Raw genomic sequence first — 57,449 nt, 5'->3', positions numbered from 1 at the left:
TGGCAGACCGGCACAGCGGATGCCACGCCGGACAGCTTACTACTCGAACGGAAAGGATGCGCGCAGGCGGGCAGCGCCGCAAGGCAGAAACGGACGTCAGGCAAGACAGGCGGCGTGGTTGAAGAAAGCCGCCGCATCATGCTCAGCGATTGAGATTGGTGGTGATGCAGTCGGACAGCATCGGCGGTGCATTTTCGCCGGCTGTCGCGTCGTACAGGTCGGCGCGCGGCCCCTTGGTCCACCAGGTGTAGCTGCCGGCCTGATACTTCGCGCCGGAGGCCGAGATGGTGTTGACGAACAGCAGTTGCTGCCCCTTGACGGGCACGAGCGCGAAGCTTTGACCGTTTGCCGTGTTCCAGTAGGTCACTTGCAGAATCTTGCCGGTCGCGCAGGTGTACTTGTGCGTCTGGCGACTTTTGGCCTGAATCTCGGAGAGATGCAATGGCGCGGCCCATGCATTCCCGCACAACACCGCAAGACCCGCTGCCGCGGCGACTGCAACAAGCCATTTCTTCATGAGATGCCTCGATCGTTGTTGCACATCAAGCGCGAGCGGCGCGCCCTGGTTTGCGCCGGCTGTTGTTGCCGGGCTGCGCCACCGGATAATGGCTCGTGGAGCAATCGTGAATCCGTGGTGAACCGCTTATGGATCGATCACGTTGGCGCAGGCGTCGGTCGGCGCGGCGGCGACGTGTCCGACCAGCGGCACAATCTTCAGACCGGCCGACGCCACCCGGCACGGCGCGGCGGCAAGGCCGCACCCCGCCATCCCGGCACAGAGCGCAAGCATCACACCCAGCGCGCCGAGACGGCCGAACCTTCCAGACCGCGTGCTCTTGCGGGACTCCAGGGCCATACGTACCTCTACTTCAGCGAACTTCAATGAATCGGGTTGCGCGCGCGGCAAGTTTCGCCCGGCGCGCGCAGTACTTCACTGCATTTCAATACGTTGCAACACCACCGTGCAGCGCGCTTCGACGCGCGTTACTTCGTGGAAACCGGCCGCACCGCCGCCGCGGCCTGCTTCGCGCGCGAGCGGGCTTCGCCGATCGTCTCGCCGGTGGCCAGCGCCACGCCCATGCGGCGCTTCACAAAGCTCTCCGGCTTGCCGAACAGACGCAGATCCGCATTCGGCACGGCCAGCGCCGCGGCGACGCCTTCGAAAGCGATAGCCGTCTCGTCCAGACCGCCATAAATCACCGCCGACGCGCCCGGTGCCCGCAGCGACGTGTCCACCGGCAAGCCGAGGATCGCGCGCGCATGCAGTTCAAACTCCGAGAAGCGTTGCGAGCACAGCGTGACGAGACCCGTATCGTGCGGACGCGGGCTGACTTCCGAAAACCATACGTCATCCCCACGCACGAAAAGTTCCACACCGAACAGGCCCCTGCCGCCCAATGCCGCAGTCACTTTGTGCGCCACTTCGCGCGAACGTTCCAGCGCGAGCGGGCTCATCGGCTGCGGCTGCCACGATTCGACGTAGTCGCCTGCCACCTGCACGTGGCCGATCGGGTCGCAGAAATACGTGCTGACCGCGCCGCTTGCCGGATCGATCGCGCGCACGGTCAGTTGGGTGATTTCGTATTCGAAGTCGATAAAGCCTTCGACAATCACCCGGCCGTGATTCACGCGGCCGCCCGCCATGGCGTATTGCCAGGCAGGTTCGACGTCCGCGTCGCTTTTCAGCACCGACTGCCCCTTGCCCGACGACGACATCACCGGCTTCACCACGCACGGATAGCCGACCTTGGCGATGCCCGCGCGCAGTTCCTCGAGCGAATCGGCGAACGCGTACGGCGAAGTCGGCAGGCCGAGCTCCTCAGCGGCGAGGCGGCGGATGCCTTCGCGATTCATGGTGAGCTGCGTGGCGCGCGCGGTCGGGATCACTTCGGCGAGGCCGTCGGTTTCGATTGCCGCGAGCGCGTCGGTGGCGATCGCCTCGATCTCGGGGACGATCAGGTGCGGGCGTTCCTGCTCGACCAGCGCGCGCAAGGCGGCGCGATCGGTCATGTCGATCACGTGCGAGCGATGCGCGACCTGATGGCCCGGCGCATTCGGATAACGGTCGACGGCGATCACTTCGACGCCCAGCCGTTGCAGCGCGATGATCACTTCCTTGCCGAGCTCGCCCGCACCGAGCAGCATGACGCGCGTGGCGGATTCAGAAAGGGGCGTGCCGATCCGTTGGCCGATCTGCATGAGGTCTCCAGATAAAAGTCGGATGAGGGTGGGATTGGGTAGAACACGATGTTAACATGCGCACCCCGATGCACACCCCGACGCGCACCCCGCTCCGCGCCTTGCTCGCCGGGTCTGCATTGCTATTTGTGCGTAAGGCGCGCAGAAGGCGCCACAGCGCTCACTGCGACGCACGTGCTTAGGTCCGCTCACGCCGTTGCACTCGCGTGCGGCGCGCTTAGTGCGTTACCCTTACGCCTTCGCCAGTTTGAAGAGGAACGACGCCATGCTCCAAAGCGCCTCCCCGCGACGTGTTGCGCGCTTCATCCCGTACGCGCGCACGGCTCTCGTCGCGTTGAGCGTCGCCGCGCTATGCAGCGCGTGCGCCATCCCGAAGCATCCCGACTCGGAAGCGGCACCGCCCGATCCGTTCAATCCGGCCGCCACCCAGTTGCTCGACAACACGAGTTGGGTACTCACAGCCTGGAAACAGGCCGACGGCACGGCACGCGCGATTCCGTCCGCCGATCAGGGCGCGCCGATCACGCTCGTGCTTTCCACCGCCACGGGTCAGCGCCACGCCAGCGGCTTTTCCGGCTGCAACCGCTACATGGGTTCGTATGCGCTGAAAGACGGCAAGCTGAGCTTCGGCACCCTGGGCGGCACGCGCATGGCATGCGCCACGCCGGGCGGGCAAATCGAAGGCCCGTATCTCAACGCGCTGGAGCACATCGACCGCACGGGCGTACAGATGCGCGCGCCGCAGCAGATGCAGCTCATGCTCGATAACGGCGACACGCTCACCTTCGACAGCAACGCCAAATGACGGATGCGCGGGCCGATAAACGGCTGGTCCGGATGCGCTCCCGCAACCGATACTGTCCGCATGGCGCGCGCGGCCCCCGCTAGCGGCCGTTGTTTTTCACCGACGGCAGGCCGCGGGCAGGCCTGCCATCCCCTTCGACGCAAACATACTTGCGTTTGCCTTCGAAGCATCAAGCTTCGCCGGTTAAACTCGACGGATTGCGTTTTTGCGCGTCCGTCATTCGCTGATGTCTAGTATGCACACGGTAGTTTTCGGCTGGTTCGGCGGGTCAGCCGTCTGGCTCATTCCTCTTTTGTGGCGTCTCGTGAAGTCGGCGCTGCCAGGCGGCGCAGGCTTGCGCGGCCCCGGCACGATCCGCCTTTGGCTCGGCTTCGTCTGCGTGATGGTGGCGAGCTGCACGCTGGAGGCGTCATTGATCGACGCGGCCGGCGTAAATGGTTTCGGCCATGCGCTGGCGACGGGCTTCGGGCATCTGCTCGGGCATATCGGCACGCCGCTCGCGGCGCTTGCCCTGCTCGCAATCAGCCTGCCCTGGCTGATCGACTTCCGCTGGCGCGAGCTCGCCGTGTGGGCCGATGGCGCATTCGGCCTGGGACTGTCACGCGGCCTCGCGAGGCGCGACGAGGAAGCGCGCCGCCATCGCACCGTCGATGACGGTTTGCCGTCGCACGTGTCGCCGGCCACCAATACGATGGCGCCAAAAAACAAGGGCCGCTATGCACGCCCGACCGTCTGGCGGCCGCCCGCGAGCGGCCGCGGCGCGGCTGCGGCTGGCGGCGCGGCGGGTGCGGCGATGGCGAAGGAAACAACGGCGCGTGGCGCGGAGGGAAGCTGGCGTACCGGCGCGATAAAGACGCGCGGCCAGGCCGCGCCGGCAGAACCGGTGCTGCGGACCTCTGCCGGGGTGCCACCGCGTCAGGCGTCGCGGCCCGTGCCGATGCAAGCGCAGACGCCGGCGCCGGCGCATCCGCTGAAAACGGACAGGGCTGCATGGGCGCCAGCCGAACCGGTTGCGCCGGCTGGGTGGTTGCGTGAGCCGGCAACGGCGCCGCGCGCGCCCGTTGCGGCTTCGGCGGCTTCGGCGGCTTCGGCGGCTCAATCATTGCATACCGCGACAGTTGCACGGCTGGTGGCAGGTTCGCCAGCCGGGCCGGCGCCCGGCCCGGCACCGAGCGCTTCGACTGGCGCCGGCCGGTCGTCGACGGGTCAAAGCAGACCGACTGGAATACCTCAAGGAAATCGCTCCACCGCGGCCCAGCCGCCGCTCTCGACCGCGCCGCGCACGAACGCCAACAGCGCGTCGGCGCAACCCGCGCGGCGTCCGGCTTCGTTCGATTCGCCAGCGCCCAGCTATACCCGGCCGATGCCCGCAGCGCAGAAAGTCACGCCGCCCGCCAGCGTCCAGGAAACGCTTCGCAGCATCGCGGAAAACGCCGCACGCTGGACCGACATCGCCGGCGTCAGCCTCGCACGGAGCAGCGGCGCGGACAACGCGATGGTCACCGCGGATCCGCTGAGCGCCGAATCGTCGCTCAAAGCAACGCAATCGGGTGAGGCTTCGCCGCGTGCGAGCGAAGGTGGAATGGCCGCGGCACGGGGTGTAGACGCGTCGTTGCAGGATGTCGCCGAGGCCGCGCCGAACCCGATGCCGGTGCAGCCGCCGGCCGACACGACGCGCGTTGAAGCCGTGTCCACCGCGCCGCGCGCAGAAGACGCTGAGCCCGTCGTGCAATGGCCGATCGAGCCGCCGATCATTCAGGCGCCGTCGGCTGCGGCATCCGCACTGGCACTGGCGCCGACATTGGCCCAGGCGTCGGTACCGGCAGGCGCACCGACATCGGCACACGAACACACAGAAGCACTGGCGACAGTCGCACAACATGCCACGCCGGTGCAGGCATCGACACAAGCACAAAGAGAAGCACCGTCATCAGCGCAGGAATCGGCACACGCTCGAACAGAAGCATCGTCATCCGCCCAGACATCGGCGCACGCAGGAACAGAAGCATCTGCATCCGCGCAGACATCGGCACCAGCGCAGTCAGAATCACCAGCGGCAGTCGCGCAGCACGCTGGGCCGGCGGCCACCCCCACGCCGTTTCAAATCTTCGCGGCTCAATTGCATGCGAGCGAAGCACAAGCTGACGCGCCGCCGTTCGTCGAAGAAGAATCGACGCCAGCGCACACTGCGACGTCCGCGCCAATTGCCGAAGTCGTCGTCGATAAAACGCTGGCGCCGTGGGAAATCAGGAGCGATGCTGTCGCGTCGCCACGAATCGCGCCGGCAAACGCGCCGCATGGCGCCGACTCCGGCGCGCCGGGCGAAGCCGTGCCGCTGCATCACGCCACACCGCCATGGCACGTCGCGAGCGCGAGCGAAGCGCACGCGCCAGTAGAAGCAGAAACAACGGACGCCCCTACCCTATCGGATACCTCGAACCCATCCGACGACGTGTACTCGTCATCCGCATCGGATGCATCGGACACATCGACCGCCGCAGACTTCTCGAACACTGACGACGCCTCGACCGCCACCGCGACAATCCAGCCGCAAAGCGCTGCACCGCACGCGTCAAATGTGGTCCGCTTCCCCGGCGTCACTGCTCAGGCCACCCCGTTGACCTCGGCCACCATCGTCGCCTACGACGCCGACGCCGACGCTGCCAGCACCAACGCCATCGGGCAGTCTTACGCACAAAGCGCACCGAATACTCCAGCAACACCAGCAGCGCCGGCCTTCCCCACTATCCCAGCCGCACCGCCTGCAATCCACATCGCCGCCGAAGCCGCGACCGAGTCCAGCGAACCTACCGAATCCACCGAGCCCGCAGCCCAGCGCAGCACCCCGTTGCGCGGCCACGCCCCGGCCAACGGCTTCGAATTCCGCGCGCCGGCGGCATCGATGGTCGAGTTGCCGACGCTCGATCTGCTCGCGCGCGCCGACACCGACGTCGAACCGGTTTCGGAAGAGAAGCTCATCGAAACCGGCCTGCTGATCGAGCAGCGTCTGCAGGAGTTCAAGGTGCCGGTAACGGTGGTCGGCCACTCGGCCGGTCCCGTCATTACGCGCTTCGAGATCGAACCGGCGCTCGGCGTGCGCGGCAGTCAGATCGTCGGCCTGATGAAGGATTTGTCGCGCGGCCTCGGTCTCACCTCGATCCGCGTGGTCGAAACCATTCCCGGCAAGACCTGCATGGGTCTCGAGTTGCCGAACGCCAAGCGGCAAACGATCCGCCTGTCCGAAATCCTTGAAGCCAACGTCTACCAGCACTCGCATTCGCAGTTGACGCTGGCGATGGGCAAAGACATCACGGGCCATCCGGTGGTCGCCGATCTGGCGAAGGCACCGCACATGCTGGTTGCCGGCACGACAGGCTCGGGCAAGTCCGTGGCGATCAACGCCATGATCTGCTCGCTGCTTTACAAGGCGACGCCGGAAGAAGTGCGGCTCATCATGATCGACCCGAAAATGCTGGAACTGTCGGTCTACGAAGGCATTCCGCATCTGCTCGCGCCGGTCGTCACCGATATGAAGCTGGCGGCCAATGCACTGAACTGGTGTGTCGGCGAAATGGAAAAGCGTTATCGACTCATGTCCGCGGTCGGCGTACGCAATCTGGCCGGGTTCAACCAGAAGATCCGCGATACGGAAGCCAAGGGCAAGAAGCTCGGTAACCCGTTCTCGCTGACGCCGGAAGCACCCGAGCCGCTCGCGCCGCTGCCGCTGATCGTCGTGGTGATCGACGAGCTGGCCGACCTGATGATGGTCGCGGGCAAGAAAATCGAAGAGCTGATCGCGCGTCTCGCGCAGAAGGCGCGCGCCGCCGGCATTCACCTGATTCTGGCGACGCAGCGTCCGTCGGTGGACGTGATCACCGGTCTCATCAAGGCGAACATTCCGACGCGCGTGGCATTCCAGGTGTCGTCGAAAATCGACTCGCGCACGATTCTCGATCAGATGGGCGCCGAATCGCTGCTCGGCCAGGGCGACATGCTGTTCCTGCCGCCAGGCTCGGGCTACCCGCAGCGCGTGCACGGCGCGTTCGTCGCCGACGAGGAAGTGCATCGGATCGTCGAGTATCTGAAGCAGTTCGGCGAACCGCAATACGAAGAAGGCATTCTCGACGGCCCCGCCACCGAAGGCGCGTCGCAGGATCTGTTCGGCGATACGCCGGACGCCGAAGCCGATCCGCTTTACGACGAAGCCGTCGCCTTCGTGGTGCGCACGCGGCGCGCGTCGATCTCGTCGGTGCAGCGGCAATTGCGCATCGGCTACAACCGCGCGGCACGCCTCGTCGAGCAGATGGAGACAGCGGGCCTGGTGTCCGCCATGGGCATTAACGGCAGCCGTGAAGTGCTCGCGCCGGGACCGGCGGAGTAACACGCCAGTACGCATGTAGAACCGGCAACCGCCAACCCAAACCGCCGAAAAAAACGGGCCGCTCAGTTCACCGAGCGGCCCGTTTTCTTACACGGCAGACATGTTCAGATCACACGGCAGCGCGAATGCTGACGGACATTCACGCCGCGCGCGTGCCCCGCACTCACGATGGCGACACCAGCTTGAAGTCGACCGGCGAACCCAGTTCGAACTGCTTCGGATTCGCTTCAAGCAAGCCGCTCTGCTGGTCGCGCCTGAACACCACCACCGTGTCGCTGTTCTGATTGCCGACGATCAGCCAATTGCCGGTCGGGTCGATCGCGAATTCGCGCGGCGACTTGCCGAGGCTCGACTGACGACCGATCTTCTTCAGATGACCGTTGGCCGGATCGACGGAGAAGATCACGATATCGTTCGCGTCGCCGCGATTGGTGGCATACAGGAAGCGCCCGTCAGGCGAGAGGTGAATGGCCGCCGCGCCGACCGCGCCCTTGAAGCCCGGCTCGGCCAGCGAGATCGTTTGAACCTGTGTGAGCCTGCCTTCGTTGTAGTTGAAGGTGCTGACCGTGCCGGCCAATTCACTCGTCAGATACGCATGCTTGCCGTCCGCGCCGAACACCAGGTGGCGCGGGCCCGTGCCGGCTTTTTCCTGGGTGTAACGCCAGTCGGTCGGCCCGAACAGGCCGCGGCTGCCGTCCGGCGTGTAGCGGTACGAATACAGCTTGTCGGCGCCCAGGTCCTGCGCGAACAGGTAGTGACCGTCAGGTGAAAACACCGTGGAGTGAACGTGCGAGTTGTCCTGACGCCCCTTCACCGGACCACCGCCTTCATGGTGCACCGTCAGCACCGACGCGCCCACCTGGCCGTCGGCCTGCAACGGAAACACCGCGAAGCTGCCGCCCGGATCGGCCGCCACCGAGTAGTTCGCGGTCAGCAGATATTTGCCGTCCGGCGACAGCTTCAGATAGCACGGGTCATTGCCGTCTGACGAGACCTTGTTGAGGAAGGTCAACTGGCCGCTCGCGGCGTCGAAGCGAAACGCGCTGATGCCGCCGCGTTGCGTAGCCGGACCGTTGTCGCCGGGTAATTCGTTGACCGCATAGACGAAGCGCCGGTCAGAACTCACCACCAGATACGACGGGTTGACCGTCTGCGCGACCGACACGCGAGTCGCTTCGCCCGTCTTCGTATCGAAGCGATAGACGTAAAGGCCCTCGCTCTTGCCGCCGGTGTAAGTACCGACCAGCATGTCATAGACGCCGTCGGCGGGGACCGGGCCGGAATCTTGCGCAAACGCATGCGAAGCAACAATCGAGACCATGAGCACGAAACCTTTTATTATCGAGCGGGCGGAGCGCAATGGAACTGGCCGGGCGCCGCGCCATGAGGTGGATTGAGCAGAAGGCAAAGAAGAGCTTGAAACGGCGCGCACTGCGGCCCGCTGACGACGAAGCATAGGACCTCCTGGACATCGGTTATCGGGTGGATTCGGTTGTAACGGTGTCTCTGGTCTGCCGCGCAATCGGTCGAATTGTTTTATCGAGGCAAGTATAAAAGCGTTGTGTCGGATCATGCAGTGAATCTCACCCCCATCACACTACGGAGCTTTCATGAACGTCACACTTAGCCTGGGCCCGCTGGTTTCGTTGATCGCCGGCATTCTGATCCTCGTCATGCCGCGCCTGTTGAACTTCATCGTCGCGCTCTATCTGATCATCATCGGCATCATTGGGATTTTCGGCGTGGGGGCGTCGCACTTCTAGACGAGTGCAGCCGGCCAGATGGTCAGCAAGCTGAGCGGAAAGGGACACACGACCGGGCGCAGTGCCGGCCCGGCCACGTCTCGTACTCACCGGGTGCCGGGATGCGCAATGGCATGCATGGCACGTGCATTGCCGGCTGCGGCAGCGCAACAATTGGCACAGCGAATCGGTGCGTACTTTGCGGATTCACGCGAGGCGCGGCATGGCAAAGCGGCGTGCCAGATGCAAGGCAACCTCGCGGCGCAAGCCCGTGCTGCGTGCAATCAGTCGAATCAGCCGTATCAGCCGTTCGAAAGCTGGTCGAGCCGCAAACGCCCCTGCAACGACAATCCACCGACGGCATAATGTCCGTCACCTTCCTGATGACGCCGGAAGCAGGCCCGTTCGACCAGAAAAGCCGCCGCGGCCAGCATTCCGTTGCGGCTCAGACCCAGTCGGCCATGTTCGAGCGGCAGCAGCGAATCGCCGGCCAGTTGGCTGGCGGCGGAGAGAATCGTGATGCAATCGGCTTTCGACGGGTTCAGCATCGCTCGGGTCCTCAAAGACGGTATCGGCATACGTCGTGGACAGGGCCGATACATGATCCGGAGAGCTCCGCGCATCGGCATGAAAAATGATTGTAGGCAGTGATTTGACAATTACCAACTCGCATTTAGCCGCATTGCGCGCTGAACCAAAATGCATCGCGCGAGTCCGGTAAAAACAACGACACTAACCCGACCCCAAGCGCGGCGGCCCCTGCCTCGCGTATAACTGACACGTTGCCCCATGCCCGCACTCATCGAAGACTACGCGCTCATCGGCGACGGCCACACGGCCGCGCTCGTCTCCCGGGAAGGATCCGTCGACTGGCTGTGCTGGCCGCGCTTCGACTCCGGCGCCTGCTTCGCCGCCCTGCTCGGCACGCCCGACAACGGCCGCTGGCTGATTGCGCCGGTCTCGGATACGCCGCCCACGATTACGCGCCGTTATCGCGGCGAGACGCTCATCCTCGAAACCGATTTCGAAACGCCTGAAGGCGCGGTCACGCTGATCGATTTCATGCCGCCAGGCAACGGCTGGTCGGAGATGGTGCGGATCGTGGTCGGCAAACGCGGCACCGTGCGCATGCAGATGGAACTGGTGCTGCGCTTCGACTACGGCTTTTCGATTCCGTGGGTCGATCGGCTGAAGCACGACAGCGGCATCAAGGCGATTGTCGGCCCCGATACCGCGGTGCTGCGCACGCCGGTCGAGCTGCGCGGCGAGAACATGAAGACCGTCGCGGAATTCAGCGTGAGCGAAGGTGAACGCGTGCCGTTTTCGCTGGCCTATGCGGCCTCGCATCTGCGCATTCCGCCGAGCCGCGATCCGCACACGTCGCTTGCGCGCACTGAGAACCACTGGCTCGAATGGTCGGCGCGCAGCACCGTGGAAGGCAAATGGGCCGCGCCAATCCGCCGCTCGCTGATTACGCTAAAGGCGCTCGCCTATGAGCCGACCGGCGGCATCGTCGCCGCGCCCACCACGTCGCTTCCGGAACAGTTGGGCGGCACGCGCAACTGGGACTACCGCTACTGCTGGCTGCGCGACGCCACCATCACGCTGCTCGCGATGATGCGCGGCGGCTACTACGACGAAGCCCGCGCGTGGCGCAGCTGGCTCGGCCGCGTGATGGCCGGCGCGCCCGATCAGTTGCAGATCATGTACGGGATCGCCGGTGAGCGCCGCCTGCCCGAGTTCGAGATCGACTGGTTGCCGGGCTATCAGGATGCCAAACCCGTGCGGATCGGCAACAACGCGGTCGGACAGCGCCAGCTCGACGTTTACGGCGAAGTCATGAACGCGCTGCATCTCGCGCGCGTCGGCGGCCTGCAGGCGGACGACACCGCCTGGAACGTGCAGCGCGCGCTGCTCGGCCACCTCGACACGATCTGGCAGGAGCCGGACGAAGGCATCTGGGAAACGCGCGGCGGGCGCCAGCACTTCACGTTCTCGAAGGTGATGGCGTGGGTCGCCTACGACCGCGCCATCCGCTCAGCCGACATGTTCAAGCTGGAAGGCCCGCTCGACGCATGGCGGGCAACCCGCGCGGCCATCCACGCGGAAGTCTGCGCAAAGGCATGGAATCCGGCGCTCAACGCGTTCTCCCAGTCCTACGGCAGCGACCAGCTCGACGCGAGCGTGCTGCTGATGCCGCTGGTCGGCTTCCTGCCGCCACAGGATCCGCGCATCAAAGGCACGGTGGCCGCGATCGAAAAAGATCTGATGCACGACGGCTTCGTCATGCGCTACCGCACCACCGAATACGACGACGGCCTGCCACCCGGCGAAGGCACTTTCCTCGCGTGCTCGTTCTGGATGGTGGACAACCTGGCCTTGCAAGGCCGCATCGAGGAAGCCGTTGCGATGTACGAGCGGCTGCTCGATCTCTGCAATGACGTCGGTCTGCTCGCCGAAGAATACGATCCGGCCGCGAAGCGCCTGGTCGGCAACTTCCCCCAGGCGTTTTCGCACGTGGCGCTGGTGCATACCGGCCTGAACCTGATGAAGCACGAGCAGGCAATGGCGCAGGCCACCGGGCAGCCACCGCATAACGGCAGCGCGGCACAGGAACTTGAGGCTGCGGCAACCCCCGATAGCGGCGCGGCAGCATCGCCAGTACCATGATTCAATGACAGTTTGTACGCAACCCGCGCGCAAATTGCTGCATTGCACAAGTACGCTTTGTTCAGTATGATCGAGCAGACTGTTGGCCGAAAATCAATGTGCCCACAACCAATACGGCCTGCCGCAACGCCACATGCGTGTTTGCCAAGCCCCATGCGAACCGCTTAAACGGAGCACCCATGCTCTACCAATTGCACGAATTCCAGCGGGCGATGTTGAGCCCCCTCACCGCCTGGGCCCAGGCCGCGTCGAAATCGTTCGCGAATCCCGCCAGTCCATTGGCCTATGTGCCCGGTGCCACACGCCTCTCCGCCGGATACGAACTGCTTTACCGGCTTGGTAAAGATTACGAAAAGCCTGAGTTCAACCTTCATCAGATTGTCAAAGACGGTCACAACATTCCGATCATCGAACAAACGATCATCGAGAAACCGTTTTGCCGCCTGATGCGCTTCAAGCGTTTCGCGGACGACAGCGACGCTGTCACCCAATTGAAAGATGAGCCGACCGTGCTGGTGTGTGCACCGTTGTCAGGGCACCACGCCACGCTCCTGCGCGATACCGTGCGCACGTTGCTGCAAGACCACAAGGTCTATCTGACCGACTGGATCGACGCACGCATGGTGCCGCTCGAAGAAGGCGAGTTTCATCTCGACGATTACGTCGCCTACATTCAGGAATTCATCCGCCACATCGGCGCGAAGAATCTGCACGTGATCTCGGTATGCCAACCCACCGTGCCGGTACTCGCCGCCATTTCGCTGATGGCGAGCCGCGGCGAAGACACGCCGCGCACCATGACGATGATGGGTGGCCCGATCGACGCACGCAAGAGCCCGACCTCGGTCAACTCGCTTGCCACGCAGCACTCGCATGGCTGGTTCGAAAACAACGTGATCTTCACGGTGCCGCCGAACTATCCGGGCGTGGGCCGTAAGGTTTACCCGGGCTTCCTGCAACACACCGGCTTCGTCGCGATGAACCCGGAACGGCACGCGGCTTCGCACTGGGACTTCTACCAGAGCCTCCTGCGTGGCGACGAAGACGATGCGGAAGCACATCGCCGCTTCTACGACGAGTACAACGCCGTGCTCGACATGGACGCGGACTACTACCTCGACACGATCCGCGTGGTGTTCCAGGAATTCAGTCTCGCCGAAGGCACGTGGGACGTCGCGGGCGTTCGAGTACGTCCGCAGGACATCAAGACGACCGCGCTCTTCACGATCGAAGGCGAGCTGGACGATATCTCTGGCGACGGTCAGACGTTCGCGGCACACGATCTGTGCACCGGCATTCCGGAGAAAGACAAGCGCCACTTCACCGCGGAAAAATGCGGCCACTATGGCATTTTCTCGGGTCGCCGCTGGCGCACCATCATCTATCCGCAACTGCGCGACTTCATCCTCGAGCACAACAAAGCGCCCAAGGTAACGAAGGAAAAAGTCGAAGCCTGAACACCGCGCGCAGCGATAAACAACGGCCTCTTATTCAGAGGCCGTTGTCGTTTCTGGCACTTCCCGGAGCACGCCTCAGGGCACGTCTGATGACGCGCCTTATGCCGTTCAGGCGCAAGCGCGCGGCCACTTACTTGCGCAACAGATACGCCAGCAGCAACTCCGTGTTCATCTGAATCACTTCGCTGCGTTCGCTCGCACTACTGAAATCACGACCCAGTGTTGCTTCGAGCGTGAAGCGATTCGACACGATGTAGTAGCCCATGCCGGACAGCGTCACGTAAAAGCGCAACGGATCGACGTTCGTGCGAAACAGCCCGGCGCGTTGACCCCGCTCGAGAATGCTGCCGAGCGTGGCGACGATCGGTGAAATCATTTCACGGATGCGTGTCGACTTCTGCATGTAGCGTGCCTCATGCAGATTCTCGTTGTTGACGAGACGCAGCAGCTCGGGATGATCGCGGTAGTAATCCCAAACAAAATGCGCGAGACGTGTCACCGCCTCGACCGGCGCGATACCGTTCAGTTCGAGTGTTCGTTCTGCTTCATTGAGCGCGCTGAATGCATGCTCGAGTACTGCGGTGAAAAGCTGCTCCTTGCTACCGAAGTAGTAATAAAGCATGCGTTCATTCGTCTCCGCGCGGCGGGCGATCTGATCGACTCGCGCGCCGAACAACCCTCCATTTGCAAACTCTTCGGCCGCCGCAAGCAGAATGCGGCGCCGCGTGCCTTCAGGATCTCTTTTGATTTTCGGCTGATTCATGGTGGCATCGTCTTCGTGAGCCGCGTTATCCGGATCGCGCCGCCGGCCTCTCCTCGGGCCTTGCACCGACAGCACTGAACGGGCTGGTTGGGGGAACACCCTTATGCGGTCTTTCGAAAAAGCGCTTCGATTATGGCACATGGATTGCGGATGGCAATTGGGGAAATCGGCGATAATGTGCTATTTAGTTCAAGCACCGCGGCCGCAAGGCAAGCCCCCACGTTGTGACCGTGATCGACTCCAAAACACTCGCAGACCGCATCGAGGATCTGCTCCCCCAAACGCAATGCACCAAGTGCGGCTATCCGGCATGCCGTCCGTATGCCGAGGCCGTCGCCAATGGCGAAGCCAACTACAATCAGTGCCCGCCGGGTGGCGCCGAGGGCGTCGCACGCCTCGCCGCACTGCTCGGCAAACCGGTGATTCAGCTCAATTCCGCCAACGGCGTCGAACGGCCACGCCCGTTGGCGGTTATCGACGAACAGGTTTGCATCGGCTGCACGCTGTGCATGCAGGCTTGTCCGGTCGATGCAATAGTTGGCGCACCGAAACAGATGCATACGGTGATCGCCGCGCTCTGTACCGGTTGCGACCTGTGCGTACCGCCCTGCCCGGTCGATTGCATCGCAATGCCGCCGGTCACCGGTGAGGCAACCGGCTGGGACGCATGGAGCGAGGCGCAGGCCAACGCCGCGCGCGCACGCCACAACCAGCGCGAAGCCCGTCTCACACGCGAACGCGAAGCGGCCGAAGCGCGTGCTGCAGCGCGGCGAGCCGTCAGCAGCGTCCCCGCTCAACCCCTGGAGACAGGCGCGAGCGCAACACCCGCCGCACCGGCAACCGGTGACGCCGAAGCGAAAAAACGCGCGATCATCCAGGCCGCGCTCGAGCGCGCGCGGCAGAAAAAAGAAGAGTTGGCCGCCAAGGGCCAAGGTCCACAAAACACAGAGCGCGTCAGCGCCGACGTGCAAGCGCAGATCGACGCCGCTGAAGCACGCCGCCGCCGTCTCGGACTCGCTGCGGGCAACACCGCGGGTAACACCGATATTCCGCCCACCAAGCGCTAACCTTTCGCCAACCCTTACCTTTAACCTTTAGACCGCGCATGAACGCGAACAAACGCCGCGCCATCTACGAAACGCTGCAGAGTCTCAATCCGCATCCCACGACCGAGCTCGAATACACCACACCGTTCGAACTGCTGATTGCCGTACTGCTGTCGGCACAGGCTACCGACGTCTCGGTGAACAAGGCGATGCGCAAGATGTTCCCGGTCGCGAACACGCCGCAGAAGGTGTTCGATCTCGGTGAAGAAGGGGTTGCCGGCTACATCAGGACGATTGGCCTGTATCGGACCAAGGCGAAGAATGTGATCGCGACCTGCCGCATTCTGCTCGATCAATACGGCGGCGAAGTGCCGGAAGATCGTGAGGCGCTCGAAAGCTTGCCCGGGGTCGGCCGAAAGACAGCGAACGTAATCCTGAACACGGCGTTCGGTCATCCCACCATTGCCGTCGACACGCACATTTTTCGGGTTGCGAATCGAACCGGGCTCGCGCCCGGCAAAGACGTGCGCACGGTCGAAGCAGCGCTGGAAAAATTCACCCCTGCCGAGTTCAAGCAGGACGCCCACCATTGGCTGATTCTGCACGGCCGCTATGTATGCAAAGCGCGCCGGCCGGAATGCTGGCATTGCGTGATCGAGCCGTTGTGCGAATTCCGGCCCAAGACGCCGCCGCCGGATCTTTGAAGGCGCAGCACCGCCAGCAAGCTGCGTGGCCCCGGCGTAAAATGGCGGCCTGCTAGCACGTTGCAAGCGTGCCCACGTCAAGCCCCACACTAACCGCACCGCTCCCACGATGTTCAATCCCAGCCGCGACGAAGTCCGCCAATTTTTTACCGACACCTGGCGCAAACAGCGTCAAGGCGAAATTCTGACGCCGCTCGAAGCAATCGCTGCCGACTGGATCGTCGAGCATCCGGAATTTCACGCCGACCTCACCCACACAGAAGCCGCCCAGGCGCAGGACTACTCGCCTGAGCGTGGCCAGACCAACCCGTTCCTGCATCTGTCGATGCATCTGGCGATCAGCGAACAGTTGTCGATCGACCAGCCGCCGGGCATCCGCGCAGCGCACGAACGGCTCGCCGCCCGTCTCGGCTCGACCCACGAGGCGCAGCACGCAATCATGGACTGCCTCGGCGAAACCATCTGGGAAGCACAGCGCACCGGCACCCCGCCGGACACCGACGCCTACCTGCAGCGCATCGAGCGGCGCGCCACACGGGATTGAAGGGTCGCTGAAACCGGACCTCAAAAGCACAACACCCCGCCGAAGCGGGGTGTCGTTCAATCTGCAAGAGATACAAAAACAGCGCAGTAACAGCGCAACCCTGTTACTTCTTCTGCACCAGATCGCCGTTCAGCGATTCGACGTAGGCAGCGATGTCTTTCATGTCGCTTTGCGACAGGCTTTGCACTTGCGCCTGCATGATCGGATTGTTGCGACCGAGGTGCGGATTGCCGTTGCCCATCTGATACTGGCGCAGCGCCCAGTAGACGTAATCGGAGTGCTGACCGGCGAGCTTCGGATATTCCGGGCTCACCGGCTTGTTCAGGTTGACGCCGTGGCAGGCCGCGCAGTTGTGGCTGTCCGCCAGCACCTTGCCGTTGCCGGCGTCAGCGGCGTGCGCGACGTTCGCTGCAACCAGACCGATAACTGCCGCCGACGCGCATGCAGCCTTGAACACCGTGTGGAGTGCCTGTTGGGGCTTATTCATGAATTCTCCTATCCCGCGAATATAAATAGCCGAGTGACCAGATGGATGAGCGCAGCCGATCACTTGTCGGGATTGTTTTTCGAAGACGCATTTTGCGCTGCGTAGTAGGCAGCGATGTCGGCGATGTCCTGATCCGAAAGCGACGCGGTGATCGCGTGCATCGTTTCGAAGTGGCGGTCGCCCTTCTTGTAGCCATGCATGGCGTTCTCGAGATACGCCTGATTCTGGCCGCCGAGCTTGGGCACGCGGTAGACCTCAGGGTAAGCCGTGCGGTACTCAGGAATGCCGTGGCAACCAATACACATCGCGACCTTGCCTTGGCCCGCCTTCGCGTTGCCGACGACATCCGCTGCCTGCGCACTGGCCGCATAGCCCGCGAGCACCGACAGCGCTGCGATCACGACGTGTTTGCCAACGAATTTATTCATAGCATGTAACCTGGCTTGAGGGGAAACGGGCGCCCGAAAAGGCAACGGCCCGCGCCGTTATTCTTATGGGTAGCCACGCAGGCCAAAAAAATCGGGCTAATTGTACCGCGACGTCGCGCCGAACGTCCACCGGGCAGGGCCAGCGGCGCATCCGGGCGCCGCAAAGCCGCGACTAGCGCCTTTTTTGCTCCGCCACGCCTCATCAGCATGGCCTGGCGCCAACCGCAGTGATCCGGCCGCTCCTGCCCAGCGCGCCCACGACGGCCCGCGCACGGCCACTGGGTACATTCGGGCACACCGGGTAAACGCGAGCCGCTCGCGAGCCCATCGGGGCGCTCGCTTTGGCGGCCGACACCGCGGGTGAAACCATACGCGAGCCCGTTTCAGCGCAACAGGCCTTCTGACTTATACTGGGTTTTTTCCCAAAAAAGAGCATCTCGCCATGCGTTTTGAAGGCTCATCGCAGTACGTCGCCACCGACGACCTCAAGCTCGCGGTCAACGCCGCGATGACGCTGAAGCGCCCCTTGCTGATCAAAGGCGAACCCGGCACCGGCAAAACCATGCTCGCCGAGGAAGTGGCCGCCGCGCTCGGCATGCCGCTCCTGCAATGGCATATCAAGTCCACCACCAAGGCCCAGCAAGGCCTGTACGAGTACGACGCGGTCTCGCGCCTGCGTGATTCGCAACTCGGCGACGAGCGCGTCAAGGATATCCGCAACTACATCGTCAAGGGCGTGCTGTGGCAGGCGTTCGAGTCGGACGAGCAAACGGTGCTCCTGATCGACGAGATCGACAAGGCCGACATCGAATTTCCGAACGACCTGCTGCGCGAACTGGACCGCATGGAGTTCTACGTGTACGAGACCCACGAGTTGATTCGCGCCAAAAAGCGCCCGCTCGTGATCATCACGTCGAACAACGAGAAAGAACTGCCCGACGCGTTCCTGCGCCGCTGCTTCTTTCACTACATCAAGTTCCCCGACCCCGTCACCATGCAGCAGATCGTCGAGGTGCACTACCCCGGCATCAAGAAGGAACTGCTCGCCGCGGCCATGCAGAGCTTCTTCGAGTTGCGCAACGTCGCCGGTCTGAAGAAGAAACCGTCCACCTCGGAACTGCTCGACTGGCTGAAGCTGCTGCTCGCCGAAGACATTCCGCCCGAAGCGCTGCGCTCGTCCGACCAGAAGCAGATCATTCCGCCGCTGCACGGCGCGCTTCTGAAGAACGAACAGGACGTGAGCCTGTTCGAGCGGCTGATTTTCATGAACCGCAATAACCGTTGATTGATCGCTGAATGAGCGCGAATACCCGTTGATGAAGGCGCCGCGCCGCACACCCGCCGCCGAGGACACAGCATGCTGATCGACTTCTTCTACTCGCTGCGCGCCGCCAAACTGCCGGTGTCGGTCAAGGAATACCTGACGCTGCTCGAAGCGCTGAAAGCCAATGTGATCGCGCCGTCGCTCGACGAGTTCTACTATCTCGCGCGCATCACGCTGGTCAAGGACGAGCAGTATTTCGACAAGTTCGACCAGGCGTTCGGCGCCTATTTCAACGGCGTCGCGAAGGCCTCGGAGCTCGCCTTCGACATCCCGCTCGACTGGCTCAAGAAGAAACTGCAGCGCGATCTGTCGCCCGAGGAAAAAGCGCAGATCGAGGCCATGGGCGGCCTCGACAAGCTGATGGAGCGCCTGAAGGAACTGTTCGACGAACAGAAGGAGCGCCACGAAGGCGGCAACAAGTGGATCGGCACGGGCGGCACTTCGCCGTTCGGCAACGGCGGCTATAACCCCGAGGGCGTGCGCATCGGCGGGGACGCGGCGGGTAATCGCACGGCGGTGAAGGTGTGGGAGGCACGCGCCTACCGCGACTATGACGACCAGGTCGAAATCGGCACGCGCAACATCAAGGTCGCGCTGCGCCGCCTGCGCCGTTTCGCCCGCGAAGGCGCCGCCGAAGAGCTCGATCTGCCCGATACGATCCGCAGCACCGCCGCGAATGCCGGCTGGCTCGACCTGAAGATGGTGCCGGAGCGGCACAACAAGGTGAAAGTGCTGATGCTGCTCGACGTGGGCGGCTCGATGGACGACCACATCAAGCGCACCGAAGAGCTCTTTTCCGCCGCCAAGGCCGAGTTCAAGCATCTCGAGTTCTATTACTTCCACAACTGCGTGTACGACTTCCTGTGGAAGAACAATCGCCGCCGCCATGCCGAACGCATGCCGACGTGGGATCTGCTGCACAAGTTCACGCCCGATTACAAGCTGATCTTCGTCGGCGACGCGACCATGAGCCCCTATGAAGTGCTGCAGCCGGGCGGCTCGGTCGAATACAACAACGCCGAAGCCGGCGCCGTGTGGCTGCGCCGCCTCGCCGATCATTTCCCGCACTACGCATGGCTCAATCCGGAGCCGGAAGGTTTGTGGGCATATCGCCAATCGGTCAGCGCGATCCGCGAGGTGCTCGGACACCGCATGTACCCGCTCACCCTCGCCGGACTCGAAACGGCGATGCGGATATTGAGCAAATAGTCAGATCGCGTTTTATCCCAACTATAAGAAAGCTTCAGCATGAATCCGTCTTCCTCGCCCGATTTATCCCCTGCCGACGCCCACGCCGGGCCGCTCAAGCCGTTTGCCGATACGTCGTTGTCCACCGTTGTCGCCGGTTTCGTCGCAATGATGACGGGCTACACCAGTTCGCTCGTGCTGATGTTCCAGGCGGGCCAGGCCGCGCATCTCACCGACGCCCAGATTTCCTCCTGGATCTGGGCGCTCTCGATCGGCATGGCCGTCTGCACGATCGGCCTCTCGCTGCGCTTTCGCGCGCCGATCGTCATTGCATGGTCGACGCCCGGCGCAGCACTGCTGGTGTCGTCGCTGCCGCATGTGGCCTATCCTGAGGCGATCGGCGCGTTCATCGTCTGCGCGGTGTTGCTGACGGCAGTCGGCCTGACCGGCTGGTTCGATACGCTGATGAAGAAAATCCCGGCCGGTATCGCCTCGGCTTTGCTGGCGGGCATTCTGTTCGAAATCGGCATCGAGATTTTCCGCGCGGCGCAGTTCCAGACCGCACTCGTGCTCACGATGTTCTTCACCTATCTGATCATCAAACGGCTCGCGCCGCGCTATGCGATTGTGACAACGCTGATCGCCGGCACGATCGCCGCCGGAGCGCTCGGGCTGCTCGACTTCAGCCGCTTTCACGTGGCGCTCGCCCACCCGGTGTTCACGATGCCGGCATTTTCGATCGCGGCGAGCATCAGCATCGGCATTCCGCTCTTCGTCGTCGCGATGGCCTCGCAGAATGTGCCCGGCATCGCCGTGCTGCGCGCCGACGGCTACACCACGCCCTCCGCCCCGCTGATTTCGACAACCGGCATCGCCTCGCTGCTGCTCGCGCCGTTCGGCTCGCACGGCATCAATCTTGCGGCGATTACGGCGGCGATCTGTACCGGCCCCGAAGCGCACGAAAACCGCGACAAGCGTTACACCGCGGCGGTCTGGGGTGGCATTTTCTATCTGATCGCCGGGATTTTCGGCGCGACCATCGCCGCGCTGTTCGCCGCGTTGCCCAAAGCGCTGGTGGTTTCCGTCGCGGCGCTGGCGCTTTTCGGCTCGATCATGAGCGGCCTTGCCAACGCGATGCAGGACACGAAACAGCGCGAGGCGGCGCTGGTAACGTTCATGGTGACGGCTTCGGGCCTCACGCTGCTGTCGATCGGCTCGGCGTTCTGGGGGCTGGTGGCGGGCGTGCTGACGCAACTGGTGCTGAACGCCCGGCGCACCTGAATCGTTGGCCAAGATCGCAGGCGAAAATTCGCCGCTGCAATCTGGTGCCAGGCCAGCAAAGGGCCCCGGAGGCCGGCGGCGCATACAAAGCCCAAGGTGGTGCCGGAAGCCGATCCAGGGCAAATTCGCCGCCCGCGAAATCCCTGTGAACGGATCGGCGCCGCCAAGTGTCAATACTGCATCAGACGATCCGCCATAGAATAGAAGTATCCGGCAGCGTTTTCCGGCAACATGACGGGCGAACGCTGCAGCGTGACCCGCGGCCGCCGGAACTGTCTGGTCTGTTCCGTCCGGTGGCGACCTCATTTCTCCTGAACCACGGCGCACGCGCGCCATGAAGGCTCGAACATGACAACCGCACTCGACCAACTCAAGCAATACACCACTGTCGTGGCCGATACCGGCGACTTCCAGCAGCTTGCGCAGTACAAGCCGCAGGACGCGACCACCAATCCGTCGCTGATTCTGAAAGCCGTCCAGAAAGACGACTACAAGCCGCTGCTCGAAAAGACCGTGAAAGCGCACGCGTCGAAACCGGTCGGCGCGATCATCGATCAACTGCTGATCGCGTTCGGCACCGAAATCCTCAAGATCATCCCGGGCCGGGTGTCGACCGAAGTGGATGCGCGCCTGTCGTTCGATACCGAAGCATCGATCGCCAAGGGCCGTGAGTTGATCGCCCTGTACAAAGACCACGGTATCGGCCGCGAACGCGTGCTGATCAAGCTGGCTTCCACGTGGGAAGGCGTCCGCGCGGCGGAAGTGCTGCAAAAGGAAGGCATCCACTGCAACATGACGCTGCTGTTCTCGCTCGCGCAGGCCGCCGCCTGTGCCGAAGCGGGCGCGCAGCTGATCTCGCCGTTCGTCGGCCGCATCTACGACTGGTACAAGAAGAACGCCGGCAGCGCGTGGGACGAAGCCAAAGACGGCGGCGCCAACGACCCGGGCGTCAAATCGGTGCGCCGTATTTACGCGTACTACAAGAAGTTCGGCTACAAGACCGAGGTGATGGGCGCAAGCTTCCGCACCACGGGCCAGATTCTGGAACTGGCCGGCTGCGATCTGCTGACCATCAGCCCGGACCTGCTGCAAAAGCTGCAGGACAGCACCGAAAAGGTCGAGCGCAAGCTGTCGCCTGAACTCGCCTCGGGTACGGAGATCGAGCGCGTGCCGGTCGACGAGTCGTCGTTCCGCTTCCTCGTCAACGACGAAGCCATGGCGACCGAAAAGCTCGCTGAAGGCATCCGCGCCTTCGCGGCAGACGCCGTCAAGCTGGAAAAGCTGATCGAAGCGCTGCGCTAAGCTTCGTCTTCGTCGGTTTCGTCGCCCAGGTACGCGGTCGCGCATGTGACCGCGTGTGAGGTCGAGTACACGGCCCTGCGCCTTGCGGTTCAGGGCCGTGCGCCGTTTACTGCGGCGCGGCGCGTGGCCAAAGCACGCCCCGCGCCACGGCCCGCCATGCGCGCCTTACGCTTTTCCCTTACGCAATAAAGTCACAATTGCTGCCCCAACGGACGACTACAATCGTCTGCACGCCCGCTCCGTCGCTGCCGTTTGCCGAAGGAATGCGGCGCCGCTGACCTCTATTCCGGGAGACGATCATGTACGTTCAGCCTTACGTATTTTTCAACGGCCGCTGTGAAGAAGCGCTGAAGTATTACACCGAGAAACTCGGCGCCGAAGTCACATTCCAGATGCGCTACAAGGACGCGCCGCCCGATTCGCAGGCGCAGATACGCCCCGGTATCGAGGACAAGATCATGCATGCGGCCGTCAAGCTCGGCTCGACGGTCTGGATGGCATCCGACGGCCACTGCGACCCCGCCGCGGGCGCGATGAACGGGTTCAGCCTGTCGCTGACGGCCGACGACGCCGCGTCGGCAGAAAAATACTTCAATGCGCTTGCCGACGGCGGACAGGTCAATCTGCCGTTTCAGGCCACCTTCTGGAGCAAAGGATTCGGGATGGTGGTAGACCGCTTCGGTCTCGGCTGGATGGTGACGGTGCCGGAAGAGTAAGAACCTGCGGTACGCGACCGGTCCGGCTGCCGCAACCGCGGCGGGCGGACGGTCGACCAGGGGCGCCCGTTAGCGTGAGCGTTCCGCCCTAGACCTTCAGCAAACTGCGCGAATGCCGTTCGATGTTCCAGTTCGGTTCGGTCTCCAGCAGCAAAGCGCGCAAGCGGTCCACCTGTTCGGCAAGCCGCTGTCCGAGCCAATACGGCCCCTGCAAGTCGGGCGGCAGGTCGAGCGCCACCCCGCTGCACGCCTCGGTGAGCGGTGACGCGGCGGGTATGCCGAAATGCGTCGCGCGGCCAAAGCGCAGGCCGCGCGACATCGCCAGCAGCATGCCACGCACGGCGTGCACCTCGACACCGCACTGCCGCGCATACGCGGCGCGCGCCACGGCATCCGCGCGCATCAGCGGGCCGGTCGCCAGCAATTCCAGCGAGCTGAGCACCGAGCGGTGCAGGCGCTGGATCTCCTCGAGCCTCGCCTGCGGCACGTCGATCTCTTTCGCCACCGAAGGCATCAGCGAGCGCAACTGAACCAGCCGCTTGTTGATCGCGAGGAAGCGTTTGACCTGTTCTTCCTCGCTGATCGTTTCGCCTTCCAGCAAACGGGTGTAGATCCGCGCACAGTCGCGCAGATTCGCCGCAATTCCATAGCGCCATGAATAAGTCGCGTGCAACGGCAACGCGAACGAAAACGCCAGCGCGATCACAATGCCGATCAGCACGTTCAGCGTGCGCCATAGGCCGACGTCGATCAGATTGTCGCCATGCCCCGCGACGATACACATCGTGATCGCCGTCAACAGGCCGATATATCCCGACGACCCGATTGCGAACCAGGCGCAGATCGCCGCGACGATCGACATCAGGACATAGGTGAGCGGCAGCGAGCCGGTCAGGTTCTGCAGCAGGATCAGCGCAAGCCCGATCACCGCGCCGAGCAAGGTCCCCGCCGCCCGGTCGGCGGCCTTCTTGCGGATATTGCCGTGATGCTGCAAGCCGCCGATGACCACCAGCAGGGTCACCGACGACCAGATACCGTGAGGAATGTCGATACCGGTGGTCGCGAGAATCGACACCAGCATGGCGACGCCGACGCGCAGGCTATGCAGCATCTTCGCGTGGCGATAGCGGTAGTACGGCGACGTGATCGCGCGCACCATGCGGCTAATGGCCGAGCGGCGGGCAATCACGCGGGGGGAATCGGCAGAAGCCATGGCTCGCGCGACGAACGCTTTGAAGGACGGTTCCGCTATCCTGCCCTGGAGTGCCCCGGAAACACAAACGCCCGCAAACTTTTGTCTGCGGGCGTTGCTTTTTCAGGCGGGTGGAACGGCCAGCTTAGCCTTCGACCGCGTCCAGATAGTCTTCCGGACGGGTACGGTCCTCGGCGCGCTGCATGCCGAACATCCGCACCAGCAGGCTCACCACCACCGACACCACCAGGTTGACGATCAGCGACCACACCGCCGCGTAGCCCGGAATCGCCATGCCGAACAGATGGATCGTGAAGATCGAGCCCGCCAGCTTCAGCGAAATCGCCATCCATGTGCCGGTGGCGATGCCGACCGCCCAGCCGATCAGGAGGCCGCGGTAGTCGAGCACGCGCGTGTAGAGACCCAGCACGATCGCCGGCAGCGTCTGGATGATCCAGATGCCGCCCAGCAGTTGCAGCTGGATCGCATACGTGAGCGGCAGGCCGAGAATGAACGCGACCGCACCGACCTTGACGATCAGCGACACCAGCTTCGCGACGTTGGTCTCCTGCTCATGCGACATGTTGCGGTTCACGAACTCCTTGTGGATGTTGCGCGTGTACAGGTTCGCGGCCGCAATCGACATGATCGCCGCCGGGACCAGCGCGCCGATGCCGATCGCCGCGAACGCCACGCCGACGAACCACGACGGGAAGAAATGCAGGAACAGCGCCGGCACCGCGAAGTTCGGGCCGAAGGCCTTGAAGTACGGCGCGAATTCCGGCATGTCCTTCACGCCCGAAGCCAGCGCCATGAAGCCCAGCAGCGCGAGCAGGCCGAGCACCAGCGAGTAAGCCGGCAGCATGGCCATGTTGCGGCGGATCGTGTTACCCGACTTCGACGACAGCACCGCGGTAATCGAGTGCGGATACAGGAACAGCGCGAGCGCCGAACCCACTGCCAGCGTCGCGTACGCGCTGTAGCCGTTCAGGCTCGACACGTCCGGCGCCTTCAGCAGCAGCTTGGCAGGCGGCACCACGCTGAAGATATGGCCGAAGCCGCCCAGCTGCGGCGGAATCACGATGATCGCGGCAAAGATCACGATATAGATCAGCACGTCCTTGACGACCGCGATCATGGCCGGCGCGCGCAGGCCCGAGGTGTACGTGTAAGCCGCGAGGATCGCGAAGGCGATGATCAGCGGCAGATCGCCGACGAAGCCCTTGGTGTCGAAACCCAGCGCGCCGATCACCACTTCGATACCGACCAGTTGCAGCGCGATGTACGGCATCGTCGCGACAATGCCGGTCACGGCGATCGCCAGCGCCAGCATACGGCTGCCATAGCGCGCCGAGACGAAGTCGGCCGAGGTCACATAGCCCTGACGCTTGGCGATGCTCCACAGTTTCGGGAACACGACAAACGCGAACGGATAGATCAGGATCGTGTACGGCAGCGCGAAGAAACCGGTTGCGCCCGCACCGAACACCAGCGCCGGCACGGCGATGAAGGTGTAGGCGGTGTACAGGTCGCCGCCCAGCAGGAACCACGTGACGATGGTGCCGAAGCGCCGGCCGCCGAGGCCCCACTCTTCCAGATGGGCCAGGTCGCCCTTGCGCCAGTGGGCCGCGATAAAACCGAGAATGGTGACGCCGATGAAAAACAGGACGAAGACGAAAGTTGCGGTGGCGTTCATTATTGTGCGCCCCCTTGCGAGCTGCCCGGGTTGCCGCCTGAGCGGGTCTTGGTCTTGAAGTACACGAGCGCCGTGATGATCGCGCTGATTAGCACCCAGAGGAGCTGATACCAGTAGAAGAACGGAAAATCGAACAGCTGAGGTTCGACCTTGTTGTATGACGGCACCCAGATCATCGCGATCCAGGGCAACAGCAGCAACCAGAGCCAGTGCTTGCTGGCCTTGTTCGCGTCGGCGTCGTGAGCCATGACGTCTCCTCTTCCCTATTATTGAAATGTTGGCCCGTGTGTGGACGGGTGGTGGATCCCCCGTCGCAGGTAGGCCACGGGTACCCCGAAAGCTTCGAAAGAGTATAGGAGGCGAGAACGTCCGGTCAAGCAGGGGCGACCCGAGGCGCGAATGTGCCGCTGCGGCGCGCGGGGCGGCGGTTTAGCAGAGGTGACGGGGCGAACCGGCCTCAACCGGCCCGCCCGACTCCCACGTCACTCCTGCGTCATTCCCACGTCAGATCGAGAACGCGCTGCCGTTCTGTCCGGTCGATTCCTGCAGACCCTTGATCCACTTGCGCGCCGGCAGGCCGAGTTCCGCTTCGATCAGCTTCGCGCGCGCCTGCAGCGCCGCAAACGGCACGTCGAGCGCCGGGCCCGAGAAGGCCAGCGCGATGCGGTTGCCGTCATGCACTTCCGGCAGCGCGACTACGCGGCCGTCGAACGCTTCGTTCAGACGCTTCATGTTGCGCACGAAGCTCGGATGATCGCCGAACAGGTTGACCGTCACCATGCCTGCTTCGGTCAGACACGCGCGCACCGCACGATAGAAGCCGACGCTGTCGAGCACCGGGCCACGCGCGGTCGCATCGTAGACGTCGATTTGCAGCGCGCCGATCGTGCCGTGGTTGGCGCGGTCGTTGACGAAGTCCCATGCGTCCATTTCATGCACGGTGAGACGTGCGTCGTCGTGCGGCAGCTCGAACATCGTGCGCGCGGCCACGACCACCGCCGGGTTCACCTCGACCGCTTCGACCTTCGCGCGTTTCAGGAAGCGATGTGCGAACTTGGTCAGCGCGGCGGCGCCAAGACCGAGCTGAACGATCCGCTTAGGTGTTTCGATGAACAGCAGCCAGGCCATCATCTGCTGCGCATATTCGAGTTCGATGTGATCCGGCTTGCGCAGACGCATTGCGCCTTGCACCCATTCCGTGCCGAAGTGCAGGAAGCGCACACCGCCCTCTTCCGAGAACGTGACCGGTGCGAAACGCGGCTTGCGCGGCGCTTCGATTTGCGGCGCGTCGTGCAGGTCGTCGTCGTGCAGCGCGCGCTTTTTACTGCGCACGGCTTTCTGTTTGTTCAGCGTATGGTCGCCGGCGTCAGCGTCTTTGTTGCGGAAAGCACGTGCTTCAGCCGAGGCGCGCTTGATCAATTTCGTCATGTAAGGATGTCGCGCCAGAGACGCAATTTTTGGTCGAAGGAAAGCATAGCATTCGCCGGACTCGACGAAGGCAATACGAGGGTGGCATAGCCGGCTTCGCCGATCACCGGTGCAAAGCGGCCCGCCGTCTTGCCGTTGAAGCAGACTTTGGCAAGCTTCGGCGCGTGGGCTCGCAGTGAAGCGAAATCGTTGGGGCTGGCATTGCGGATCGCCGCGTCGAGACTGCCTTCGCGCTCACATGCGGCGAGCACGTCCCACACGCCGATGCCGTGCGATAACAAACGCGGCAACCGCTCTTCATAGGCGAGCTCGGGAAGCGGTTCGTCGAGCAGCGTGCCGAGCAAACGCCAGAACTGATTGCGCGGATGCGCGTAATACTGCGTCGCCGCGAGCGACGCCTCACCGGGGAAGCTGCCGAGAATCAGCGTATGTGTGTCCGCTGCAACGACGGGAGGAAAGCCGCGCAGCATCAGCGGTTCACCTTATTGTCGAAAGCCGGCGCACGCCCGGATTCACCCGCGCTCCGTTCGGCAAGGTGTTCTTGCTCCGCGCGCGGCGCACCGTGGGCGCGCGACGCCGTATGTTCGAGCGAACGGCCATGTTCACGCACATGAGAACGCTGCGGCGCGTGCGCGGACAACGGGTGCGCCGCACTTACGAGATTCGCCAGATGCGCCCAGAGCGCGGGCAGCATGCATTCGGTCACCATCAGCGGCGCACCGTGACGCTCGAACACCGAGCGGCGCGCAACCAGCGCGTGCGGCGGTGTGTCGTCGATTTCGCGCGCGGCCAGCCGATACAGCGGATGGCGCGCAGTCAAGCTGCGGCTCACCAGCGACGAACGCGCGACACTGCTGTCGCTGTAGAGCAACTCGGCAAGCGGCCGGGTGCGCAGCCGGCGCGTGGCCTGCCATACGCCGACGCTCGCCGCGAGTGGCGCGACACTATGCGCCGCCACAAACGGCACGCCGTCCACCGACAAAACCACCTCGCGAACCCATACCGGCGCGCGTGGCGCAAGGCCAAGCGCGGCGTGTTCGTCGGCCCAGGGCAGCGCGACGGCTTCGCGTGTCACACGCACGGCAACGGCGCCGAGCGCGCGCAGATGCGCGGTCAATGAGCCGCCGCGGGTCAACCAGTCTTTCTGGGCGGCGCTCAAACCGGGTAAGGGCGTGACGCGCCAGTGGGCGTCGGCGGCATCGAAACGGATAGGCATGGTGTCGGATTATAACGGCGCGGTTGTCAGAGGATCGCGAGCTCCTCAGCTGCCGTTGCGTCGGGAACGTCAGTTGAACGCCATGGCAGGTTTAACCGCCTCAATCAGCGTATTGATTTCAGACAGTTCCGATTCTCCTGGTCCCGCGACGCGCGATACAACCTTCGTGCTTTACCAAGTCGACGGCCCGCCCGCGATCGAAGGGCGGGCCACGTGATCGGATATTGAAGGAGCAAAAAGAAACATGAGAACATTCCTGGGCGCAAGCGTATGCGCAATGTCTGTCGTGCTGATGGCGGGTTGCGCAGCCCCGCTGAACCGCGATACCGAAACATCGCTGAACAAGGCCGTCGGCATCGAAGTGGCGCCGGTCGCTAACGGTGTCTCCGTCAAACTGCCCGAAGCGGCGCTGTTCGAGTTCGGCAAATCCGAGGTGCGCGGCGATGCGGCAGCGGTCATCAATCGTTCTGCCGTTCTGCTCAAGCGCAGCAAGAAGCCGGTGCTGGTCGAGGGGTACACCGACAACGTCGGCACGCTCGAGTACAACCAGCAGCTTTCCGAAGCGCGCGCCACCGCGGTGGGTTACGCGCTCGTGGCACGTGGCGTGGCGATCGAGCGCATCCGCACAAAGGGCTACGCATATACCAACCCCGTCGCGACTAACGATACGGCTGAAGGGCGCGCGCTGAACCGGCGCACGGAAATCGTGGTGCGTGGCGAAACAATGGATACGCTGATGGGGCGGAAATAGACGTCCGTGCCTGGCACCTGGTTAGAAAAACGCCCGCATGACGCGGGCGTTTTTTCTTGCACGTTCTTATGTGTTTCCAGTTTCAGCGCAATTCGCGCGAGTGACTGTCACGCGCCCGGCATTGTTCGCAAACGGGCCGCCACCCGCTCGACCACCGCCTCCCACGCCCCCGGCCGCGGTTGCCGGAACAGGTCGACCGAGTCATACCAGGGCTGCGCCTCTTCGTTACCCCAGCACCAGTGCGACACGTGATCGAGCATCGCCAGCACCGGGCGGCCCAGCGCGCCACCCAGATGCAAGGGCGCGCTGTCGATGGTCACCACTGCGTCGAGTGCGCTTACGTGTGCGGCGACGTCGTCGAAACCGGCCTGATAGTGCGCGGTCAGATCGCAAATGCGAAAACCTTGTGCGCTCAAAGCCGCCACATCGGCGTGACGGCCCGGCGTCAGCGGATGGAAAACCGCGTTGGGTAGCGCCAGTATTGGCGTCAGCGCCGCGAGCGGAATCGACCGTTTCGCGTCACGCCGATGCGTCGGGCTGCCTGACCAAACGAGGCCGACATGCAATCGCCCTGCCGCCTCACCCCATGCGCCGACCCGCTCGCGCCATGCGGCCACGCGGCCTGCGTCGGCGTGCAGATAGGCCGCGCCGCGTACCTGATCGGGCTGCAAACCAAGCACCGACGGCACGCTCATGATCGGCAGGCCAAAGTGCGGCTTGCCGAGCGGGCCATCCTCAATGGACACGCAATCCGCGCAAAAGCGCACAAACAACGGCTGCAACGCCCGTCGCACCGCAAGGACCAACCGGCCGCCTTCGTCGCGCACGCGCGCTGCTAACTCGGGTACAAAACGCAGCATCTGGATGTCGTCGCCATTGCCCTGTTCGCTGTGCACGATCAAGGTCTTGCCGGCAAGCGGTTCACCCTGCCAGCGTGGACACAGGCCCTCCATCACCGTCACGACGTTGTTCGGCTCGCGGTCGTCGCGCGTCAGACGCGCCGCGAAATGCGGCCATGCGCTCGTCCAGTCGCCGCGCCGTAGCATCAGATCGGCCAGATCGACGGCCGCCTGCGGCGTGGAGGGGGCGAGCGTAAGGGCTGCATGCAGTGCCGCTTCACTGTCGGCAAAACGCGCCTGTTCGGCGAGATACATACCGATCGCGGCCAGCACGTGTGCATTGCCGGGCGCGACGACGTCGACAGCGCGCATGGTCGCCTCCGCCGCCGCGGCATCGTTGCACTGCCATTGCGCATGACTCAGTTGCCACGCCATCTCGGCGTCGGCGGGATGGTGCGCAAGCACCTCGCGGCAAACACGTTCGACCGCAGGCCAATCGTGAATCTCCCGCAATGCCAGCGCGAGTTGCAACGGCAACGCGGAATGGATCGCCGGATCGAGCGCATAGGCCCGCAATAGCGCCGCGCGACGCTCGGCTCGCGTACTTGCATCCGGCAACGCCGCAAGCGTAATCGCCAACCACCATGGCACTCGCGCGTCTTGCGGCGCGTGCGGCTCATACGCGCGCAGCATATGTGCCGCAGCCGAAGGCGCGCCGCACTGATCGATCAACCAGACGATCCATTCGACCGTCGCAGCCGACGGCTGCATGGCTACCGCCAGTTCGCTGTTGCGTTGCGCGACATCGGCGCGGCCGAGTGCGTCGGCGAAAAGTGCCGCGCGGGCATGACGCACGCCGTTCCCTGCCGCCGGCGCTTGCGAAGCACTGACATACGCCGCTTCAAAACGCCCCGCACTCGCGCATAGGTCTGCGTGCAATTGCGGCGTGACACCCTCTGCGACGAGTTCGAGCGCTCGCCGCTCAGCCGCGTCAAAACCTTGATCGCGCAAGATGGACCACAGGAGACGGACGGGATCGGCAAGTTTCACCAAGGTGGAATCGGACATGGGAATACAGAGAGTTAACGCAGCGCGTGAGTACGTGAGCGCGTAATCGCAGAAATAAGATTCGGTACATAAACGGCTTAAAGATCGCAAACAATCCCTTACGCATCCGAATTTCGATCACGCCAGCATAAGACAACTGCGCGCTTTTACATCTCACAATTCAATCTCGATATAGAGTGGTTGAATTGATTTGATTAGTTAACCATAATTATTTTCCGGTCATTTTTAGCAGCTCTCCAAAATGCCAGGATCAATAACAAACGAAAAGGAGTAACGATTGAATACTACGAACTCGAAAGAAACTTCTGACCGTATCGCGCATCTGGCCGCCGTCGTATTGCGGCGTCCGGGTGCCTTGTACCAGGAAAAGGAGCTGGCCGGTTCAGCGCTCGCGCAGCACCACACGTCTAAACAGACAAGCACGGCAATCGGCAGTCTCGCGGCAAAAGTACTGGCCGATCATCATTCCTGCATCGAGGCGAAGGAACTGGCGGGCTCCGTGCTATCGCAAGTGCGTCATTTGCATGGGCAAGCGCCTGCGCATTAAACGCTAGCAATCGCCCGGCTAAACAAACCGGCGTGTCCCTGCGCCGGGCAGATCGGCAACCAGAAGAACGCACAAACGGGCAAAAAAAATGCGCTGCCAAGGCAGCGCATTTTTCGGCCACAGGCGTCAAAACGACGCCGAACCGAACTCAGTTCAAACTCGCAAACTCAACCCGCACGCGCCAGCAACAACGCGTTAGTACGCTTCACGAAGCTCGCCGGATCTTCCAGCGCGCCGCCTTCAGCCAGCAACGCCTGATCGAACAGCAGGTGGCACCAATCGTCGAAACTCGCGCTATCCGCGTGCAGGCCCTTCACCAGCGCATGCTCAGGATTCACTTCGAGAATCGGATGGAACGACGGCGCGTCCTGCCCTGCCGCCTTCAGCATACGTTGCAGATAGCCACTCATCTCGCCATCGTCAGCCACGAGGCAGGACGGCGAATCGGTCAGGCGGAACGTCAGGCGCACGTCCTTCGCCTTGTCCTTCAGCGCTTCCTTCATCTTCTCGACGAGCGGCTTGAACTCTTCGCCGACCTTCTCCTGCGCCTGCTTTTCTTCGTCATTCAGCGCGCCCAGATCGAGATCGCCGCGCGCGACGCTTTGCAGCGGCTTGCCGTCGAATTCGTTCAGGAACGAGAGCATCCATTCATCGACGCGATCGGTCAGCAGCAGCACTTCCACGCCCTTCTTGCGGAACACTTCGAGATGCGGGCTGTGGGTCGCGGCCTGCCAGGTGTCGGCGGTCACGTAGTAGATCTTGGTTTGCTCGGGCTTCATCCGCGCGACGTAGTCGGCAAGCGAAACATTCTGCTCAGGCGATTCCGTATGGGTCGACGCAAACCGCACCAGCTTGGCAATACGCTCGCGATTGGCGAAGTCTTCGCCGATGCCTTCCTTCAGCACCTGACCGAATTCCTTCCAGAAGCCGGCGTACTTTTCCTTGTCGGCTTCGTTCTCCGAATTGGCCAGTTCCTCGAGCATCGACAGCGAACGCTTGGTCACGCCCTCGCGGATCGCCTTCACGTCACGGCTTTCCTGCAGGATTTCGCGCGACACGTTCAGCGGCAGATCCGCCGAATCGACCACGCCCTTCACGAAGCGCAGATACGCCGGCAGCAGTTGCTCGGCATCGTCCATGATGAATACGCGCTTGACGTACAGCTTCAGTCCGCCGCGATGATCGCGGTTGAACATGTCGAACGGCGCGTGCGTGGGCACGTACAACAGTTGCGTGTATTCGCTGCGGCCTTCGACGCGGTTATGCGTCCACGTCAGCGGATCCTGATGATCGTGCGAGAGATGCTGATAGAACTGCTTGTACTGTTCTTCGGTGATGTCGTTCTTGGAACGCGTCCACAGCGCGCTCGCCTGATTGACGGTCTCGTCTTCGTCCTTCGTGACCATCTCGCTCTTTTCCGCGTCCCACTCCTCCTTCGCCATCAGGATGGGCAGCGCGACGTGATCCGAGTACTTCTGGATGATCGATCTCAGACGATGCGACGACAGCAGTTCGTCTTCATCGGCACGCAGATGCAGCGTGATGGTCGTGCCACGCGCGGCGCGTTCGATTTGCTCCACCGCGAAATCGCCCTCGCCCGCGCTTTCCCAGCGCACGCCTTCCGAGGCCGGCAAGCCGGCGCGGCGCGTTTCGACCGTGATCTTGTCCGCGACGATAAAGCCCGAGTAAAAACCCACGCCGAACTGGCCGATCAGCGCCGCATCTTTCTGCTGGTCGCCGGAGAGCTTGCCGAAGAATTCCTTGGTGCCCGAGCGCGCGATCGTGCCGAGGTTGGCGATCGCTTCGTCGCGGCTCATGCCGATGCCGTTGTCGTCGAGCGTGATGGTGCGCGCGGCCTTGTCGTACGACACGCGAATCCGCAGATTCGGATCGTTTTCGTACAGCGCGCCGTTTTCGATCGCTTCGAAGCGCAGCTTGTCGGCCGCGTCGGACGCATTCGAAATCAGTTCGCGCAGAAAGATTTCCTTGTTGCTGTACAGCGAATGGATCATCAGGTGCAGAAGTTGTTTAACTTCTGCCTGAAAGCTCATGGTTTCTTGTGCCATGGTCGGACTTCCTCTCTGTTACGGATACGAAATTTGGGGTCAAACATTGCCCGCGTAATTGGGGGCATGCCTGGGCGGTTTCAAGAGGCGCGCCGCGCAACGCCGTCCAGATAACGGCAGAGAAACGTCGACAGTTCAGGATCGCCGCAGTTGGCGATATTGAAGCGCATCCACGTGGTGGGCGATTGCAGCGGAGAAAACAGACTCCCCGGTGTCAGCAGAAAGCCGTCTTCGTGGCCGGCGGCCGCGAGCGCACCCGCGTCGACGCCCGTGTCGGCCCACAAAAACATCCCCGCCGAGGGCGTCAGGAACAGTTTCATGCCGGTCTTTTCGAGCATCCGCACGGATTTTTCGCGCACACCGTCGAGGCGCGCGCGCAAGCGTTCTACGTGCCGCCGGTAATGGCCTTCGGTGAGAATCTTGTAGAGCACGCGCTCGTTCAGTTCGGGGCTCGTCATGCCGACCAGCATTTTCTGATCGCTGACGGCTCTCGCCACCTCCGGTGCGCTGGCGATAAAACCCACACGCAGATTGGGCGCGAGGGTCTTTGAAAAACTGCTGAGGTAAATCACGCGCTTCAACTGGTCGAGACTCGCGAGGCGCGTGCCGGGATGGCTCGGCGGGCACAGATCGCCGTAAATATCGTCTTCGACGACGATAAAGTCGTAGGCTTCGGCAAGCCGCAAGATGCGGAACGCCTGCGCGGCCGTAAGCGACGTGCCCGTGGGATTCTGCAACACCGAATTGATCACCAGCATTTTCGGCCGCCAGGTTTCGATAAGCGACTCGAGCGCGTCGAGGTCCGGCCCATCCGGCGTGTACGGCATGCCCACCAGCCGTGCACCCTGCGAGGCGAAGCGCCCGAACATCTGAAACCAGGCCGGGTCGCCGACAATCACCGCATCGCCCGGCTTGACGTAAATCCGCGAGATCAGATCGATCGCCTGGGTAATGCCGGAAACCATCACGATCTGGTCCGGCGAAGCGCCGATTTCCAGCTCCTCCAGCCGCGTCTGCAACTGCTGACGCAGCGGCAAAAAACCCTGCGGCGTGCCGATGCCGAGCATCTGCGCACCGCTTTGCCGGCCGAGCGTGCGCAGCGCGTTCGTGATCAGATCGCCGTCGAGCCAGCGCGCCGGCAGGTAGCCCAGACCGGGGCTGCGCTCGGGGCGCGCACCGGTGTGCAGCATATTGCGCAGCAGCCAGACGACGTCGATCGTGGCCGGCGCGGGGGCGGCCGCGGCAATTGTGCGGATCTCAGCCGTGGGCGCGCCGCCCAATCGTTCGCGCACATAGAAACCGGAACCGCGCCGCGACTCCAGATAGCCCTGTGCCACCAGCCGCTCGTACGCCTCGACCACGGTGAAACGCGACACGCCCTTGTCCAGCGCCAGCTTGCGGATCGACGGCATGCGCATGCCGGGCCGGAACACCCGTTCCTCGATACGGCGGCTCGCCCATTGAACAAGCTGCTCGACCAGCGTCAGCGACGCGGTATCGTGCGGGGCAGGAATCTGGGTAAGCGGGACGGACATGGCGGGCTCCAACTGTACCGAATGGTATCGAGTCGATTGTACCGTTACTGTGCCGGTCGCCATCGCTACATTTAAGGCTACATTTAAGATAAGCAACGGATGACGAAGCGGCGCCGGGCGGCATGCACTGTGCTCAAGCGGCCCTGGGCGGGACCAGCCCAAACGCCATCCGTCTGGCCCGCCGACCCGGCAAACGGTTATGCTTACGACCCCGGCCACGCTGCCGCCGCATCCGGCGCGCGTTCCGGCTTACCGCAGAAACCGTTTTCCTGATCCGCCATGACTGCCCATCCGCTCCGTCTCGATCACCTCGTGATTTCCGCCCGTACCCTCGACGAGGGCACGCAGTACGTCGCCGACACGCTTGGCGTCGCACCGGCCGGCGGCGGTGCGCATCCGCTGATGCGCACCCACAATCGCCTGCTGAACCTGTGGGGCGGCGTGTATCTGGAAGTGATCGCGGTCGACCCGCAGGCCGCCGAACCCGCGGACGGCGCCACGCCCCGTGCCCGCCTGTTCGCCCTCGACGACCCGGCGACGCAAGCGCGGCTCGAAAAAGGGCCGTACCTGTCGCATTGGGTTGCCCGGGTCGATCGTCCGAAGCAGCTCGCCGTGTGGCAGGCGCAGTATCCGCAGCGTATTGCGCCGATCGTGCCGATGACGCGCGGCGATTTCAGCTGGGGCCTGTCGGTGCCTGAAGACGGCGCGTTCCCCGCATGGCAAGGCGCCGGTGACGGCATCCTGCCCTCGCTGATCCAGTGGGACACCGCACGGCATCCGTCGGCAGTGTTGCCGGAAACAGGCATTGCATTGAAAGCTTTGAAAGCAACCCATGCGCAAGCCGACGCAATCGGCGCCCAACTCCGCTGGCTGGGCGCGGCGCATCTGATCGCGCTCGAACCCACGGAGGGCGCGGCCGCACTCGTCGCCGAGTTTGAAACACCCGAGGGTCTACGAACCCTTAAATAAGCAGCGCGCGCAGGTTACCAACTCGCGCGATAATCGAAGTTTTGACCGATTCCAGACATACCAGCAGAGGAGACCATGAACCAAAGCGACTTGAAAGCCCCCACGTGGCAACTGTCCGAACGCGCGCGCAAGCTCACGAGCTCGGCGATCCGCGAGATCCTGAAGGTCACGGAGCGGCCCGAAGTCATTTCGTTCGCGGGCGGCCTGCCCTCGCCGGCGACCTTCCCGGCCGAACGCATGCGCGAAGCATCCGATCGCATTCTGCGCGACGCACCCGCCGCGGCGCTGCAATACAGCGCGACCGAAGGCTATCTGCCGCTGCGTGAGTGGATCGCGCAACGCTACTCGGTGAACGGCGCGCAGATTCGCCCTTCGCAGGTACTGATCACGACCGGCTCGCAACAGGCGCTCGATCTGCTCGGCAAGGTACTGGTGTGCCCGGACAGCCCCGTGCTGGTCGAAACGCCGACCTATCTGGGCGCGCTGCAATCGTTCTCGATGTACGAACCGCGCTACGTGCAGGTTCCGACCGACGAACAAGGCCTGATTCCCGAGGCGCTTACGCCCGAGCTGACGGCACGCGCACGCCTCCTGTACGCGCAACCGAACTTCCAGAATCCGACGGGCCGCCGCCTGCCGGTCGAACGCCGCCGTGCATTGGCCGCGTTTGCGAAGACCGCGCCGTTCCCCGTGATCGAAGACGATCCCTACGGTGCGCTCGACTACGCGGGCGAGCCGCTGCCCACCATGCTTTCGATGGCGCCGGATCACATCGTCCATCTCGGTTCGTTCTCGAAGGTGCTGGCGCCGGGCCTGCGGGTCGGCTACATCATTGCGCCCGAAGAATTGATCTTCAAGCTCGTACAGGCCAAGCAAGCCACCGATCTGCACACGCCGAGCTTCACGCAACGCATCGTGTACGAAGTGGTCAAGGACGGCTTCCTCGACACGCATGTGCCGACCATTCGCGAGCTGTATCGCGATCAATGCGCGGCCATGCTCGCCGCGCTCGAGCGCTACATGCCGGAAGGCGTGAGCTGGAACCGCCCCGAAGGCGGCATGTTCGTGTGGGTCAATCTGCCCGCACAGATCAACAGCATGAAGCTGCTCGAAGAAGCCGTCGCGCAGAATGTGGCGTTCGTGCCGGGCGGTCCGTTCTTCGCGAGCGAAGCCCAGCATAATACGTTGCGCCTGTCGTTCGTCACGGTGCCGCCGGCGAAGATCGACGAAGGTGTGTCGCGTCTTGCGGCGCTGATCCGCGCGAAGGTTTGAACGCCCCCGGCCGCCGTGCCGGGTTACCGAATTCCACTCTCGACCAGGGACTCACCATGGCTCAAACGAATGTGTACGACAAGCTTAAGGAACTGGGCATCGAACTGCCGAGCGCGGGCGCTCCGGCAGCCGCCTATGTGATGAGCGCGCAAAGCGGCAACACGGTGTACCTGTCCGGCCACATCGCCAAGAAGGACGGCAAGGTGTGGACCGGCAAGCTCGGCGCCACGCTCACCACCGAAGAAGGCAAGGCTGCCGCACGCTCCATCGCGATCGACCTGCTCGCCACGCTGCATACGCATGTGGGCGATCTGAACCGCGTCACGCGCATTGTGAAGCTGATGAGCCTCGTCAACTCCACGCTCGAATTCACCGAGCAGCATCTGGTGACCAATGGCGCGTCCGAGCTGATCGCGGACGTGTTCGGCGAGCGCGGCAAGCATGCGCGCTCGGCATTCGGCGTGGCGCAGATTCCGCTCGGCGCATGCGTCGAGATCGAGATGATCGCCGAAGTCGAATAACGCATGCCAACAGGTTCGGCCGCGGGTTGACCCGGCGAGTCGTCCTGAATCTCCTGAACGCGTCGCAAGGTGTCTGCCACCTGCGGCGCGTTTTGCATTTTTCGCAAGGTAGATCGTTCCTTTGTCACCAGGTAGAATCCCCGAACCCGATCAATCTGCTGGATTCGCCGGATTGCGCCCGATGACCGCCAACGCCGTTCGTTTTAAACAAGTCGACGTGTTCACGTCGGTGCCGTTCAAAGGCAATCCGCTTGCTGCCGTATTCAACGGCGATGCGCTCGATGCAATTTCGCTGCGCCGCCCGCCCGCGCGCATCACGGCGCTTTCCCAGGATCGATACACGGCGCTCTCTACGGCTTTACGTAGCGACGCCAGCCATGTCAGCGCAACGCCCAGCGCGCTCGACAGTGGTGCGCCATGGCTCGTGGCGCACGTCAATTCGGCGCGCGAGCGCCTCGCGCTCGAACCCGATCCCGCCGCACTCGCCGGCATCGTGCAGATGACGAACACGCATGGTCCCGCCGTTTTCGACCACGCCTGACCACAAAACGCCACACCGTTTACGCGATTAATGCGCCATGCATAACGAGAGGCCTGGCACACCTGAATTCCGGATCCCGATGAGATATTCGAAAACGACGGCCAGGCTGAAGCCCCAAGGCTGGCCGCGCCGGCTGCGAATTCAGGCAGCCAGGACGGCCTGCCGCGCCCGCGTATACCCGATGCGCCGACGCTTCCTTAATCCAGTGGCATTAAGTAATATCGAGACGTATCCGATGACCTCCGGATGGTCAGGCACGACGTCTCGCTCCCTTCCCCTGCGCCGCAGCTCCGGCACCTTGGTCACCATGCAGCCACCCATGAAATTAGCGCAGTCGACGCTCGCGCAGTTGCAACTGGCCGGCACCAGGGAACGGGCGACCCGATGAGCCAGTTCCGCTTCTCCGACCAGCGCGAAGCCAAACCCCGCCGCGATCCTGCCGTATCGCGCCGCCGAGCCTTGCTCGCGATTCCCGCGCTCGGCGTGCTGGTGCTGATCCTGCTTTGGACCGTGATCTTCGCGCGTCTGTCGGTTGAGAAAGAAGCGACGAATCGCGAGGCCATGGCCTCTGCCGCAATTCTCTCCGCGGCGCTGGAGCAGCACACGGTCAAGGCGATTCACCAGGTCGACCAGATCACCCGCTTCGTCAAATACGAGTTCGAGAAAACACCGAATCATTTCGATCTGGCCAGCACGGTCGAAAAAGGCGTGGTGCAAAGCGAAACACTGGTGCAGGTCTCGCTGATCGACGAGCACGGCACACTGATCGCCAACACGGCCGAACTCAATCCCAAGCACATCGATCTGTCGGACCGCGAACACTTCAAGGTCCACGAACACGAAAACGACGACCAGTTGTATATCAGCAAGCCAGTGCTCGGCCGCGTGTCCGGTCACTGGACCTTGCAGATGACGCGCCGCCTGAATCATCCCGACGGCTCGTTCGCAGGGGTCGTGGTGGTCTCCGAGGACCCGAGCTATTTCACCAGCGACTTCTACAACAACGCCGCCATTGGCCGCGAAGGCGTGATCGCGGTGATCTCGGACAACGGCACGGTATTGGCGCGCCGCACGGGCAGCGCCGACAGCACCAATGGCTCATTCTCGGCAAGCGGCTCGTACCCGACCTCTGAGCATGTGTCGGGCACTTACGTCGATTCGATCGATAACGTCACGCGCATCGTCTCGTACCGGCATATCGACGGCTATCCGCTCGGCGTGCTGGTGGGACTCTCGCAAGCCGAAGAATTCGCCGACTACAACCACACGCGCAACGTCTATCTGCTGATGGCGGGCTTCATCTCGCTCGCGATGTTGAGCTTCTTCGCGGTCGCCACCGGTTTGATCGGCAAGCTGCTCGGGCGTGAACGCGAGATGACGCATCTGGTCGAGTACGATCTGCTGACCGGTTTGCGCAATCGCTATGCGACGCTGCAAACGCTAAGGCACGACGTGGCGCAGCCTTCCAATCTCGGCCGCCTGGCAATTCTCTTCATCGACCTCGACAACTTCAAGACCGTCAACGACACGCTGGGCCATAACGCCGGTGACATCGTGCTGCAAATGACGGCCTCGCGCCTCGCCACCGCGGTCGGCGACGGCGGCGCGTTGAGCCGCATCGGCGGCGACGAGTTCGTCGTGGTGATCAAGGGCGACGACGTCGAGAAGCACGCGGTCACACTCGCCGAAGCAGCGGCCGAAGCCTTCGCCAAGCCTTTCGAAGTGCGCGGCAGTTCGTTCGTCCTGCATGCGAGCATTGGCATCGCGCTCTACTCGGTCGCCAACGAAAGCGAAATCGACCTGCTGAAAAAAGCCGACCTCGCGATGTACAGCGCCAAAGACGCGGGCAAGAACTGCTACCAGTTCTATTCGCCGCAGCTGTCGCACCGTGCAGACCATTTGATGAAATGGGAACAGCAGTTGCGCGTCGCGCTCGCCGAAGGCCAGCTGTTTCTCTCCTATCAGCCAAAGATCGATCTGACGCGCCGCTGCATCACCGGTTTTGAAGCGCTGGTGCGCTGGAACCATCCGCAGCACGGCTTGATTCCGGCCAACGAATTCATTCCGGTCGCCGAATCGACCGGCCTGATCGTGCCGATCGGCGACTTCGTGATCGAGACCGCCTGCCGTCAACTGGCGGTATGGCAGCAGCAGGGCTACGACACGCTGTCGCTCGCGGTGAACATCTCCGCGGTGCAATTCTGGCGCGGCGATCTATACGAAACCGTCTCGCACGCAATCGAGGAAAGCGGCATCTCCGCGCGCCGCCTCGAACTCGAGATCACCGAGACGGCGATGATGGAATATCCCGAACTCGTCTCGGAGAAGATCTTCGCGTTGAAACGCCTCGGCGTGCGCATCGCGCTCGACGACTTCGGCACCGGTTATTCGTCGCTCTCCTATCTGAACCGCTTCTCGGTCGACACGCTGAAGGTGGACCGTTCGTTCGTCCAGGCGATTCCCGGCGACCGCAGCGTGTGCGTGATGGTCACCGCGATCGTCAATCTGGCGCGTTCGCTCGGACTCACGGTGGTGGTCGAAGGCACCGAGACTGAAGAGCAGATTGCGTGGCTCGCCGCGCTCGGCCATATCGAGGCGCAGGGCTTCCTGTTCTCACGCCCGGTGCCGGTCGACGCGATTCCGGCGCTGCTCGAACGCTTCGGCGTATGCGGCATGAAGGGTCATCCATCCGCGCATGAAACGGACAGTACCAACAGTCTGTCCAGCACAAGCGCCGATAGCTGAGCGCGCTGCGGCGAAAGCGCTGCCTGCCAATCCCGACGCGTTGCGCAGGCGGCCCATGGACGTACTGGCGGCGGCCCCCGCGTTATCCAACCGCAGCATCGCAAAACCAGCTACATTCACGCTGTAATGCGTGACGGCGCGATGCCGGGAGCTGGTCGCGCCAACACACACAACGATGATCCCAGAGGGCGGGCCGCCCGTGTGCCGGCGCCCGCGGCACCATGCAGACGATCACGAACCAGGACGCAGCCAGACGAGGGGAACGAGAACCGCTATGGACGCTGTTCCGGGTCGTGTGCGGCCTGTCGGCGCTGTCGTGGGGCGGCCTCGCGCTGATGGCGCAACTCGAAAACCATTACGTGGAGCGCGAAGGGCGGCTCTCGCGCGTGGCCTTTTCCGATCTGATCGCGCTGGCCTGGATGGTACCCGGGCCGGTGGGCTGCAACGTCGCCGTGCAACTCGGCCATGCGTTGCGCGGACGCGCCGGCGCCTGGGTGGCCGGTGTCGCCAGCGTGCTGCCTTTTTTCATGCTGATGACGCTGTTCGCGATCTTCTATCGCACGCCGCTCGTGCGCGCCGCAGCCTCTCAAACCTTGCTCAATCACTTCAGCGTGGTGCTGGCCACGCTGATCGCGATCACCTGGTACAAGCAGACCCGTGCGCTGGTGCGCGGCAAGCTCGAATGGATCGCGGCGGTGCTCGGGTGCGTGGGGCTCTTCTATGCGCGCAGTCCCGCGGCCTACGTGGTGATGCTCGGCGCCGCTTTCGGCACCGGCTGGCTGGTCAGCCCGGCTCGCAATACCCGTATCGAGTTGTCGATAGGGCGAGGCGACTGGCAAATACTGGCCGCATTGTGCGTGCTGCTGGTGATGTTCGCGCTGCCGTTGCCGCATCGCTATGAACTGGCGCTGCTATGGCCGCGGCTGGCCGGTGCGGGCATGACGCTATTCGGCGGCGGGTTCTCGGCGTTGCCAGTACTCAAAACACTGTTTGTCACGCCGGCGATCGGTGTGTCGGATAACGACTTCACCCTGGCATTTTCGCTATCCCCGCTGTCGCCCGGGCCGCTACTGAATGTGGTGCCGTTCTTCGGCTATCTGGTGGATGGCTGGGTGGGCGCGCTGATTGCCACGCTCGCGCTTTTTGTGCCGTCGGGTTGCCTCGTGGTGCTCGCGCAGCGGCATCTGCATCAGTTGAAGGCCAATCCGCGTTTCGAGCACGGCATGCGGATCTTGCGTGCGGTCACCACCGCGTTTCTGGCAGTGGCCGTGCTGCGCATTGCAGGCCATGTGCCGTTCAAACCCGTGTATCTGGTGACGGCCCTGTTCTCCGGCATGTGCTTCGCAAAGCTCAAGGTGCCGGTGTATGTGGTGTACGGAACGGTCGCGGTCGTGTGTGGACTGTGGCTTGCCTACGGCGCGCTGCAGTAAGCGGCGCATGCTCCACACCCGATAGCCCGCCTTCATTCACAAGCTTTCGCGCCGTTACTCGCGGGTGCGCTGCAAAGCCGTACTTCACAGCGCAAGCCTCGCTCTTCCGTCAGAAGCCGGGTGTCAGAACCCGCGCGATAGCACCGCTACGCCGATCGTCACCACGCCGAGCACGATATTGATCAGTACCAGACGCCGGATCGTGCCGACTGCCTGCGCGCCGTCCGGCCACTTCTGCGCCTGGACAGCACGGCGAATGCGAGGGAACACGGCGAAGCGGATGTGACCGAAGATCAGCATCATCACAATGCCGAGGCCAGCCATGGCATGCAGGGGCCACGTGGCATGACCACCACCGAATTGCATCAGCAGGAAACCGCCGGTCAGGAGAATCACCAGCACTGCCGCAGCGACCCAGTTGAAGAATCGACCGAACACCGATTCCCACAAAGGCAAGCGCAGTTGCGGCGAAAGATCGGCAATGGCCGGGCGCAGGCAGAAATGCGCGAATATCATTCCGCCCACCCACACCGCGACCGCGAGCAGATGCAGAAACAGCGCGAGTTCGATAGCTTTGTTCATGTTGTTTTCCTCTCCCGACGACGCCACACCGCTTATTGCGAATAATATTAGCAGCGGCTATTGAGCGCGTTCGACCGCGCGCTATGCGTGCAGTTCCTTGCGCCGGCAGCGTCTTAACATTCTTTGTAGTTTTTATTGCAACACGCCCGATACCGCGACGGTGCTGCACCCCGGATTTTTTGCTACGCGGCGTGCGCTTTGAAACGCGCGATGTGGCTGCTCCTGCTTCGAAGCGCACGCCGTATTCATGCTTTGTCCTACCCTGCTCTCTTATCGACTTCTATTTCTTTTCACGCAGCGAGCACCGGACGCATCCCGTCGAGCTTCATCTTGCTCTCCGGCGCGCGCCCCTTGCGCGCCCGCTTGCCGACGTGCGGCGTGAGTGTGGCGCCACTCAGTTTCTCTTCGTCGACACGGCCACCGCGGCGCGTGCCGATCAACACCACGCCCGCCTTGTTGATGGACAGCGCCTGCACCAGCGCTTCGTTGTCGTCGAGCGCCATCAGCGTGACGCCGCGTCCGCCGCCCGAGAGCGTCTTCATCTCATCGAGGCCGAACACCAGCAGGCGTCCACCTGAAGACAGACACGCAATGTGCGTCGCATCCGGCAGCATCGGCATTGGCGCGAGCGGCGTGGCGCCTGTGTCGATGGTCATGAACGACTTGCCAGCCTTCACGCGGCTCACCATGTCGCCGACCTTGGCGACAAAACCGAAACCGTTACTCGATGCGAGCAGCAATGCCTGATCCGCGGAAGCCGCATAGTAATGCATCAGGTGGCTACCCGACTCGAGTTCGATCAGCGACGTGACCGGCACGCCGTCACCTCGCCCGCCCGGCAGCATCGCAACCGCCACCGAATAGACCCGGCCGTTGCTGCCCCACGCGACCAGCGTGTCCGGCGTGCGGCACTGGAATGCCGCGTAAAGTCCGTCGCCGGCCTTGAACGTGAAACCGGCCACATCCAGGCCGTGGCCCTTCAGCGCACGGACCCAGCCCTTCTGCGACACCACCACCGTCACCGGCTCGTCGACCACGCGCGCTTCGAACGTTGCGCGCTTTTCCTGCTGGATCAGCGTGCGGCGCTCGTCGCCGTATTGTTTCGCGTCGCCTTCGATTTCCTTGATGAGCAGGCGCTTCATCGCCGATTCGCTGCCGAGCAGTTCCTCGAGCTTGGCCTTCTCGTCGCGCAGTTCGGCCAGTTCCTTCTCGATCTTGATCTTCTCGAGCCGCGCCAACTGACGCAGGCGGATTTCGAGAATGTCTTCGGTCTGACGATCGGACAGGCCGAATGCCGCCATCAGCGCGGCCTTCGGTTCATCCGATTCGCGGATGATGCGGATGACTTCGTCGATATTCAAAAAGACGATCATCCGGCCTTCGAGGATATGAATCCGGTCGTCGACCTTGCTCAAGCGGTGACGCGTGCGGCGCGTGACCGTCGCAAAACGGAACGCGATCCACTCGTGGATGATTTCGCTCAAGCCCTTCTGACGCGGCCGGCCGTCTCCGCCCACCATCACCATATTGAGCGACGCGTTCGATTCGAGGCTCGTATGGGCGAGCAGCGAATTGACGAACTCTGTCTGGTCAATACGGCTCGACTTCGGCTCGAACACGAGACGCACCGGCGAGTCCCGGCCTGACTCGTCCCGCACCGCGTCGAGCAGCGCGAGCATGGTCTGCTTGGTCTGCAACTGCTCAGGTGTGAGCGCCTTCTTGCCGAGCTTGATCTTCGGGTTGGTCTGCTCTTCGATTTCTTCGAGTACCTTCTGCGCGGCCGTGTTCGGCGGCAGTTCGGTGATCACGAGCTGCCACTGGCCGCGCGCGAGCTCTTCGATCTTCCAGCGAGCGCGCACCTTCAGGCTGCCGCGGCCGCTTTCGTAGGCCGCGGAAATCTCGGCGTCGCTCGAAATGATCTGGCCGCCGCCCGGGAAGTCCGGCCCGACGACATGCTGCATCAACTCGGCGTGCTCGATCTTCGGATTACGGATCATCGCTACCGCGGCCGCTGCGACCTCGCGCAGATTGTGCGACGGGATTTCCGTGGCGAGACCCACTGCAATGCCAGACGCGCCGTTCAACAGCACGAACGGCAAGCGCGCGGGCAGCAGCCTCGGCTCTTCGAACTCGCCGTCGTAGTTCTTCATGAAGTCGACCGTGCCCTGGTCGATCTCATCGAGCAGGAGCTTCGCGATCGGCGTCAGGCGCGCTTCGGTGTACCGCATTGCCGCTGCGCCGTCGCCGTCGCGCGAACCGAAGTTGCCCTGGCCGTCAATCAGCGGATAGCGCATCGAGAAGTCTTGCGCGAGGCGCACCAGTGCGTCATACGCCGACTGGTCGCCGTGCGGATGGTACTTACCCAGCACGTCGCCGACCACGCGCGCCGACTTGACGGGCTTGGCGTTGTCGCCAAGGCCCATGTCGTTCATGGCGAACAGGATGCGGCGCTGCACCGGCTTCTGGCCGTCGCACACGTCAGGCAGCGCGCGCCCCTTGACCACGCTCACCGCGTAGTCGAGATACTGGCGTTCCGCATAGTTGCCGAGCGTCAGAAAGTCGCCTTCCGGAGGCGGCGGCTCGGTGAAAAGGTCGAGAGTGTTATCGTCGTCCATCTAGATTCCGTATCCGTGTTTGGCGTGAAGTTTTCGTGCGAATCGTGAGCGCTTCAGAGACGCTCAGATATCCGCTTCGACTTCGTTGCCTTTTTCTTCCAGCCAGCTGCGCCGCGACGCCGCTTCGCCCTTGCCCATCAGCATCGTCATACGCGCCACCGTGGCGTCGTAGTCGAGATCGCCGAGCGCCACCGGCGTCAGGCGCCGCGTGTCGGGGTTCATCGTGGTGTCCCACAACTGCTCCGCGCTCATTTCGCCGAGGCCTTTAAAGCGGCTGATGGACCATTGCGTCTCGCGCACACCGTCCTTGCGCAGCTTGTCCAGGATCGCTTCGAGTTCGCCTTCGTCGAGCGCGTAGAGCTTCTGTGCCGGCTTCTTGCCGCGTGCGGGTGCATCGACCCGGAACAGCGGCGGACGCGCCACACACACATGCCCGCGCTCGATCAGCTGCGGGAAATGCTTGAAGAACAGCGTGAGCAGGAGAACCTGAATGTGCGAGCCGTCGACATCAGCGTCCGACAAGATGCAGATCTTGCCGTAGCGCAGATTCGACAGATCGATCTTGTCGTCCGGGCTATGCGGATCGACACCGATCGCCACCGAAATGTCGTGCACTTCGTTGTTGGCAAACAGGCGGTCGCGCTCGGTTTCCCACGTGTTCAGCACCTTGCCGCGCAGCGGCAGGATCGCCTGGTATTCCTTGTCGCGCCCCATCTTCGCCGAGCCGCCCGCCGAATCGCCCTCGACGAGGAACAGTTCGTTGCGGCCGATTTCAGTCGATTCGCAATCGGTCAGCTTGCCCGGCAGCACGGCCACGCCCGAGCTCTTGCGCTTCTCGACCTTCTGACCGGCACGCGTACGCGCCTGCGCCTGCTTGATCACGAGGTCAGCGAGCTTCTTGCCATGCTCGACGTGCTGATTCAGCCACAGTTCCAGAGCCGGCCGCGAGAACGACGACACCAGCTTCACCGCATCGCGGCTATTCAGGCGCTCCTTGATCTGCCCTTGGAATTGCGGATCGAGCACCTTCGCCGACAACACGAACGACACGCGCGCGAACACGTCTTCCGCCAGCAGCTTCACGCCCTTCGGCTGCAGATTGTGCAACTCGACAAAACTCTTCACCGCCTGGAACAGACCGTCGCGCAAACCGGATTCGTGGGTACCGCCCGCGGGCGTCGGAATCAGGTTGACGTACGATTCGCGCATGAGCGTGCCTTCCTCGCTCCACGCGACAACCCATGTCGCGCCCTCGCCTTCGGCAAACGTCTCTTCGCTGGCGCGCGAGTTTTCGACATAGCGCTCGCCTTCGAACAGCGGAATCAGCAGATCGCTGCCGTTCATGCCTTCGAGCAGATAGCCGCGCAAACCGTCTTCGTATTTCCAGGTTTGCGTTTCGCCGGTTTTCTCGTTGATGAGCGTGACTTCGACGCCCGGCAACAGCACCGCTTTCGAGCGCAGCAGACGTTGCAATTCGCCGAGCGGCAGGTTCGGCGAATCGAAGTACTTCGGATTGGCCCACGCGGTGACGCGTGTGCCGGACTTCTTGTCGCCTTTGGTCGCGGCGCGTACTTCAAGCTGCTTCGCGACGTCGCCGTTGGCAAAGCTCAAGTCGGCGATTTTGCCGTCGCGCCACACGGTGACGTCGAGGCGAGTGGACAGCGCGTTGGTGACCGACACGCCGACGCCGTGCAGGCCGCCCGAGAACGTGTACGCGCCGCCGGCGGCTTTATCGAATTTGCCGCCCGCGTGCAGGCGGGTGAAAACGATTTCGACGACCGGCACGCCTTCTTCCGGATGCATGCCGAATGGAATGCCACGGCCGTCGTCCTCGACCGAGACCGAATGGTCCGCGTGCAGCGTGACCGTGATTTGCCGGCCGTAGCCGCCAAGGGCCTCGTCCGAGGCGTTGTCGATAACTTCCTGAATGATGTGCAGCGGATTTTCGGTGCGGGTGTACATCCCGGGCCGTTGCTTGACCGGCTCCAGGCCCTTCAACACCTTGATCGACGCTTCGCTATACGCGGCGTTTGGCTTTTTCGTAGACATGGTTGACTCGGGTGCGTCGGTTCATCGTTGTCCACAGGTCCTGTGGACAGGTCCGTGGACAATGCGTTGAGTTTTCAAAAAAAGCGAAACGAAACAACGGGGTTAGGTGGGTGCCCGCAGTGCGGGCAAGCTGTTTAGTCGCCTGGCTTCCCATGGGCGCGCTCGACGGCGGCTCAGCGCCGGTGCTACAGCGCGGCAACGGCCAGCCGGTGCGAACGCCGGGGGAAGCCTGTTCGCGGGGTATTTTACTGATTTCAATACAGGCGGCAATTCACGGCGTGCAGGATTGGCCGTTTGGACAAGGAGCGGCGCTCGGGTGCGGCCTGGTATGGGACCGCGATGAGACCGCGGCACAGCCGTGCCCCTTGAACCCGGCGTGACGCCCGCGCAACCGCGAATCGCGCCGCCCCCGCGTGTCACTTGCGCTTGTTTTCCAGCTCGTCCCAGCGTTCCAGCGCGATCAGCAGTTCCTCGTCGATCGCGGCGTAGCGCTCAGTCAGACGTGTGCCTTCCTGAGCGTCTTTAGCGAAGACCGAACCGTCTTCCAGTTGAGCGCCGATGGTTTTCTGCTCGGCTTCGAGCGCGGCAATTTTCGCCGGCAGGGCCTCAAGTTCGCGCTGATCCTTGAACGACAGCTTGGCGGAACGCTGCGTATTGCGGGCCGCGCCGCTTGCACCGCTGTCTTTCGCCGCCACTTCCCTGGCCGCTTCTTTCTGTGCTTCCTGCGCCATCTGCTGCGAGCGGTCGCGCTGAATCTGCCAGTCGGTAAAGCCGCCGACATATTCGCGCCATTTGCCCGCGCCTTCCGATGCGATCACCGAGGTCGCGACGTTATCCAGGAACGCGCGATCGTGGCTGACCAGCAGCACGGTGCCGTCATACTCGGTCAGCAATTCTTCGAGCAATTCGAGCGTCGGGATGTCGAGGTCGTTGGTCGGTTCGTCGAGCACCAGCACGTTGGCAGGGCGCGCGAACAGACGCGCCAGCAGCAGGCGATTGCGCTCGCCGCCCGAGAGCGACTTGACCGGCGAACGCGCGCGTTCCGGCGCGAACAGGAAGTCGCCCAGATAGCTCATCACGTGCTTCTTCTGGCCGTTGACTTCGACCCACTCGCTGCCCGGGCTGATCGTATCGGCGAGACTCTTTTCCAGATCCAGTTGCGCACGCATCTGGTCGAAGTACGCGACCTGCAGATTGGTGCCGATACGCACCGTGCCTTCGTCAGGCGGCAACTCGCCGAGGATCATCTTCAGCAGCGTAGTCTTGCCCGCACCGTTCGGACCGACAAAGCCGATCTTGTCACCGCGCATCACCGTGGCCGTGAAGTTATCGACCACCGTGCGCGAACCATAGCGCTTGGTGACGTCAGTCAGTTCGGCGACGATCTTGCCGGACTTCTCCCCTTGGCCCACGTCGAGCTTGACGTTGCCCTGCACGTTGCGGCGCTCGGCGCGCTCATTGCGCATCTGCACGAGCCGCGCGATCCGGCCGACGCTACGCGTACGGCGCGCTTCCACGCCCTTGCGAATCCACACTTCTTCCTGTGCCAGCAGCTTGTCGAACTTGGCCGCTTCCACCTGCTCGACTTCAAGCTGCTGCGCTTTCCTCGTCTGGTAGGCGCTGAAATTGCCTGGATACGACAGCAAACGCCCGCGATCCAGTTCGACGATGCGCGTGGCGACACGGTCAAGAAACGCGCGATCGTGGGTAATGAAGAGCAGCCCCGCGCGCAGCGAGACCAGCAGTTCCTCCAGCCAGCGGATGCCGTCGAAATCGAGGTGGTTGGTCGGCTCGTCGAGCAGCAGCACGTCCGGCTGCACAACCAGCGCGCGCGCCAGCGCAACGCGCTTTTGCATGCCGCCGGACAGCGAACCGACCCGCGCCTCGCCGTTCAGACCGATCTGCTGCAGCGTGGTGGCCACGCGCGTGCTCCAGTTCCAGGCGTCCGAATGGTCGAGCGCCGATTGCAGCGTGTTCATGCGCGACATCAACGCGTCGTGCTCCGGACCTTCCGGCTCGTCGGCAAGCTGGTTGGCGACCACGTCGTATTCGTCGAGCAGCGCGCGGGCATGAGTCAAACCGGCGGCAACCGCTTCGAACACCGTGTCGTCCGTATCGAACTCGGGCTCTTGTGGCACATAGACCGAAGTCAGACCCTGCTGGCGCGTGACGAGGCCGTCGTCCGGCTTGGTCAGATCGGCAACGATCTTGAGCAGCGACGACTTGCCCGCGCCGTTACGGCCGATCAGCCCAACGCGTTCGCCCGCTTCGAGGGAGAAATCCGCGTGATCGAGCAACGCGACGTGACCGAACGCCAGTTGGGCCCCGGTAATGGTGTAAAGCGACATGGAGAATTGGAGAAGACAGCGATGAGTCGGAACTGCTCATTGTACCGGGCGCGCGGGCGGGTGCCGGTATGCCGGAAGAGATAGACCGAATGGCCAGCTTGAAAAGCGGATTCCATACGGGTCCCAGGCGGGCATTGAGGGGAAAAGCGCGACCGGAGGGTGCTTGCACACGCCTGTCCGGCCGTTCGTCCGTGCGATACGCTTACTTAACGTGCACGGTGATGGTCTTGCTCAGCTCCGGACCGTACGAGCGGTGCATGCCGTCGCCGAATTGCAGCGTCAGCGTATGGTCGCCCGGCGGCAGCGTCACGTCGGTTTCGGTCTGGCCCTTGCCGAAGTGAAGGGATTTGTCGCTGGCGGGAATCACATCGCCCTTGGGAAGCGGTTTGCCATCGATCAGCAAGTGATGATGGCCCGTGCCTTCCGTCATCGTGCCGGCGGGCGCGATCGTCATGCCCTCGACCGCGAACACCACATGCACCGGATTGCTGACAGTCGCGCCGTCAGCCGGCTGCACGAAAGACACGCTCGCGGCCTGCGCCACACCTGATACGGCGAGCAATCCGGCCAGTGCCGCACCGGCCAACCATTTGTTTTTTAACATCCTTTTTCTCCTTTTTGGGTAACGAAAGTCATGCACGGGCCATGCAGGCGTCGCTTGCGGCTCCGGTTTGCGATTTCCGCGACCTGGGACCGATCGTCGCAATGCATGCGAGGCGCCAGCCGCGCCTGTCCAAAAAATGAGCTGCGGATCGAAGCATACACGCTGTGTATGACGAGGTCCGTCACACAGGTCCGGTCATGTCTCAGGCGCTTTGCGGCGATGCCGCATAGGTAATCGGCGGTCCATTTGACAAATTCCGGTAATATTGCGGGTCGCCGCCGTGCCCAAAAAAGGGGCAGACTGGGCGGATCCTGCATTGAATGAGAGAAGAGTACGTCGTGAGCGAAGTAATTGAAGTGACTGAATATAAGAGCTGGGTCTGCCTGATTTGCGGCTGGATCTACAACGAGGAAGAGGGCCTTCCCGAAGAAGGTATCGCCCCGGGCACGCGCTTCGCGGCGATTGCCGACGACTGGCGCTGCCCGCTGTGCGATGTAAGCAAGGCGGAGTTTGCGGTAGTGGAATTCTGAGTTGGCTCGACTGAACCGGGGCACGCTGGCTGATGTAGCGCGGTAGTACGCCGGACGGTCTGGACGGCCCAGTGGGTGATGCCTGCTGGGCCGTTTTGCTTGGTGGGAGCGGAATGACCGGCGCAAGGCTTGCCACAGGGGGCGCCCTTCCCTTGCTATAGCAGATCTGCAGCACACGAGATTTTCCTTTTTAGCGCATCAACCGGCTGCCACGCCGTTGCGGCTCACACGTATTTATCCGACGACAATCGGCCGGCCAAGGCCATTCGGATAAGCATTCATACCGTCATTCGAATCTCTACGTCGCTTAACCAATAGCTCTTCAATAGCTCTTTGCGTGGCGATTCTTTTCGGCACGTCCTCGGCCGAAACCGGTATTGGCGCGATCATCCGTTTGCGCGGCAAAACCGGGAACGACGGCTAGCTTGAGACGGGCGGTCAAGCACGCTTAAAAGCGGCTGAAATAATAGAGACTGAACGACTAGATCCCGTGGATCGCACTGCCCGTCAAGAAACCGGCGCTGCCTGCACGCGGCATTTACCGTTCCTTTCTAAAAATATGAAAAAGGCCTGAGAGACCATGAGAATTAAAAGCAAATGGGGGCGAGGTATTCACAAAGGAAAAGTCGTTTCCTTCGTCGACGGCAAGAGGATTTTCATCCATCTACACGCAGCAATTGAGACGCTCTCCTTAGGTAAGGTAGCTGCCCGTCGAAGCCAAAGCGTGCTGACTGTCGCGATCGACAATGTGCAAAAAATCGCAGACCACATGACTGAGCCGTTTACCCACGCGAAACGGGACGACGTTGTAGTTCTGCTTTATACCGGTGACGAAACCCGCACTGCGGCGCTCGCTGTGCTCGGCCTGCGCGATGCATAAGTAGCGCTCGAACGCCGTTGCTTCGTCACGAACCCGCCGGCCGTGATTGCTACGGCGTCGGCGGCGTTCTGTGCCCTGTCGATTTCGACCTCCCTCCTCTCTGCTCAAGCCTTCGCAGCGCCTTTCGTTTTGAACGTTTTTGCTATACTCTTGCGCTCGCTGGCGTACTTGGGCACGCCAGCAACTGCCCACGGGCAGGCTTGAGGCCATGATTTTCTCCGTCTCGGGAAAACTGCGGAAGTAGCAGATCACTTCCTCATTGCTACAGGATGATCAAGTAGCAAAATTGCAGTAGAGGCGGACACAAAACAGGACTCGCAGGCTGTCACGGCGCTTCATTTAGGAAGAAGCGGAAATACCGGAAACGCCCACGGGTAAAGGCTAAAGCCAATAGCAGCAAGGCTTCGGTCCACCCATTGCCAATATCCATCTCCCCGTAGTTCAGGGGGTGGAATGATAAGCCAGAAGCCCGCCAGACAAGGCCCCGCTACCGTGCTGTAGCAAATCTGTAGCACACTAAAACTCCCCTTTTTCGAGCATCAGCCGACTGTTACGCAGTCCCGGCTCGCGCGCAGACAAGCCGCACGCATCACAAAGAAACACCCGCTCAAAGTTGGGTGCAAAATACAGGACATGCAGGCGTTAAACGCAAGCGCACCAAACTCCCGGGCAAAGGCGATGCAATCGAAAACTCATTGGGAACACATCTACACGGCGAAATCGTCGACTGAAGTCAGTTGGTATCAGCCGCACTCGACGCTGTCGCTGGGTCTGATTCAACGAATCGGCATCGGGCTGGATGCAGCGATCATCGATGTCGGCGGCGGTGCGTCAACGTTGATCGACGATCTGGTCGCTCTCGACTACCGCAATCTTTCCGTGCTGGATCTCTCCGGCGAAGCGCTGGCCGTGGCACGTCGACGGCTTGGACAGAAAAAATCCGGGCCTGTGCAATGGATTGAGGCTGATGTCACTGCGGCGCCATTGCCGGAGCAGTTCTACGATGTCTGGCATGACCGTGCGGTATTCCACTTCCTCACAGAGGAGGCCGACCGCCGCGCGTATGTCGATCAGGTAATGCGGGCGGTCAAGCCAGGCGGCCACGTGATCGTTGCCACCTTTGCCCCCGACGGGCCCGCCGAGTGCAGCGGTCTTCCAGTAGTCCAGTACGACGCAGATTCCCTACACGGTGAATTCGGCCCGGCATTCGAACTGGTGGAACACGATGAAGAAGCACACGTCACGCCGGCAGGCCGCGTCCAGCATTTCGTCTATTGCCATTGCGTTAAACCGCATTGAACTGGGTCTGTCACCGCCGTCAGGGAGCCACGAGTCAATTCGATAACCGTTTGCTTACGCATCGTCGACAGCATTGCCACTAGCGCTAAATATGCAAGTGGCTGCGTTGCCCCGTATTGAGACATTCCGGCCAATACCCATGACCTCGCTGGCAATTCGTGAGAAGCCTGATGGCTGCGCTAACCGGCGATGATCTGCCCACTAACTTTTCGGTCACGGGTGAACCGCATCGCCATGACAAATGCCGCCGCCGACATTAGCGACACCAACAGCACGGTCCATTCGACAGGTACATAGTTGCTTCTGACCGTCCAGATCGCGGCGGCCGAAATCGGTGCAATGCCTTTGGCAATGTTCGAGGGCATCGAGAGCAATCCGCTCACGGCGCCATAACCCTCCGTCCACATCACATCCTGCACGATCGTCCCGCGCAGAATGGTCATCATCCCGTTTGCGCCACCGTAGACGACTGCGAACAGGATCAACAACGCGGGCGACGTGCCTGCGCACATGAGAACAACAACCGACGCAGGAAACGCCGTTGTAATGACGACGCCGACAATCGACGGACGGAGATTGCGGCCGAGCGTGAACCACAATACACGCGCGAGCACCTGTGCCGGCCCAATGACGGCCATCGTTGTCAGGATCAGGGCTGGCGACACCCGCCGCTCCATCATGAGCGGTACCAGGTGGAAGGTGAGTGCCGCAAATGTTGCATAGTAGGCTGTGAAACACACAGCAAGTGCCCAGAACGTCGGTGTCCGTATAGCCCGCCTGGCAGCGGCTGCATTGGTCACCTTTAGCGCGGCCCTGTAAGCCGGATCGTCTTCGCGCGGCGAATCACGGCGGATTGCGAAAACGTGAATGGGCAGGCAGATCGCCACGTTGAACCCCGCCAGAGCGAGCAGCGCTCCTCGCCATTGGAACAAGTCGACGAGAGTCTGAGTCAGTGGGATAAACACTGTGCTGGCAAAGCCGGCTACCAGCGTAATCAGCGTGATTTTTGTGCGAAAGGTGCCTGGGAAATCCCGTGTGATCACTGCGAAAACCGGATCGTAAAGCGTCGCAGCCATTGCGACACCGAGGCCGATCCAGACGACAAACAATGTTGCGAGGCTATGTGCCTGCGACCACAACACCAACATCGCAGCGGCCAGCAATGTCCCGCAGACCATGACGCGCCGGCCGTGGCCGTGATCAATCCATGTTCCGATGGGATATGCCGCTAACCCTGAAATCAGCAGACCGATCGAGAGGGCCGCGTTTGTCGCCGTGCGGCTCCATCCCATCGCACCTTCCATCGGCACGACGAAAAGGGAGAACGCGTAATAGATCGAACCCCACGAGACGAGCTGCGCAACTGCAAGCGCCCATGTCGCTATAGCGCCGCGGCCGCCGTCGCTATCACTCCGTTTCGCTGTCGTCAGTGTCTGCATTGGCGGTCACGGCTTCATGGTTCATGGCAGCGGCCGCCAGAGTCGTTGCAAGCTCCGGATGCGCTTCTTTCCGTTCACTGTAGCGATCGGTCAGGTAGTCCGAGCGGTCACGCACAAGCAGCGTGAACTTGTACAGTTCTTCCATCACGTCGACGACGCGGTCGTAATATGCCGAGGGTTTCATCCGGCCGTTCGCGTCGAACTCCCGCCAGGCCTTTGCCACTGATGACTGATTGGGGATCGTCACCATACGCATCCACCGGCCGAGAATGCGCAGTGCGTTCACGGCGTTGAACGATTGCGAACCGCCGCACACCTGCATCACCGCAAGCGTGCGGCCTTGCGTGGGGCGGACGCCGCCGCTTTCAAGCGGCAGCCAGTCGATCTGGTTCTTGAAGACCGCCGTCAGGGTTCCGTGACGTTCCGGGCTGCACCATACGTGCCCCTCCGACCATTCCGAGAGCTTGCGCAGTTCGACCACCTTCGGATGATCGGCCGGCACGCTGTCCACCAGCGGCAGGCCGTGCGGATCGAAGACCCGTGTTTCCGCACCGAAGTGACGCAAGATGCGTTCGGCTTCGAGCGAGAGAAGCCGGCTGTATGAGGTCGCACGCAACGAGCCGAACAGCAACAGGATTCTCGGAGCGTGTTGCGAAGCCGCGCGTGCGTCCAGCTTCTGCAGATCAGGGGTGTCCAGATGCGGGGCGCTGATGTTCGGAATGTTTTGCGTCATTAGAGAAGCCTTTTTCCTTCGCTATCGACCACCTGCTCGCCATCTTCTTTCGTGAATGAGCCTTTCTGTGCAGCAGGCAGGATGTCGAGCACCAGCTCCGAGGGCCGGCACAGGCGCACACCAAGCGGTGTGGCGACAAACGGGCGGTTAATCAGGATCGGATGTTCCATCATCGCGTCGAGCAACTGCTCATCGCTTAAAGATGTTTCCGCGAGGCCGAGTTCGGCATACGGCGTGCCCTTTTCGCGCAGCGTGGCGCGCACGGTGAGGCCCGCGCGTTCGATCAGACTCTTCAGCGTAGCGCGATCAGGCGGGTTCTTCAGATACTCGATGACTTCCGGCTCAATCCCGGCATTGCGGATCATGGCCAGCGTGTTGCGCGACGTGCCGCAATCGGGGTTGTGATAGATCGTGACGTTCATAACGGTTGTCCCTTGGTGCTGTGATTCGCTTCGTACCAGTGCTGGGAACGGTTGACCATGCCAACGACGAACAGCATGACCGGCACTTCGATCAGCACGCCTACCACCGTTGCCAGGGCTGCTCCGGAATGGAAGCCGAACAGACTGATTGCCGTGGCGACCGCCAGCTCAAAGAAGTTACTGGCGCCGATCAGACTGGAAGGGCCGGCAACACAGTGCGCGACGCCGAGACGCCGATTCAGGAGGTACGCGAGGCCAGAATTGAAAAACACCTGTATCAGGATCGGCACCGCGAGCATGGCGATAACCAGCGGTTCCTTGACGATCGCCTGCCCCTGAAACGCAAACAGCAGCACCAGTGTCGCGAGCAATGCGCTGATCGAATACGGACCAAGGTGCGCGACCGCTTGTCGGAAATACGTTTCGCCTCTGGTCAGCAGATGTCGTCGCAACAACTGGGCGAGGATGACGGGGATGACGATGTACAGGACAACTGAAATGATCAACGTATCCCACGGCACCGTAATCGCCGACAGGCCGAGCAGCAGCGCGACGAGCGGTGCAAAGGCAACGATCATGATGGAGTCGTTGAGCGCCACTTGCGATAACGTGAAGTACGGATCGCCTTTGCAGAGTTGCGACCACACGAACACCATCGCCGTGCAGGGGGCTGCGGCCAGCAGGATCAAGCCGGCGATATAGCTGTCGAGCTGGCCGGTGGGAAGCCACGGCGCGAACACATGGCGGATGAAAATCCAGCCGAGCAATGCCATCGAGAATGGCTTGACGAACCAGTTCACGAATAGCGTGACGCCAATGCCGCGCCATTGGCTCTTAACCTGGGTCATCGCGGAAAAATCTATCTTGACCAGCATCGGGATGATCATCACCCAGATCAGCACGCCGACCGGAAGATTCACCTGAGCCACTTCCATGCGGCCAATTGCCTGGAAGAGCTGGGGAAATACCTGCCCGACCAGGATGCCGCCCACGATGCAGAGCGCAACCCAGACCGTCAGGTAACGCTCGAAAAATCCGATTGCCGGCCGTGCGTCGACAATCGCTGCGTCAGTGCTGCTCATTTGATTCCTCTGC

50 protein-coding genes are annotated in these 57,449 nt (G+C 62.6%); 24 read left to right on the top strand and 26 right to left on the bottom strand.

The annotated features are described in order from the left end of the window. Positions 1-142 precede the first annotated feature (142 nt). From BCY88_RS29820 to purT, 3 genes are all read right to left on the bottom strand, one after another. Positions 143-517 carry an MliC family protein gene (locus BCY88_RS29820; RefSeq protein ID WP_120347753.1) on the bottom strand — a complete coding sequence of 125 codons (375 nt, stop codon included), beginning with the start codon at positions 515-517 and terminating at the stop codon, positions 143-145. 126 nt (positions 518-643) lie between these two features. Further along, complete coding sequence (locus BCY88_RS29815) at positions 644-856, bottom strand: DUF6726 family protein (RefSeq protein ID WP_120347752.1); 213 nt, start codon at positions 854-856, stop codon at positions 644-646. Positions 857-984: 128 nt separating this feature from the next. Beyond that, positions 985-2,199, bottom strand: coding sequence for a formate-dependent phosphoribosylglycinamide formyltransferase (gene purT / locus BCY88_RS29810; RefSeq protein ID WP_120347751.1), 1,215 nt, complete (start codon positions 2,197-2,199; stop codon positions 985-987). 265 nt (positions 2,200-2,464) lie between these two features. On the opposite strand from purT, the gene BCY88_RS29805 reads away from it, so the two are divergent. Together BCY88_RS29805 and BCY88_RS29800 are read left to right on the top strand one after the other, a co-directional pair. Next, positions 2,465-3,004, top strand: coding sequence for an META domain-containing protein (locus BCY88_RS29805; RefSeq protein ID WP_120347750.1), 540 nt, complete (start codon positions 2,465-2,467; stop codon positions 3,002-3,004). A 235-nt stretch (positions 3,005-3,239) separates the two neighbouring features. After that, on the top strand, positions 3,240-7,385 hold the full coding sequence (locus tag BCY88_RS29800; protein ID WP_120347749.1) for a DNA translocase FtsK: 4,146 nt from the start codon (positions 3,240-3,242) through the stop codon (positions 7,383-7,385). Positions 7,386-7,548: 163 nt separating this feature from the next. Here BCY88_RS29800 and BCY88_RS29795 read toward each other — a convergent pair whose 3' ends face one another. Beyond that, a complete protein-coding gene (locus BCY88_RS29795; RefSeq protein ID WP_183081486.1) occupies positions 7,549-8,841 on the bottom strand; it encodes a lactonase family protein in 1,293 nt (430 codons plus the stop codon). Positions 8,842-8,995: 154 nt separating this feature from the next. Between BCY88_RS29795 and BCY88_RS29790 the strand changes: the two genes are divergently transcribed. Beyond that, positions 8,996-9,148: a DUF3096 domain-containing protein gene (locus BCY88_RS29790; RefSeq protein ID WP_120347747.1), complete on the top strand. Its 153-nt coding sequence runs from the start codon at positions 8,996-8,998 to the stop codon at positions 9,146-9,148. Between the two features lie 281 nt (positions 9,149-9,429). On the opposite strand, the gene BCY88_RS29785 is transcribed toward BCY88_RS29790, so the two are convergent. Next, positions 9,430-9,675, bottom strand: a complete 246-nt coding sequence (locus BCY88_RS29785; protein WP_120347746.1) for a hypothetical protein — start codon at positions 9,673-9,675, stop codon at positions 9,430-9,432. 241 nt (positions 9,676-9,916) lie between these two features. Between BCY88_RS29785 and BCY88_RS29780 the strand changes: the two genes are divergently transcribed. Both BCY88_RS29780 and BCY88_RS29775 read left to right on the top strand, forming a co-directional pair. Then, the gene (locus BCY88_RS29780; RefSeq protein WP_120347745.1) at positions 9,917-11,797 is read left to right on the top strand and encodes a glycoside hydrolase family 15 protein; all 1,881 of its coding nucleotides are present in this window, start codon (positions 9,917-9,919) and stop codon (positions 11,795-11,797) included. Positions 11,798-11,976: 179 nt separating this feature from the next. Then, positions 11,977-13,254: a polyhydroxyalkanoate depolymerase gene (locus BCY88_RS29775; RefSeq protein ID WP_120347744.1), complete on the top strand. Its 1,278-nt coding sequence runs from the start codon at positions 11,977-11,979 to the stop codon at positions 13,252-13,254. Positions 13,255-13,384: 130 nt separating this feature from the next. Here BCY88_RS29775 and BCY88_RS29770 read toward each other — a convergent pair whose 3' ends face one another. Continuing rightward, positions 13,385-14,017 carry a TetR/AcrR family transcriptional regulator gene (locus tag BCY88_RS29770; protein ID WP_020065324.1) on the bottom strand — a complete coding sequence of 211 codons (633 nt, stop codon included), beginning with the start codon at positions 14,015-14,017 and terminating at the stop codon, positions 13,385-13,387. 230 nt (positions 14,018-14,247) lie between these two features. Between BCY88_RS29770 and rsxB the strand changes: the two genes are divergently transcribed. The 3 genes from rsxB (at position 14,248) to BCY88_RS29755 (ending at position 16,311) form a co-directional block, all read left to right on the top strand. Beyond that, positions 14,248-15,084, top strand: coding sequence for an electron transport complex subunit RsxB (gene rsxB, locus BCY88_RS29765; protein WP_120347757.1), 837 nt, complete (start codon positions 14,248-14,250; stop codon positions 15,082-15,084). Positions 15,085-15,122: 38 nt separating this feature from the next. Then, positions 15,123-15,767 carry an endonuclease III gene (gene nth, locus BCY88_RS29760; protein WP_120347743.1) on the top strand — a complete coding sequence of 215 codons (645 nt, stop codon included), beginning with the start codon at positions 15,123-15,125 and terminating at the stop codon, positions 15,765-15,767. Between the two features lie 109 nt (positions 15,768-15,876). Continuing rightward, positions 15,877-16,311, top strand: a complete 435-nt coding sequence (locus BCY88_RS29755; RefSeq protein WP_028196863.1) for a DUF1841 family protein — start codon at positions 15,877-15,879, stop codon at positions 16,309-16,311. A 103-nt stretch (positions 16,312-16,414) separates the two neighbouring features. Here BCY88_RS29755 and BCY88_RS29750 read toward each other — a convergent pair whose 3' ends face one another. Beyond that, entirely contained in the window at positions 16,415-16,798 is a 384-nt protein-coding gene (locus tag BCY88_RS29750; RefSeq protein WP_120347742.1) for a c-type cytochrome, read from the bottom strand. 59 nt (positions 16,799-16,857) lie between these two features. Further along, a complete protein-coding gene (locus tag BCY88_RS29745) occupies positions 16,858-17,226 on the bottom strand; it encodes a c-type cytochrome (protein WP_120347741.1) in 369 nt (122 codons plus the stop codon). A gap of 442 nt (positions 17,227-17,668) precedes the next feature. Between BCY88_RS29745 and BCY88_RS29740 the strand changes: the two genes are divergently transcribed. The 5 genes from BCY88_RS29740 to BCY88_RS29720 all read left to right on the top strand — a co-directional run bounded on the left by BCY88_RS29740 (position 17,669) and on the right by BCY88_RS29720 (position 23,037). Beyond that, positions 17,669-18,511, top strand: a complete 843-nt coding sequence (locus BCY88_RS29740) for an AAA family ATPase (protein ID WP_063495172.1) — start codon at positions 17,669-17,671, stop codon at positions 18,509-18,511. A gap of 72 nt (positions 18,512-18,583) precedes the next feature. Beyond that, on the top strand, positions 18,584-19,759 hold the full coding sequence (locus BCY88_RS29735; protein WP_120347740.1) for a vWA domain-containing protein: 1,176 nt from the start codon (positions 18,584-18,586) through the stop codon (positions 19,757-19,759). Positions 19,760-19,798: 39 nt separating this feature from the next. Then, positions 19,799-21,019, top strand: coding sequence for a benzoate/H(+) symporter BenE family transporter (locus BCY88_RS29730; RefSeq protein WP_120347739.1), 1,221 nt, complete (start codon positions 19,799-19,801; stop codon positions 21,017-21,019). A gap of 348 nt (positions 21,020-21,367) precedes the next feature. Further along, on the top strand, positions 21,368-22,321 hold the full coding sequence (gene tal, locus BCY88_RS29725) for a transaldolase (RefSeq protein WP_120347738.1): 954 nt from the start codon (positions 21,368-21,370) through the stop codon (positions 22,319-22,321). 299 nt (positions 22,322-22,620) lie between these two features. Then, positions 22,621-23,037, top strand: coding sequence for a VOC family protein (locus BCY88_RS29720; protein WP_120347737.1), 417 nt, complete (start codon positions 22,621-22,623; stop codon positions 23,035-23,037). 88 nt (positions 23,038-23,125) lie between these two features. Here the strand turns inward: BCY88_RS29720 and BCY88_RS29715 are convergent, their stop codons facing one another. From BCY88_RS29715 to BCY88_RS29690, 6 genes are all read right to left on the bottom strand, one after another. Next, complete coding sequence (locus tag BCY88_RS29715) at positions 23,126-24,250, bottom strand: FUSC family protein (protein ID WP_120347736.1); 1,125 nt, start codon at positions 24,248-24,250, stop codon at positions 23,126-23,128. 124 nt (positions 24,251-24,374) lie between these two features. Then, positions 24,375-25,925: a monocarboxylate uptake permease MctP gene (mctP, locus tag BCY88_RS29710; RefSeq protein ID WP_120347735.1), complete on the bottom strand. Its 1,551-nt coding sequence runs from the start codon at positions 25,923-25,925 to the stop codon at positions 24,375-24,377. Then, on the bottom strand, positions 25,925-26,173 hold the full coding sequence (locus tag BCY88_RS29705) for a DUF3311 domain-containing protein (protein ID WP_120347734.1): 249 nt from the start codon (positions 26,171-26,173) through the stop codon (positions 25,925-25,927). The genes mctP and BCY88_RS29705 overlap by 1 nt, the downstream gene beginning before the upstream one ends. Before the next feature lie 256 nt (positions 26,174-26,429). Continuing rightward, the gene (locus BCY88_RS29700; protein ID WP_120347733.1) at positions 26,430-27,353 is read right to left on the bottom strand and encodes a class I SAM-dependent methyltransferase; all 924 of its coding nucleotides are present in this window, start codon (positions 27,351-27,353) and stop codon (positions 26,430-26,432) included. Further along, entirely contained in the window at positions 27,350-27,823 is a 474-nt protein-coding gene (locus BCY88_RS29695) for a DNA-deoxyinosine glycosylase (RefSeq protein ID WP_120347732.1), read from the bottom strand. Before BCY88_RS29695 ends, BCY88_RS29700 begins: the two co-directional genes overlap by 4 nt. Then, positions 27,823-28,569: a chorismate--pyruvate lyase family protein gene (locus BCY88_RS29690; protein ID WP_120347731.1), complete on the bottom strand. Its 747-nt coding sequence runs from the start codon at positions 28,567-28,569 to the stop codon at positions 27,823-27,825. Before BCY88_RS29690 ends, BCY88_RS29695 begins: the two co-directional genes overlap by 1 nt. Before the next feature lie 244 nt (positions 28,570-28,813). Between BCY88_RS29690 and BCY88_RS29685 the strand changes: the two genes are divergently transcribed. After that, positions 28,814-29,320, top strand: a complete 507-nt coding sequence (locus BCY88_RS29685) for an OmpA family protein (protein ID WP_120347730.1) — start codon at positions 28,814-28,816, stop codon at positions 29,318-29,320. Between the two features lie 107 nt (positions 29,321-29,427). On the opposite strand, the gene BCY88_RS29680 is transcribed toward BCY88_RS29685, so the two are convergent. Then, positions 29,428-31,227, bottom strand: a complete 1,800-nt coding sequence (locus tag BCY88_RS29680) for a glycosyltransferase family protein (protein ID WP_120347729.1) — start codon at positions 31,225-31,227, stop codon at positions 29,428-29,430. 277 nt (positions 31,228-31,504) lie between these two features. Between BCY88_RS29680 and BCY88_RS29675 the strand changes: the two genes are divergently transcribed. Next, the gene (locus BCY88_RS29675; RefSeq protein WP_120347728.1) at positions 31,505-31,774 is read left to right on the top strand and encodes a hypothetical protein; all 270 of its coding nucleotides are present in this window, start codon (positions 31,505-31,507) and stop codon (positions 31,772-31,774) included. Between the two features lie 167 nt (positions 31,775-31,941). On the opposite strand, the gene htpG is transcribed toward BCY88_RS29675, so the two are convergent. Together htpG and BCY88_RS29665 are read right to left on the bottom strand one after the other, a co-directional pair. Then, positions 31,942-33,840 carry a molecular chaperone HtpG gene (gene htpG, locus BCY88_RS29670; RefSeq protein WP_120347727.1) on the bottom strand — a complete coding sequence of 633 codons (1,899 nt, stop codon included), beginning with the start codon at positions 33,838-33,840 and terminating at the stop codon, positions 31,942-31,944. 80 nt (positions 33,841-33,920) lie between these two features. Then, positions 33,921-35,375 carry an aminotransferase-like domain-containing protein gene (locus BCY88_RS29665; protein ID WP_120347726.1) on the bottom strand — a complete coding sequence of 485 codons (1,455 nt, stop codon included), beginning with the start codon at positions 35,373-35,375 and terminating at the stop codon, positions 33,921-33,923. Between the two features lie 279 nt (positions 35,376-35,654). On the opposite strand from BCY88_RS29665, the gene BCY88_RS29660 reads away from it, so the two are divergent. The 6 genes from BCY88_RS29660 to BCY88_RS29635 all read left to right on the top strand — a co-directional run bounded on the left by BCY88_RS29660 (position 35,655) and on the right by BCY88_RS29635 (position 42,853). After that, positions 35,655-36,344, top strand: a complete 690-nt coding sequence (locus tag BCY88_RS29660) for a VOC family protein (protein WP_120347725.1) — start codon at positions 35,655-35,657, stop codon at positions 36,342-36,344. 75 nt (positions 36,345-36,419) lie between these two features. Next, the gene (locus BCY88_RS29655; RefSeq protein WP_120347724.1) at positions 36,420-37,616 is read left to right on the top strand and encodes an aminotransferase-like domain-containing protein; all 1,197 of its coding nucleotides are present in this window, start codon (positions 36,420-36,422) and stop codon (positions 37,614-37,616) included. 56 nt (positions 37,617-37,672) lie between these two features. Next, positions 37,673-38,137: a RidA family protein gene (locus tag BCY88_RS29650; protein ID WP_120347723.1), complete on the top strand. Its 465-nt coding sequence runs from the start codon at positions 37,673-37,675 to the stop codon at positions 38,135-38,137. Between the two features lie 181 nt (positions 38,138-38,318). Beyond that, a complete protein-coding gene (locus tag BCY88_RS29645) occupies positions 38,319-38,678 on the top strand; it encodes a PhzF family phenazine biosynthesis protein (RefSeq protein WP_120347722.1) in 360 nt (119 codons plus the stop codon). A 384-nt stretch (positions 38,679-39,062) separates the two neighbouring features. Continuing rightward, positions 39,063-41,423: a bifunctional diguanylate cyclase/phosphodiesterase gene (locus BCY88_RS29640; protein WP_120347721.1), complete on the top strand. Its 2,361-nt coding sequence runs from the start codon at positions 39,063-39,065 to the stop codon at positions 41,421-41,423. Positions 41,424-41,644: 221 nt separating this feature from the next. Further along, positions 41,645-42,853 (top strand): chromate transporter, encoded by a 1,209-nt coding sequence (locus tag BCY88_RS29635; protein WP_120347720.1) that lies wholly within the window; start codon positions 41,645-41,647, stop codon positions 42,851-42,853. 123 nt (positions 42,854-42,976) lie between these two features. Here BCY88_RS29635 and BCY88_RS29630 read toward each other — a convergent pair whose 3' ends face one another. The 5 genes from BCY88_RS29630 to BCY88_RS29605 form a co-directional block, all read right to left on the bottom strand. After that, the gene (locus tag BCY88_RS29630; RefSeq protein ID WP_120347719.1) at positions 42,977-43,435 is read right to left on the bottom strand and encodes a CopD family protein; all 459 of its coding nucleotides are present in this window, start codon (positions 43,433-43,435) and stop codon (positions 42,977-42,979) included. 290 nt (positions 43,436-43,725) lie between these two features. Then, complete coding sequence (gene parC / locus BCY88_RS29625) at positions 43,726-46,050, bottom strand: DNA topoisomerase IV subunit A (protein WP_120347718.1); 2,325 nt, start codon at positions 46,048-46,050, stop codon at positions 43,726-43,728. 63 nt (positions 46,051-46,113) lie between these two features. Then, positions 46,114-48,099 (bottom strand): DNA topoisomerase IV subunit B, encoded by a 1,986-nt coding sequence (parE, locus tag BCY88_RS29620; protein WP_120347717.1) that lies wholly within the window; start codon positions 48,097-48,099, stop codon positions 46,114-46,116. Positions 48,100-48,515: 416 nt separating this feature from the next. Next, a complete protein-coding gene (locus tag BCY88_RS29610) occupies positions 48,516-50,447 on the bottom strand; it encodes an ATP-binding cassette domain-containing protein (RefSeq protein ID WP_120347715.1) in 1,932 nt (643 codons plus the stop codon). 202 nt (positions 50,448-50,649) lie between these two features. Next, complete coding sequence (locus BCY88_RS29605; RefSeq protein WP_120347714.1) at positions 50,650-51,051, bottom strand: DUF4399 domain-containing protein; 402 nt, start codon at positions 51,049-51,051, stop codon at positions 50,650-50,652. 320 nt (positions 51,052-51,371) lie between these two features. Here BCY88_RS29605 and BCY88_RS29600 point away from each other — a divergent pair, with 320 nt between their 5' ends. From BCY88_RS29600 to BCY88_RS29590, 3 genes are all read left to right on the top strand, one after another. Then, positions 51,372-51,581 carry a rubredoxin gene (locus tag BCY88_RS29600; protein WP_183081485.1) on the top strand — a complete coding sequence of 70 codons (210 nt, stop codon included), beginning with the start codon at positions 51,372-51,374 and terminating at the stop codon, positions 51,579-51,581. Between the two features lie 580 nt (positions 51,582-52,161). After that, complete coding sequence (locus BCY88_RS29595; protein WP_120347713.1) at positions 52,162-52,461, top strand: hypothetical protein; 300 nt, start codon at positions 52,162-52,164, stop codon at positions 52,459-52,461. 633 nt (positions 52,462-53,094) lie between these two features. After that, positions 53,095-53,760 carry a class I SAM-dependent methyltransferase gene (locus tag BCY88_RS29590; RefSeq protein WP_310796136.1) on the top strand — a complete coding sequence of 222 codons (666 nt, stop codon included), beginning with the start codon at positions 53,095-53,097 and terminating at the stop codon, positions 53,758-53,760. Positions 53,761-53,939: 179 nt separating this feature from the next. Here BCY88_RS29590 and BCY88_RS29585 read toward each other — a convergent pair whose 3' ends face one another. Genes BCY88_RS29585 through arsB form a run of 4 tightly spaced genes read right to left on the bottom strand, consistent with a single transcriptional unit; the run spans position 53,940 to position 57,436 of the window. After that, on the bottom strand, positions 53,940-55,199 hold the full coding sequence (locus BCY88_RS29585; protein WP_120347711.1) for an MFS transporter: 1,260 nt from the start codon (positions 55,197-55,199) through the stop codon (positions 53,940-53,942). Then, positions 55,168-55,932: an arsenical resistance protein ArsH gene (arsH, locus tag BCY88_RS29580; RefSeq protein ID WP_120347710.1), complete on the bottom strand. Its 765-nt coding sequence runs from the start codon at positions 55,930-55,932 to the stop codon at positions 55,168-55,170. Before arsH ends, BCY88_RS29585 begins: the two co-directional genes overlap by 32 nt. Beyond that, complete coding sequence (gene arsC, locus BCY88_RS29575; RefSeq protein ID WP_120342741.1) at positions 55,932-56,354, bottom strand: arsenate reductase (glutaredoxin); 423 nt, start codon at positions 56,352-56,354, stop codon at positions 55,932-55,934. The genes arsH and arsC overlap by 1 nt, the downstream gene beginning before the upstream one ends. Further along, positions 56,351-57,436 carry an ACR3 family arsenite efflux transporter gene (gene arsB / locus BCY88_RS29570; protein WP_120342740.1) on the bottom strand — a complete coding sequence of 362 codons (1,086 nt, stop codon included), beginning with the start codon at positions 57,434-57,436 and terminating at the stop codon, positions 56,351-56,353. Before arsB ends, arsC begins: the two co-directional genes overlap by 4 nt. Between the last annotated feature and the right edge of the window lie 13 nt (positions 57,437-57,449).

Origin of the sequence: Paraburkholderia fungorum, from assembly GCF_003610895.1 — a bacterium.
GTDB classification, from domain to species: domain Bacteria; phylum Pseudomonadota; class Gammaproteobacteria; order Burkholderiales; family Burkholderiaceae; genus Paraburkholderia; species Paraburkholderia fungorum_B.
The sequence above is the reverse complement of the archived record's forward strand: the minus strand, read 5'-3'. Positions and strand labels throughout refer to the sequence as shown.

Excerpts from the sequence above, each read along its gene's own strand:
- BCY88_RS29775 (WP_120347744.1), top strand. The coding sequence starts at position 11,977 with ATGCTCTACCAATTGCACGAATTCCAGCGGGCGATGTTGAGCCCCCTC.
- BCY88_RS29805 (WP_120347750.1), top strand. The coding sequence starts at position 2,465 with ATGCTCCAAAGCGCCTCCCCGCGACGTGTTGCGCGCTTCATCCCGTAC.
- BCY88_RS29660 (WP_120347725.1), top strand. The coding sequence starts at position 35,655 with ATGACTGCCCATCCGCTCCGTCTCGATCACCTCGTGATTTCCGCCCGT.
- BCY88_RS29715 (WP_120347736.1), bottom strand. The coding sequence starts at position 24,250 with ATGGCTTCTGCCGATTCCCCCCGCGTGATTGCCCGCCGCTCGGCCATT.
- BCY88_RS29820 (WP_120347753.1), bottom strand. The coding sequence starts at position 517 with ATGAAGAAATGGCTTGTTGCAGTCGCCGCGGCAGCGGGTCTTGCGGTG.
- mctP (WP_120347735.1), bottom strand. The coding sequence starts at position 25,925 with ATGAACGCCACCGCAACTTTCGTCTTCGTCCTGTTTTTCATCGGCGTC.
- BCY88_RS29730 (WP_120347739.1), top strand. The coding sequence starts at position 19,799 with ATGAATCCGTCTTCCTCGCCCGATTTATCCCCTGCCGACGCCCACGCC.
- BCY88_RS29665 (WP_120347726.1), bottom strand. The coding sequence starts at position 35,375 with ATGTCCGTCCCGCTTACCCAGATTCCTGCCCCGCACGATACCGCGTCG.
- BCY88_RS29590 (WP_310796136.1), top strand. The coding sequence starts at position 53,095 with ATGCAGGCGTTAAACGCAAGCGCACCAAACTCCCGGGCAAAGGCGATG.
- BCY88_RS29595 (WP_120347713.1), top strand. The coding sequence starts at position 52,162 with ATGAGAATTAAAAGCAAATGGGGGCGAGGTATTCACAAAGGAAAAGTC.
- BCY88_RS29605 (WP_120347714.1), bottom strand. The coding sequence starts at position 51,051 with ATGTTAAAAAACAAATGGTTGGCCGGTGCGGCACTGGCCGGATTGCTC.
- parE (WP_120347717.1), bottom strand. The coding sequence starts at position 48,099 with ATGTCTACGAAAAAGCCAAACGCCGCGTATAGCGAAGCGTCGATCAAG.
- BCY88_RS29640 (WP_120347721.1), top strand. The coding sequence starts at position 39,063 with ATGAGCCAGTTCCGCTTCTCCGACCAGCGCGAAGCCAAACCCCGCCGC.
- BCY88_RS29720 (WP_120347737.1), top strand. The coding sequence starts at position 22,621 with ATGTACGTTCAGCCTTACGTATTTTTCAACGGCCGCTGTGAAGAAGCG.
- BCY88_RS29585 (WP_120347711.1), bottom strand. The coding sequence starts at position 55,199 with ATGCAGACACTGACGACAGCGAAACGGAGTGATAGCGACGGCGGCCGC.
- arsC (WP_120342741.1), bottom strand. The coding sequence starts at position 56,354 with ATGAACGTCACGATCTATCACAACCCCGATTGCGGCACGTCGCGCAAC.
- tal (WP_120347738.1), top strand. The coding sequence starts at position 21,368 with ATGACAACCGCACTCGACCAACTCAAGCAATACACCACTGTCGTGGCC.
- BCY88_RS29740 (WP_063495172.1), top strand. The coding sequence starts at position 17,669 with ATGCGTTTTGAAGGCTCATCGCAGTACGTCGCCACCGACGACCTCAAG.
- arsH (WP_120347710.1), bottom strand. The coding sequence starts at position 55,932 with ATGACGCAAAACATTCCGAACATCAGCGCCCCGCATCTGGACACCCCT.
- BCY88_RS29795 (WP_183081486.1), bottom strand. The coding sequence starts at position 8,841 with ATGCTTCGTCGTCAGCGGGCCGCAGTGCGCGCCGTTTCAAGCTCTTCT.
- BCY88_RS29630 (WP_120347719.1), bottom strand. The coding sequence starts at position 43,435 with ATGAACAAAGCTATCGAACTCGCGCTGTTTCTGCATCTGCTCGCGGTC.
- BCY88_RS29645 (WP_120347722.1), top strand. The coding sequence starts at position 38,319 with ATGACCGCCAACGCCGTTCGTTTTAAACAAGTCGACGTGTTCACGTCG.
- BCY88_RS29745 (WP_120347741.1), bottom strand. The coding sequence starts at position 17,226 with ATGAATAAATTCGTTGGCAAACACGTCGTGATCGCAGCGCTGTCGGTG.
- BCY88_RS29755 (WP_028196863.1), top strand. The coding sequence starts at position 15,877 with ATGTTCAATCCCAGCCGCGACGAAGTCCGCCAATTTTTTACCGACACC.
- BCY88_RS29770 (WP_020065324.1), bottom strand. The coding sequence starts at position 14,017 with ATGAATCAGCCGAAAATCAAAAGAGATCCTGAAGGCACGCGGCGCCGC.
- BCY88_RS29735 (WP_120347740.1), top strand. The coding sequence starts at position 18,584 with ATGCTGATCGACTTCTTCTACTCGCTGCGCGCCGCCAAACTGCCGGTG.
- BCY88_RS29635 (WP_120347720.1), top strand. The coding sequence starts at position 41,645 with ATGCAGACGATCACGAACCAGGACGCAGCCAGACGAGGGGAACGAGAA.
- BCY88_RS29700 (WP_120347733.1), bottom strand. The coding sequence starts at position 27,353 with ATGACGAAATTGATCAAGCGCGCCTCGGCTGAAGCACGTGCTTTCCGC.
- BCY88_RS29680 (WP_120347729.1), bottom strand. The coding sequence starts at position 31,227 with ATGTCCGATTCCACCTTGGTGAAACTTGCCGATCCCGTCCGTCTCCTG.
- BCY88_RS29705 (WP_120347734.1), bottom strand. The coding sequence starts at position 26,173 with ATGGCTCACGACGCCGACGCGAACAAGGCCAGCAAGCACTGGCTCTGG.
- BCY88_RS29655 (WP_120347724.1), top strand. The coding sequence starts at position 36,420 with ATGAACCAAAGCGACTTGAAAGCCCCCACGTGGCAACTGTCCGAACGC.
- BCY88_RS29785 (WP_120347746.1), bottom strand. The coding sequence starts at position 9,675 with ATGCTGAACCCGTCGAAAGCCGATTGCATCACGATTCTCTCCGCCGCC.
- arsB (WP_120342740.1), bottom strand. The coding sequence starts at position 57,436 with ATGAGCAGCACTGACGCAGCGATTGTCGACGCACGGCCGGCAATCGGA.
- purT (WP_120347751.1), bottom strand. The coding sequence starts at position 2,199 with ATGCAGATCGGCCAACGGATCGGCACGCCCCTTTCTGAATCCGCCACG.
- BCY88_RS29685 (WP_120347730.1), top strand. The coding sequence starts at position 28,814 with ATGAGAACATTCCTGGGCGCAAGCGTATGCGCAATGTCTGTCGTGCTG.
- BCY88_RS29690 (WP_120347731.1), bottom strand. The coding sequence starts at position 28,569 with ATGCCTATCCGTTTCGATGCCGCCGACGCCCACTGGCGCGTCACGCCC.
- BCY88_RS29650 (WP_120347723.1), top strand. The coding sequence starts at position 37,673 with ATGGCTCAAACGAATGTGTACGACAAGCTTAAGGAACTGGGCATCGAA.
- BCY88_RS29695 (WP_120347732.1), bottom strand. The coding sequence starts at position 27,823 with ATGCTGCGCGGCTTTCCTCCCGTCGTTGCAGCGGACACACATACGCTG.
- parC (WP_120347718.1), bottom strand. The coding sequence starts at position 46,050 with ATGGACGACGATAACACTCTCGACCTTTTCACCGAGCCGCCGCCTCCG.
- BCY88_RS29780 (WP_120347745.1), top strand. The coding sequence starts at position 9,917 with ATGCCCGCACTCATCGAAGACTACGCGCTCATCGGCGACGGCCACACG.
- BCY88_RS29750 (WP_120347742.1), bottom strand. The coding sequence starts at position 16,798 with ATGAATAAGCCCCAACAGGCACTCCACACGGTGTTCAAGGCTGCATGC.
- BCY88_RS29815 (WP_120347752.1), bottom strand. The coding sequence starts at position 856 with ATGGCCCTGGAGTCCCGCAAGAGCACGCGGTCTGGAAGGTTCGGCCGT.
- BCY88_RS29600 (WP_183081485.1), top strand. The coding sequence starts at position 51,372 with ATGAGAGAAGAGTACGTCGTGAGCGAAGTAATTGAAGTGACTGAATAT.
- htpG (WP_120347727.1), bottom strand. The coding sequence starts at position 33,840 with ATGGCACAAGAAACCATGAGCTTTCAGGCAGAAGTTAAACAACTTCTG.
- BCY88_RS29800 (WP_120347749.1), top strand. The coding sequence starts at position 3,240 with ATGCACACGGTAGTTTTCGGCTGGTTCGGCGGGTCAGCCGTCTGGCTC.
- BCY88_RS29790 (WP_120347747.1), top strand. The coding sequence starts at position 8,996 with ATGAACGTCACACTTAGCCTGGGCCCGCTGGTTTCGTTGATCGCCGGC.
- BCY88_RS29610 (WP_120347715.1), bottom strand. The coding sequence starts at position 50,447 with ATGTCGCTTTACACCATTACCGGGGCCCAACTGGCGTTCGGTCACGTC.
- nth (WP_120347743.1), top strand. The coding sequence starts at position 15,123 with ATGAACGCGAACAAACGCCGCGCCATCTACGAAACGCTGCAGAGTCTC.